44 protein-coding genes (2 of these 44 only partly in view) are annotated in these 57,671 nt (G+C 44.8%); 22 read left to right on the top strand and 22 right to left on the bottom strand.

Annotation, left to right across the window (positions count from 1 at the left end):
* Positions 1-90, bottom strand: the start of a protein-coding gene (locus tag ECHVI_RS11980) for a globin family protein (protein ID WP_015266259.1). 969 nt of this gene lie to the left of the window's left edge; only the first 90 of its 1,059 coding nucleotides appear in the window; its start codon is at positions 88-90; its stop codon lies off the left edge, out of view.
* Positions 91-117: 27 nt separating this feature from the next.
* Positions 118-540, bottom strand: coding sequence for a hypothetical protein (locus tag ECHVI_RS11975; RefSeq protein ID WP_015266258.1), 423 nt, complete (start codon positions 538-540; stop codon positions 118-120).
* A 155-nt stretch (positions 541-695) separates the two neighbouring features.
* Between ECHVI_RS11975 and ECHVI_RS11970 the strand changes: the two genes are divergently transcribed.
* The gene (locus ECHVI_RS11970; protein ID WP_015266257.1) at positions 696-1,481 is read left to right on the top strand and encodes a tetratricopeptide repeat protein; all 786 of its coding nucleotides are present in this window, start codon (positions 696-698) and stop codon (positions 1,479-1,481) included.
* Positions 1,482-1,662: 181 nt separating this feature from the next.
* Positions 1,663-2,442, top strand: a complete 780-nt coding sequence (locus ECHVI_RS11965) for a polyprenol monophosphomannose synthase (RefSeq protein ID WP_015266256.1) — start codon at positions 1,663-1,665, stop codon at positions 2,440-2,442.
* 23 nt (positions 2,443-2,465) lie between these two features.
* Here the strand turns inward: ECHVI_RS11965 and ECHVI_RS11960 are convergent, their stop codons facing one another.
* A complete protein-coding gene (locus ECHVI_RS11960; protein WP_015266255.1) occupies positions 2,466-3,686 on the bottom strand; it encodes an ABC transporter permease in 1,221 nt (406 codons plus the stop codon).
* Positions 3,687-3,726: 40 nt separating this feature from the next.
* Between ECHVI_RS11960 and ECHVI_RS11955 the strand changes: the two genes are divergently transcribed.
* The 6 genes from ECHVI_RS11955 (at position 3,727) to ECHVI_RS11930 (ending at position 10,351) form a co-directional block, all read left to right on the top strand.
* On the top strand, positions 3,727-4,938 hold the full coding sequence (locus tag ECHVI_RS11955; RefSeq protein ID WP_041738597.1) for an exo-beta-N-acetylmuramidase NamZ family protein: 1,212 nt from the start codon (positions 3,727-3,729) through the stop codon (positions 4,936-4,938).
* A gap of 70 nt (positions 4,939-5,008) precedes the next feature.
* Positions 5,009-5,929: a methionyl-tRNA formyltransferase gene (gene fmt, locus ECHVI_RS11950; RefSeq protein ID WP_015266253.1), complete on the top strand. Its 921-nt coding sequence runs from the start codon at positions 5,009-5,011 to the stop codon at positions 5,927-5,929.
* Positions 5,930-6,101: 172 nt separating this feature from the next.
* Complete coding sequence (locus ECHVI_RS11945) at positions 6,102-7,040, top strand: DUF4412 domain-containing protein (RefSeq protein ID WP_015266252.1); 939 nt, start codon at positions 6,102-6,104, stop codon at positions 7,038-7,040.
* A 179-nt stretch (positions 7,041-7,219) separates the two neighbouring features.
* Entirely contained in the window at positions 7,220-7,729 is a 510-nt protein-coding gene (locus ECHVI_RS11940; protein WP_041739757.1) for a dihydrofolate reductase, read from the top strand.
* Positions 7,726-8,982: a competence/damage-inducible protein A gene (locus ECHVI_RS11935; protein WP_015266250.1), complete on the top strand. Its 1,257-nt coding sequence runs from the start codon at positions 7,726-7,728 to the stop codon at positions 8,980-8,982. Before ECHVI_RS11940 ends, ECHVI_RS11935 begins: the two co-directional genes overlap by 4 nt.
* An 85-nt stretch (positions 8,983-9,067) precedes the next feature.
* On the top strand, positions 9,068-10,351 hold the full coding sequence (locus tag ECHVI_RS11930) for a dihydrolipoamide acetyltransferase family protein (RefSeq protein ID WP_015266249.1): 1,284 nt from the start codon (positions 9,068-9,070) through the stop codon (positions 10,349-10,351).
* A gap of 61 nt (positions 10,352-10,412) precedes the next feature.
* Here ECHVI_RS11930 and ECHVI_RS11925 read toward each other — a convergent pair whose 3' ends face one another.
* From ECHVI_RS11925 to ECHVI_RS11905, 5 genes are all read right to left on the bottom strand, one after another.
* Positions 10,413-13,163 (bottom strand): PAS domain-containing hybrid sensor histidine kinase/response regulator, encoded by a 2,751-nt coding sequence (locus tag ECHVI_RS11925; protein WP_245553299.1) that lies wholly within the window; start codon positions 13,161-13,163, stop codon positions 10,413-10,415.
* A gap of 128 nt (positions 13,164-13,291) precedes the next feature.
* The gene (locus tag ECHVI_RS11920) at positions 13,292-14,302 is read right to left on the bottom strand and encodes a cache domain-containing protein (protein ID WP_015266247.1); all 1,011 of its coding nucleotides are present in this window, start codon (positions 14,300-14,302) and stop codon (positions 13,292-13,294) included.
* 27 nt (positions 14,303-14,329) lie between these two features.
* A complete protein-coding gene (locus ECHVI_RS11915; protein WP_015266246.1) occupies positions 14,330-14,569 on the bottom strand; it encodes a hypothetical protein in 240 nt (79 codons plus the stop codon).
* Complete coding sequence (locus ECHVI_RS11910) at positions 14,566-14,979, bottom strand: OsmC family protein (protein ID WP_015266245.1); 414 nt, start codon at positions 14,977-14,979, stop codon at positions 14,566-14,568. The genes ECHVI_RS11915 and ECHVI_RS11910 overlap by 4 nt, the downstream gene beginning before the upstream one ends.
* Before the next feature lie 50 nt (positions 14,980-15,029).
* Entirely contained in the window at positions 15,030-18,407 is a 3,378-nt protein-coding gene (locus ECHVI_RS11905; protein ID WP_015266244.1) for a methylmalonyl-CoA mutase family protein, read from the bottom strand.
* A 391-nt stretch (positions 18,408-18,798) separates the two neighbouring features.
* Between ECHVI_RS11905 and ECHVI_RS11900 the strand changes: the two genes are divergently transcribed.
* Positions 18,799-20,094, top strand: coding sequence for an acetyl-CoA hydrolase/transferase family protein (locus ECHVI_RS11900; RefSeq protein ID WP_015266243.1), 1,296 nt, complete (start codon positions 18,799-18,801; stop codon positions 20,092-20,094).
* A gap of 1 nt (position 20,095) precedes the next feature.
* Here the strand turns inward: ECHVI_RS11900 and ECHVI_RS11895 are convergent, their stop codons facing one another.
* The 6 genes from ECHVI_RS11895 to ECHVI_RS11870 form a co-directional block, all read right to left on the bottom strand.
* Positions 20,096-22,102 carry a copper-translocating P-type ATPase gene (locus tag ECHVI_RS11895; protein ID WP_015266242.1) on the bottom strand — a complete coding sequence of 669 codons (2,007 nt, stop codon included), beginning with the start codon at positions 22,100-22,102 and terminating at the stop codon, positions 20,096-20,098.
* 33 nt (positions 22,103-22,135) lie between these two features.
* A complete protein-coding gene (locus ECHVI_RS11890) occupies positions 22,136-22,669 on the bottom strand; it encodes a DUF3347 domain-containing protein (RefSeq protein ID WP_015266241.1) in 534 nt (177 codons plus the stop codon).
* A 71-nt stretch (positions 22,670-22,740) separates the two neighbouring features.
* Positions 22,741-24,504 (bottom strand): efflux RND transporter periplasmic adaptor subunit, encoded by a 1,764-nt coding sequence (locus ECHVI_RS11885; protein WP_052331427.1) that lies wholly within the window; start codon positions 24,502-24,504, stop codon positions 22,741-22,743.
* Entirely contained in the window at positions 24,501-25,802 is a 1,302-nt protein-coding gene (locus ECHVI_RS11880) for a TolC family protein (RefSeq protein ID WP_157501369.1), read from the bottom strand. The genes ECHVI_RS11885 and ECHVI_RS11880 overlap by 4 nt, the downstream gene beginning before the upstream one ends.
* A gap of 26 nt (positions 25,803-25,828) precedes the next feature.
* Complete coding sequence (locus tag ECHVI_RS11875) at positions 25,829-29,623, bottom strand: efflux RND transporter permease subunit (RefSeq protein WP_015266238.1); 3,795 nt, start codon at positions 29,621-29,623, stop codon at positions 25,829-25,831.
* 106 nt (positions 29,624-29,729) lie between these two features.
* Positions 29,730-30,116: an HYC_CC_PP family protein gene (locus ECHVI_RS11870; protein ID WP_015266237.1), complete on the bottom strand. Its 387-nt coding sequence runs from the start codon at positions 30,114-30,116 to the stop codon at positions 29,730-29,732.
* A 201-nt stretch (positions 30,117-30,317) separates the two neighbouring features.
* Between ECHVI_RS11870 and ECHVI_RS23315 the strand changes: the two genes are divergently transcribed.
* Together ECHVI_RS23315 and ECHVI_RS11865 are read left to right on the top strand one after the other, a co-directional pair.
* Entirely contained in the window at positions 30,318-30,506 is a 189-nt protein-coding gene (locus ECHVI_RS23315; protein ID WP_083891972.1) for a zinc ribbon domain-containing protein, read from the top strand.
* Positions 30,507-30,595: 89 nt separating this feature from the next.
* On the top strand, positions 30,596-31,126 hold the full coding sequence (locus ECHVI_RS11865) for a hypothetical protein (protein ID WP_015266235.1): 531 nt from the start codon (positions 30,596-30,598) through the stop codon (positions 31,124-31,126).
* A gap of 19 nt (positions 31,127-31,145) precedes the next feature.
* Here ECHVI_RS11865 and ECHVI_RS11860 read toward each other — a convergent pair whose 3' ends face one another.
* The 3 genes from ECHVI_RS11860 to ECHVI_RS11845 form a co-directional block, all read right to left on the bottom strand.
* Entirely contained in the window at positions 31,146-32,021 is an 876-nt protein-coding gene (locus tag ECHVI_RS11860; protein WP_015266234.1) for an SDR family oxidoreductase, read from the bottom strand.
* A gap of 749 nt (positions 32,022-32,770) precedes the next feature.
* A complete protein-coding gene (gene ahcY, locus ECHVI_RS11850; protein WP_015266233.1) occupies positions 32,771-34,087 on the bottom strand; it encodes an adenosylhomocysteinase in 1,317 nt (438 codons plus the stop codon).
* Between the two features lie 76 nt (positions 34,088-34,163).
* Positions 34,164-34,922 (bottom strand): biotin--[acetyl-CoA-carboxylase] ligase, encoded by a 759-nt coding sequence (locus ECHVI_RS11845; protein WP_015266232.1) that lies wholly within the window; start codon positions 34,920-34,922, stop codon positions 34,164-34,166.
* 88 nt (positions 34,923-35,010) lie between these two features.
* On the opposite strand from ECHVI_RS11845, the gene rsfS reads away from it, so the two are divergent.
* From rsfS to ECHVI_RS11820, 5 genes are all read left to right on the top strand, one after another.
* A complete protein-coding gene (gene rsfS / locus ECHVI_RS11840; protein ID WP_015266231.1) occupies positions 35,011-35,358 on the top strand; it encodes a ribosome silencing factor in 348 nt (115 codons plus the stop codon).
* Between the two features lie 63 nt (positions 35,359-35,421).
* Positions 35,422-37,467 (top strand): ATP-dependent zinc metalloprotease FtsH, encoded by a 2,046-nt coding sequence (ftsH, locus tag ECHVI_RS11835; protein ID WP_015266230.1) that lies wholly within the window; start codon positions 35,422-35,424, stop codon positions 37,465-37,467.
* Positions 37,468-37,695: 228 nt separating this feature from the next.
* On the top strand, positions 37,696-38,460 hold the full coding sequence (locus tag ECHVI_RS11830) for a UDP-2,3-diacylglucosamine diphosphatase (RefSeq protein ID WP_015266229.1): 765 nt from the start codon (positions 37,696-37,698) through the stop codon (positions 38,458-38,460).
* Complete coding sequence (locus ECHVI_RS11825) at positions 38,457-39,287, top strand: hypothetical protein (protein ID WP_015266228.1); 831 nt, start codon at positions 38,457-38,459, stop codon at positions 39,285-39,287. The genes ECHVI_RS11830 and ECHVI_RS11825 overlap by 4 nt, the downstream gene beginning before the upstream one ends.
* Before the next feature lie 209 nt (positions 39,288-39,496).
* Complete coding sequence (locus tag ECHVI_RS11820; RefSeq protein ID WP_015266227.1) at positions 39,497-39,973, top strand: T9SS type A sorting domain-containing protein; 477 nt, start codon at positions 39,497-39,499, stop codon at positions 39,971-39,973.
* Between the two features lie 53 nt (positions 39,974-40,026).
* Here the strand turns inward: ECHVI_RS11820 and ECHVI_RS11815 are convergent, their stop codons facing one another.
* Positions 40,027-40,455, bottom strand: coding sequence for an FKBP-type peptidyl-prolyl cis-trans isomerase (locus tag ECHVI_RS11815; RefSeq protein ID WP_015266226.1), 429 nt, complete (start codon positions 40,453-40,455; stop codon positions 40,027-40,029).
* A 226-nt stretch (positions 40,456-40,681) separates the two neighbouring features.
* Between ECHVI_RS11815 and ECHVI_RS11810 the strand changes: the two genes are divergently transcribed.
* The 6 genes from ECHVI_RS11810 to ECHVI_RS11785 all read left to right on the top strand — a co-directional run bounded on the left by ECHVI_RS11810 (position 40,682) and on the right by ECHVI_RS11785 (position 49,049).
* Positions 40,682-42,064, top strand: coding sequence for a sigma-54-dependent transcriptional regulator (locus tag ECHVI_RS11810; RefSeq protein ID WP_015266225.1), 1,383 nt, complete (start codon positions 40,682-40,684; stop codon positions 42,062-42,064).
* Positions 42,054-43,397 carry a sensor histidine kinase gene (locus ECHVI_RS11805; RefSeq protein ID WP_015266224.1) on the top strand — a complete coding sequence of 448 codons (1,344 nt, stop codon included), beginning with the start codon at positions 42,054-42,056 and terminating at the stop codon, positions 43,395-43,397. Before ECHVI_RS11810 ends, ECHVI_RS11805 begins: the two co-directional genes overlap by 11 nt.
* A gap of 249 nt (positions 43,398-43,646) precedes the next feature.
* The gene (locus tag ECHVI_RS11800) at positions 43,647-44,504 is read left to right on the top strand and encodes a UDP-2,3-diacylglucosamine diphosphatase (protein WP_015266223.1); all 858 of its coding nucleotides are present in this window, start codon (positions 43,647-43,649) and stop codon (positions 44,502-44,504) included.
* 2 nt (positions 44,505-44,506) lie between these two features.
* Positions 44,507-45,640, top strand: a complete 1,134-nt coding sequence (locus ECHVI_RS11795; protein WP_015266222.1) for a glycosyltransferase family protein — start codon at positions 44,507-44,509, stop codon at positions 45,638-45,640.
* 156 nt (positions 45,641-45,796) lie between these two features.
* Complete coding sequence (locus ECHVI_RS11790) at positions 45,797-48,469, top strand: MGH1-like glycoside hydrolase domain-containing protein (protein WP_015266221.1); 2,673 nt, start codon at positions 45,797-45,799, stop codon at positions 48,467-48,469.
* Positions 48,441-49,049 (top strand): ribonuclease HII, encoded by a 609-nt coding sequence (locus ECHVI_RS11785; RefSeq protein WP_015266220.1) that lies wholly within the window; start codon positions 48,441-48,443, stop codon positions 49,047-49,049. The genes ECHVI_RS11790 and ECHVI_RS11785 overlap by 29 nt, the downstream gene beginning before the upstream one ends.
* Before the next feature lie 192 nt (positions 49,050-49,241).
* Here the strand turns inward: ECHVI_RS11785 and ECHVI_RS11780 are convergent, their stop codons facing one another.
* The 4 genes from ECHVI_RS11780 to ECHVI_RS11765 all read right to left on the bottom strand — a co-directional run.
* On the bottom strand, positions 49,242-50,858 hold the full coding sequence (locus ECHVI_RS11780; RefSeq protein WP_015266219.1) for a RagB/SusD family nutrient uptake outer membrane protein: 1,617 nt from the start codon (positions 50,856-50,858) through the stop codon (positions 49,242-49,244).
* A 19-nt stretch (positions 50,859-50,877) separates the two neighbouring features.
* A complete protein-coding gene (locus ECHVI_RS11775) occupies positions 50,878-54,000 on the bottom strand; it encodes a SusC/RagA family TonB-linked outer membrane protein (protein ID WP_015266218.1) in 3,123 nt (1,040 codons plus the stop codon).
* Between the two features lie 335 nt (positions 54,001-54,335).
* Positions 54,336-56,591: a GH92 family glycosyl hydrolase gene (locus ECHVI_RS11770; RefSeq protein WP_157501366.1), complete on the bottom strand. Its 2,256-nt coding sequence runs from the start codon at positions 56,589-56,591 to the stop codon at positions 54,336-54,338.
* Positions 56,592-56,749: 158 nt separating this feature from the next.
* Positions 56,750-57,671, bottom strand: the 3' portion of a protein-coding gene (locus tag ECHVI_RS11765; protein ID WP_245553297.1) for a family 20 glycosylhydrolase. 1,295 nt of this gene lie beyond the right edge of the window; only the last 922 of its 2,217 coding nucleotides appear in the window; its start codon lies beyond the right edge, outside the window; it ends in the stop codon at positions 56,750-56,752.

Here is a 57,671-nt window from a genome sequence, read left to right as displayed (position 1 = left end):
CTGGTCCATGTCATCTTTATCGTTGCAAGACCAGAAAACCACTGCCGTCATAAGCAGTAGCAATACTGAAAATTGATTGAGTCTTTTCATGTTTTCTAAAGGTTTATGTGAAAATGATTAGTTTGTAAATACTTTTTCGAAATAGTTTCCCAATTTATAGGTGAGGGAGTTTTTATTGATAGCAGGACAACTGGCGGCCAATTGGTCCTCACTGGGCTGGAAAAGTGAAGCGCGTAACCCAAAATCAGCATTTACCTGTGTCACCAAGTCGTGGGGATTATGCTGCTTACGGTCATAGAGTAAGATGATAAAATCAGATTTGGTGTTAATGCGTGCATCACGCATCCCTTCTACTTTCAAAAGGTCTGTCTTTATTTCCTCTGACTTTAAGGAATCCACATCCTCATTAAAGTCAATCTGACTCATGGCCCAGTTTGGCCCTTCGGGACGGTTACTGGTCACCATATAAATGTGAACGGCTAACGTGGCGATCAGCAGTAAGACCACGACGCCAGCACCAACAATTATTTTTTTGATCATGGCTCTTTAATGTTGTTTGAAAAAAATATACGCAAGGCCTGCCGTGATTGGATTGTGCAAACTTCAAGAAATCCCAAAAAAACTTTGATAAAGAATGGCTTTGGGTATTGACTTAATTAAACTATTTAATTAGTTTTATAACTAAACCTTTTGATATGAGACTTTTACTAGCTTGCACATGTATGTTGATGTTTAGCGCTTGCGGAGGCGATTTTAATCAAGCAAGAGGCTATTTTGAAAACCAACAATTCGAAAAGGCCATTTCAGAACTGGACTGGGTCTTGTTCATGAAAATGTCAGACGTCGAGGCCTTACAGCTTCGGGCCATGAGCCATGAGGCATTGGAGGAATATGAAGAGGCCTTGACGGATTACAAAAGAATCCTCCAGCTCAAGCCACGAGATGGCAATGCTTACGCCGGGATAGGAAAGTTATACTGGGAAAAAGGCGCTTACAAACTGGCCGAGCAGCACCTGTTGCTGGCAGCAAAAGAAAAGCCTGAAGATGTGGACTTATTGATCCTTCTGGGCCGGGCCATGATCAAAAATGAACATTACCAATCGGCCGATGAGTTTTTGAAATCAGCACGGGAAATCGAACCTAAAAATGCTGCTATCTATTTTTACAGGGGCATAGTCCAAGCGAACCTCGGTGATCCATGGACTACTGCTGCCCAGTTTAACATGTACATCATGTATGCACCGGATAACTTGAAGGCTTATTACAATCGTGGCTTTGCCTATATGCGCATGGGCATGACCGAATGGGCCAAAGAGGATTTTGACTATGTGGTCGAAAAAAATCCTAATCATTATGAAGCATTGGCCAGAAGGGCCATGTGCATGATAGACTTTAATCCCAGCCAAGCCTGTCTGGACTTACAAAAGGCCGCCCAAAACGGTAGCGATTATGCCAAGGAAAATTTGGATTTATGCAGGTAAACAATATCCTCTTTGCTTTCTGTATCCTACTGGAAGAACAATGGATCAGCCCCATCATGAAAAGTCATGGCAAAACGAGGATACAGTAAATGGCATCCTTTACAAAAATCGTCCCATGATGCCGATTTTTTTTCATTGAGTATACAAAAACCCGCTTTAAGTTCTATTTTTGGGACTTATTATGATTCATCGAAAACTCGTCATCATCCCCACTTACAACGAAAAGGAAAATGTCCAAGACATTCTCTATACCGTCATGGAACTGTCCGGACAGTTTGAGGTCTTGATCATTGATGACAATTCACCGGATGGCACTGCCGGTCTGGTCAAAGCCGCCATGGTATCCTACCCTCACCGCATCCATTTGATCGAGCGAACGGGGAAGTTAGGATTGGGCACGGCATACATTGAAGGTTTTAAGTATGCCCTGGCCCATGGTTATGATTATATTTTTGAAATGGATGCTGATTTTTCCCATAATCCTGAAGACCTGATCCGGCTCTATGAGGCCTGTGCAGATAAGGGGAATGATATGGCCATCGGGTCGCGGTACATCAAAGGAGTAAACGTGGTCAACTGGCCTATGGGCAGGGTGCTGATGTCGTATTTTGCGAGTGTGTACGTGCAGTTCATCACTGGACTCCCCATCAAAGACAGCACGGCAGGGTTCAAATGCTATCACAGAAGCGTCCTCGAAGGCATAAAACTAAACAAAATCAAGTTTGTGGGATATGCTTTCCAGATTGAAATGAAATTCACCGCTTGGAAACTTGGCTATAAGATCGTCGAAATCCCCATTATTTTTACGGACCGCACTAAAGGCGTTTCCAAAATGTCCACCAATATCTTTAGGGAAGCGGTCATGGGGGTTATATATATGAAACTAAAGAGCCTTTTCAACCCCTACAAAAGAGCTAATGTCGCAGAAGACGCGAAGTACCATGTCCAAAGCACCAAATAAAAGCGGATCATTCCTTTACTTTCCTAATCAAACCGAATCGCTTTGATCGGGCGGACATTACTGATCATCATTGCAGGAATAAACAGCACCAAGGTCGTCACGAACAAGATCAACGCATTCAACCCCAGAACGATTGGCCAATTCCACTGGATGGGCACATAACTCATGTAATAATTGGCAGGATCCAAGGAAATAAGGTGGGTGAGGTCCTGAAGCCAAGCGATTCCTAATCCTATCAGGTTTCCGATAAGCATCCCCCTTCCAATGATCCGCACACCATTCCACACAAAAATGCCCCGGATTTGCCTATTGGTGCTTCCAATTGCTTTTAGTAAACCAATCATTTGCGTCCTTTCCATGATCAGGATAAATAAAATCGCGATCATGTTGAATGCAGCGACAAAAAGGATCAGTCCCAAAAACACATAGACGTTATTGTTTAGCAACTTCAACCAATCAAAAATCTGGATAAACATGGTGGTCACCTTATCCACTTTCAGGTCGTAATCGATCACTTCATATAGTTCTTCTTCTTTTGTGTCAATCAGCCTTGGGTCTTTGAGGAAAACTTCAAAACCACCGACCTGATCATTCTCCCAGCCATTCAGGTTTCGGATGGTCTGGATATCCCCGATGATTATCTTATCATCAAAATCCTCAAGATAAGTTTCATAAATCCCCACGATATCGAACCGCCTGTACCGTGGCGGATCCTGTACAAAATACATGACCACCTTATCACCAACAGTGAGCATCAGTTTATCCGCAATATTCCTGCTCAAGACCACTTCATTGGAAGCTTCCCCCTTTTTTCCAAACTGGATAAAGCGTCCTTTTACCATGGAAGTGGAAAATGCTTCTTGATCAAAGGCCTCACTTACGCCCTTTAGAACGACTCCCTGAACCTCTTCATCTCCTTTCAGCAGGCCAGGTTTGTACGCATAATCCTGTATATGCCGGATATAGCCATAATCTTCATAACTGGTATAAAATTGGCTGTCTTTACTACTGGGATAATTCTCATAGGCATTATGGGAAGTAAATTTATGCACTTGGTAATGCCCCGTAAACGAAAACACCTTATCAGAAACCACTTGCTTAAAGCCGCCCAAGATCAAAAATGCAATAATTAAAATGGACAAGCCAATCGCAATGCTCGCAACGGCAATCTGGTGTATGGTTCCTGTAAAACCGCCTGTCCTTTTAAAACTAATTCTTTTGGCAATGAAGTAGGAAAGGTTCAATGAAGTGTTTTATTTTGTTAAGATTCAAATGCAAATTAATATGAAGCAGCTAAAATTAATACTTCTACTGATTTTTTTACCGACCTTTTTGGGATGCCGCGCTATTTCAGGTTCCCTTTTGGCAAAAACAACCACCGATGACCCTTCGACAAGTTCTCCTATCCTTCCGGGAGCAGATCAGCCTGAGCAATACCTTCCCCTTTTAAGGGGTAAAAAAGTGGGATTGGTCGCCAACCAAACAAGTGTACTTACCCAAAAAAACAACCAGCACTTGGTTGATTTTTTACTTGAGAACGACATCGCCGTCCAAAAGATATTTGTTCCCGAGCACGGCTTCCGAGGCAATGCAGATGCTGGTGAGGTGATTAAAAACGACACCGATAAAGAAACAGGAATCCCTTTGGTTTCCCTTTATGGATCCAACAAAAAGCCTTCTGAAGAAGCCTTGATGGATATTGACATCCTCATCTTTGATTTTCAGGACGTGGGACTCCGGTTTTACACCTACATCAGCACCATGCACTACGTAATGGAAGCTTGTGCAGAACAAGGCAAGCCCCTGATCATCCTGGATCGCCCCAATCCCAATGGAGACTATATAGATGGGCCTGTCTTGGATCCGGCATATCAGAGTTTCGTGGGCATGCATCCTATCCCGGTAGTTCACGGACTCACCATGGGAGAGCTCGCCCTTATGATCAATGGTGAAGGGTGGCTAAAACACCAAGTGAAGGCCGACATTACGGTGATTCCTGTGGCAAACTGGAACCATGAACAACATTATTCCCTTCCGGTCAAGCCCTCTCCAAACCTCCCCAATGATGTTTCTATACGACTATACCCATCGTTATGCTTCTTTGAGGGTACTGACATCAGCGTGGGCCGCGGCACTTATTTTCCCTTTCAGGTATACGGGGCACCAGACCCAAAATACGGATCATTTACCTTTACACCTGAAAGCATCAATGGCATGAGCAAGCACCCACCGCATGAAGGCAAAACCTGTTATGGTACCGATCTCAGAAAAACACCGCTCACCCATCAGTTTACGCTACAATACCTCCTGGAAATGTACCAAAAGTCGGGTGGCGGACAGCAGTTTTTCAACAGCTTTTTCGACAAGCTTGCTGGGACCGACCAGTTGAGGAAGGATATTCTAGCCGGAAAATCAGCGGCCGAAATCAAGGCAGGTTGGCAGAAGCCATTGCAAGCGTATAAAACCATGAGAGAAAAGTACTTGCTTTACCCATAATTTATCCATCGTTCTAGCACCCTCATAGTTTAGTGACTACCTAACGATCCGACAGTACAACGATTCAACCATGAATAAAGACCTTCGCATCATTTATATGGGCACGCCCGATTTTGCAGTGCCTTCCTTGGAAATCCTAGTGGAAAACGGCTGGAATGTCGTAGCGGTCATCACCGCACCTGACAAGCCAAAAGGAAGAGGCCAAAAGCTTATTCCTTCGCCGGTAAAAGCAGCTGCCCTGAAACATGAAATCCCTGTTTTGCAGCCTACTAATCTGAAATCACCTGAATTTATCGAAGAGCTGAAGGGTTATCGTGCGGATGTCCAAGTGGTAGTGGCTTTTCGAATGTTGCCAGAAGTGGTATGGAACATGCCTCCTAGGGGGACTTTTAACCTCCACGCCTCACTGCTTCCGGACTACCGGGGAGCTGCTCCGATCAATTGGGCCATTATTAATGGCGAAGAGGAGACCGGCGTCACCACTTTTTTCCTGAAGCATGAAATCGACACCGGAAGCATCATCTATCAAGAAAAAGAGCCCATCCTCCCCCAAGACAATATTGGCAGCCTGTATGAAAAGCTGATGGCCAGAGGGTCCAAGTTGGTGTTGAAGACCATTGAAGCGATCGACAAAGGTGACGTGGATACTTATGGACAAGATGAAGCAAAAGCCCTTCACCACGCTCCTAAAATCTTTAAAGAAACCTGCGAAATCGATTGGAGCAAACCGGCCAGATCAATCCATAACCTGGTGAGAGGCCTCTCCCCTTATCCTGCAGCTTGGACGACCCTCCAGGATAAATCCTGCAAGATTTTCGCCACTGAAATAGTCGATGAGCTAAAAGGCAAATCCCCCGGTGAATATGCATCCGACAACAAAACCTACTTACATTTCCAAACTGGAGCCGGAGCGCTCTCCATCAAAGAACTCCAGCTACAAGGGAAGAAAAGAATGGAAATTCAAGATTTCTTACGCGGCAATAAGCTTTGATCAAGCATTGTCAGCAACCATTTTCATGGCAGGCCCTTTTCACAATGGCCTGCCTTTTCTTTTATACTCATTGCCAAGGCGGCCATAATAATTCTGCGGCCCCATACACCTTTTTCCTGTGGCTTTTATTCCCGCATTTGTTTAAATTGGTCAGTTATAAAACTAACGAGCCATGAGAACTGATAAATTACTTTTAGCTGCACTTTCAGCTATGCTGCTTTTTCCTGTGACCACTCAAGCACAGTTTTTAAAAAAACTCAAAAAAGCCGCCCAAGAAGGCGTTGAAAATGCCGTAGAACGACGCGTTTCCAATGAAGTGGAAAATGCTGCCCGCAAACAGACAGACAAATACCTTGAACAAATTTTCGGTGCCCCATCAACCTATGAAGGCGGTGATTACGATTATGGAAAGGTCATGAGCAGTATTGACATGAATGCAGCCACAGAAGACCGTTACCACTTTACCGGCTACACCGACATGATAATCTCAGGCACGGATGAAAAAGGCAAAGCCATCGAACCGGTGACCTTTCGGTCTTTCTTAAGTTCCAATACCGATTTTTGGGGAATAGAAATGGAAAACCAAGATCAAAAAGCGGAGAAAACGGTAATGATCTTTGACCATAAAAACAATGCTTCCGTATTGCTGATGGAAAATGAAAAGGGAGAAAAAAATTACATGGCCTATGGAATGGACTGGACAAAAATGATGGATAATGCTGCAGACAAGGAACTGGACGATATGGACAATGAGACCAGTTCAGCGGCATTTGACCTCACCAAAACGGGAAACACCAAAGAAATCCTTGGCTACACCTGCGAGGAATACATTAGTGAAAACGAAGAATACGCTGCCAGCTATTGGGTGAGCACCGAACCCATCGAGGGCTATGCTTCCTATTGGTCAAAAAACAACTTTCTTTTTTCCAAAAGAGTAAAACAAAAGTATCAAGCGTATTACGATGGCCTTCCTGATGGAGATGTGCTGGAAATCCACTATGAATCCAAGGAAGACAAGAGTATCACGGATATGGTCATCACCACCATAAATACCACTGAGCAATTTGAGTTTGAAATGGCCGAATACAGTAATGCGATGGAGGGGCAATGACCTCTCCATCTGACACTGTGAACGTTATGGTCGTTCCTTAATTTTCTCCCCTTTGCTATGCCCTACAGGCTTTCATGCTACGCAACAAGACAATCACTTTTAGGGCAAACTTTTTAAAGCACCTTTTTTAATGCTTCAAAAAACCTTGGTATCTTGTGCAATTCAAAACTCCAAAGGCATTGATACTATCCATAATCGTAGCAAAAGCGAACAATAATGTGATCGGAAAGGACAATCAACTCATCTGGCGCCTTTCTGCTGACCTTCGACACTTTAAGCAGCAAACTACCGGTCACTACATCATCATGGGAAGAAAGACTTATGAATCCATGGGCAAACCACTCCCTAACAGGACATCAGTCGTGATCACAAGAAACAAGCAATACGAAGTTCCGGAAGGCCACCACGTGGTTCACAGCTTGGAAAAAGCCATTGCCATCGCCAAAGAAGGAGGCGATGATAAAGCTTTCATCATCGGAGGTGCTGAAATCTACAAACAGGCACTCCCCCTTGTGGACGAGATGATCATTACAGTGGTAGACTGTGCTCCTGAAGGCGATGCTTATTTCCCGGAATTCTCATTAGAAAACTGGACAAAAACTGCCGAGGAATTCCATAAAAAGGATGAGAAAAACCAATTTGATTACACCTTTGTTACCTACCAAAAAGCCAAGCCGATAACCGCATGAAACAAATTACCGCAGAGATAATCGCTATTGGTGATGAATTGCTTTATGGGCAGATCATGGACACCAACAGCCACTGGATCAGTAAAGAACTTGACCAAATTGGCGTGAGAGTTGTCCGTAAAACCACTGTGGGTGATAACGAACCGGATATTCTTCACGCCTTCCGGCATGCTCAAAACCGTGCCAACATCATCCTGATCACGGGTGGATTGGGTCCCACAAAGGACGACCTCACCAAACCGTTGCTGGCCAAATATTTTGAATGCTCCATAGAACCTTTTCCAGAAGCTATCGCAGATGTGAAGGCATTTTTTGAGAAAAGAGGGCGTGAACTGACGCCACTAAACAAGCTCCAAGGTCACCTTCCTACCAAATGCCAGTATGTCAAAAATGACCGGGGAACTGCTCCCGGGATGTGGTTTGAAGAAAATGGTTGTGTATGGATGTCCATGCCTGGCGTCCCCCATGAGATGCAGTTTCTCATGGAAAATTTCGTCCTTCCTAAAATCAAAACCCTATTTTCACTTCCTGTCATCTATCACAAAGTAATCAAAACGGCAGGCATCGGTGAAAGCTGGCTGGCAGACATGATTGCCGAATGGGAGGATCAGCTTCCTTCTCACATCAAACTGGCGTATTTGCCCTCCCTTGGTGAGGTAAAACTGAGACTTACAGCCTTTGGGGATGACATAAATCAGCTTCAAGAAGAGGTAAATCAATACATTCAGCAAGTAAAACCGCTCATAAAAAACTATATTTATGGCTATGATCAGGAAACCATAGCCGAAGCAATTGGTCGGATTCTTACGTTAAACAAGAAAACCATATCCATCGCAGAAAGCTGCACAGGGGGGTATGTTTCCCACTTGGTCACTGCCATCCCTGGAAGCAGCAACTATTTTAATGGGGCCATCACTCCTTATCATAATCAGTTTAAAACTGCCCTATTAGGAGTAAAAGAAAGCACCCTTATGGCCCATGGTGCCGTGAGTGAAGAGACCGTCATGGAAATGGCAAGCATGGTCCGAAAAAAGTTTGATGCTGATTACGGATTGGCAACGAGTGGGATTGCTGGCCCCGGTGGGGGAAGCCCTGAAAAGCCCGTCGGAACGGTATGGATCGCTATTGCCAATCGAGAGGGCGTCAAGACCAAAAAATTGCAATTGGCACATGATCGTTTGCTCAATATCCAGTATTCAGCCTTGACTGTCCTAAATCTGCTCCGAAAGGTTATTAAAAACGAAAACGATTAAATAATTTGGGACATCCTGTTTTGTGATTAATAAATTAAAATATAATTTTAAAATCAAGAAATAGACCCAATTAAATAGATACAACATGGCAACTGTAGAAATGGTAATGCCCAAAATGGGTGAGAGTATTATAGAGGGCACCATCTTGACATGGTTAAAAAAAGAAGGTGAAAGCATAGAAGAGGATGAGTCGGTACTGGAAGTAGCTACCGACAAGGTAGATACGGAAGTGCCTTCTTCCCATGCTGGTGTATTGAAAAAAATCCTTGCCAAGGAAGGTGACGTGGTGGCTGTAGGCGCCCCTATTGCCCTGATAGAAACAGAAGGCGAGGAGGAAGATGATACTAAAGCCACCGAGCCGAAAGAAGTAGATACAGACAGCAGTAGTGAAAAAGAAGATTTATTGGCGGCTGCTCCATCACAAACGGCCACCATCATTAATCCAGTAACAGAGAAGTCCACTGGGGACAAGCGTTTTTACTCGCCTTTGGTACTCAGTATCGCCAAAGAAGAAGGCATCTCTAAAGCTGAGCTTGCGACAATTCCGGGCACTGGAAAAGAAGGCAGGGTCACCAAACACGACATGCTCGATTACTTAAAATCCAGGTCTACCGCTACTTCCGGAACTCCTATGCCTAAGGCCGCAGCGAGTGTTTCTGCCGGGGATGAGATCATTGAAATGGACAGGATGCGTAAAATGATCTCCGAAAGGATGGTCGCTTCCAAACAGATCTCTCCGCACGTCACTTCTTTTGTAGAGGCTGATGTGACAAACATTGTCCTTTGGAGAAACAAGGTCAAGGAAGCATACAAAAACAAGATGGGCGAACCCCTTACCTTTACCCCGTTCTTTGTTGAAGCAGTGGCCAAGGCTATCCAAGACTTCCCCATGATCAACATCTCTGTCGATGGTGATCGGATCATTAAGAAAAAGGACATAAACATCGGTGTGGCCGTAGCACTTCCCAGCGGCAATCTTATCGTGCCTGTCATCAAGAAAGCCAATGAACTCAACCTTACAGGGCTTTCCAAAAAGATCAACGACTTGGCTGCAAGGGCCCGAACCAACAAATTGGCCGCCGATGAGCTTTCAGGTGGAACCTATACGATATCGAATGTAGGATCATTTGGGAATCTTATGGGTACTCCCATCATTATGCAGCCTCAAGTGGCCATTTTAGCGGTAGGTGCCATTACCAAAAAGCCTGCTGTAATGGAAACGCCGACTGGAGATGTCATTGCCGTTCGGCACAAAATGTTCCTGTCCCACTCTTATGACCATCGAGTAGTAGACGGTTCGCTGGGCGGAATGTTTGTCAAAAGAGTAGCCGATTACCTCGAAGCATTTGATATTGACAGCAAATTATAAAAAAAAGCAGCGGTAGCCATTGGGCATAAACCGCTGCTTTCTTTCATTTTCCTCCATTTCCCTACACACTCATTCCTGAGCTTTCCTTTATTTTCATGACGACGTCCTGAATCTTTATAGGCTTGGTTAGGTAATCGTCCATTCCCGCCTCATAGGCCCGCTCTATATCTTCCTTAAACACATTGGCTGAGAGGCCGATAATGCGGATGTACTTTCCTTCTTTCATTTTTTTGATTTCCCTGGAAGCTTCCAGGCCATCCATCACAGGCATTTGATAATCCATGAAAATCATATCGTATCGCTTCTTTTGAACGGCCTTTACGGCTTCCTCACCGGTACTTACCGTATCCACCGAATACCCTAATTGCTTCATCAGAAGCTTCATAAATTTTAGGTTAATATCATTATCTTCGGCCAGTAAAATTTCTTTGGGGAATTTATCAGAAATGTGGGAGAGCTTATATTCCTCCTTAGCATATTTCTCGTAATCATCTTTCCCTACCTTTTCTTCACTATCCGAAATCCTAGCAAAAACCGTAAAGGAAAACTCAGACCCTTTTCCTACTTCACTTTCAATCTGAAGGCTTCCTCCCATCAGTTCAATAAGCTTATTGGCGATGGCCAAGCCTAGGCCACTCCCGCTTTTCTCTTCAGCGGTTCCCCTGCCGGTTTGGGTAAAAGGATTGATCAGCTGGTCTATTTTGGATTTAGGAATGCCTACTCCAGTGTCTTTGACATTAAAGTAAAGCATAAAATTCTTGTCGAGTATTGGCTCCCCAGAAACTTTAATACTGACATCCCCGCCTTTTGGCGTGAATTTCACCGCGTTCCCAATGATGTTAAACAGGATCTGACTGAGTTTTTCATTGTCCAATATCAGCCATTGTGGAATCGTGGGGGCAATATCCAAATTCAGGGATAGCTCTTTTCCCACTACCATTCCAGAAAAAATATTGATCACCTTATTGAGTTCTTCTCTAAATTTCGAACTGGACAGTTCCAACTCCAATTTGCCTTCCTCGATTTTGGAATAATCCAATATATCCTTGATGATCACCAAAAGCGATTCCCCAGAGTCCTTGATTACTTTGACGATACTTTGCTGTTCATCATCCATTTTCGTATGCTCCAACAGGCCAATCATTCCCAACAACCCATTCATGGGGGTCCTAATTTCATGGCTCATGCTGGCCAAAAATTCAGATTTAGCCCTATTGGCTCCTTCAGCCACTTCCTTCGCCTCTTTCAAGCCCTTCTCCCATAATTTCTGTTCGGTCACGTCTCGGCCCACAGAAATCATCCTTTCTTCATCCAGTTTAAAGAACCTTATTTCCAGAAATTTCTTTCCTGATGGTAAGTCCAAGGTCATCTGCTCAGTCTGTACCTTTCCAGTTTTAGCAGCCCTCAGTAGCGCACTCTCCATTTTTTCTCCATAAGGAGGAGGAATAATATCCCTAATATGCTTGCCAAGCGACAATTCTGGCGGCGATATGAGCATATCTGATTCCTGGACATAATAGTCAAGATAAACGCCTTGATTATCGTAAATAAAAATAATATCAGGTAAACTGTTCAATACCGACCGAAGCCTGTTCTCACTCTTAATCAGCTCTCTTTCTGCCAAGTATTTCTCCGTGATATCGGTACATATCCCCACACTGCTCACAAACTTACCCTCTTGATCATAAAAAAGTCGCTCAAAATTTTTCGTACGGATGATGGCACCGTCCTTCTTTAAGAAACTCACTTCAAAACTCAAATAATCCCACTTTTCATCAAGGGCTTTTTTGGCTTTTTCTTGCAGCTTTTGAAGGTCTTTTTCGACTACTTGACTTTTATTGTTCTCAAGAAACTCCTCTTTCGTAAACCCCAATACATTAGTGACATTTTCGCTGACGTTGCTGACTTTTCCTGATGCATCGTGGTAATATACAAAGCCGTTGGTCTCTTGAAGGAGCATGGTTTGCTGTTCGAACAGCCGGTTGATTTGCTGAGATTGCTTTTCTAGCGCTATATGCCTTTCATCTATGCTGATCCCATGCTTGATCAGCAGATAGATGACCAAAATTAACAAAGTAAAAAGCCCTACAAAAAGTAGAAAATACGTATTGTAAAGCCTAGAAATGATAATACTTTGGTCTTGGGCAAACACTATAGCAAACTTCCCCTCAAGGGGGAACAAATTAAACGGGTACTGAGCCACAATGGCTTTTAAACGCGCCGCTGTACCATCTTGTTGATACTTCAAGATATCCCCTTCATACACTCCCCTCAATCCACCTAAATACTCATTTTGCATTTCTTTCCACAAAGCCGGAGATAAAGAAAGTTCTACCGTGCGTTCATTCTCTCCCAAGGGATAGGCATTTTCTCCATACAGGTAAAACTTATACCCACCATCACCTAAATAATGGTTGGAAGTATAATGCCCCAAAAAACCATCTAAATTAACCGAGGCTATTACCGTAATAGGATCTAAATGCGATTGGACTTTAATAAACCTCTTCGGGTCATTAAAGCTCTTGGGTTGATCAATTTTGATCTGTTCGAAGTAATTGTTGTCCTTCAGGTTAAAAGCCCAAATTTCCTCCCCCCTTTTCACAAACAAGGTATCTACCAAATCACCATAAGAGTTCAGTAGTTGACGGGTCCGCGAAGACTGGATTTTCTCTGCTCCAGAGACTTCATCATAACCTTCCCATCTTGTGGTATAATAAGTCAAGTCTTCATAAAGGGTATTAAACCTGCGCTGTACTTCGTTGGAGGCTATCTCCACCTGCTTGGCCAAAAACTGCCGACTACTTCCCAACAAGTTTTTTGACAGCGTGTTATAAAAAAGGTATCCCAATGAGAAAATTAGAATAATCGATGCTACTGACATTAATGTCAATACATGAAATCGTTTAAAATTATCCCTATTTCTCATGAACATTTAATTTGTCAACGTTTTACTTCCAGTATGTACCAATTCAGCAAATTCATTTGCCTACAATAAACAGTATATTTCTGACTGGAAAAATCATCCTCCATTTTGTACACATTATCCTTTTCTAATAAAAACTTGGCTACCATTTTCCTGACTTCCTTGCTTTTTGACTTAAATAGGTTGTAGTCCTCCTTGCGGAAATTATCGGAATTTATGGTCTGGATATAGGTGTGGTTTCGTAACGGAGGCAAGTTTAGCATCTCGATAGCATCATTTGTGCCTGCGACAATATTACCCGAGCCATCTATAATCAGCAGCTTTTTATCGCTTTTCTTCAAAAAACGCTGAATGATATCGTTTATCGTGATATCAAAACCCATCACGCCCTCTAACTGCCCCTGATGATAAACCGGATGAATCAATGAAAGTATCCATCCCCTGCCAGCAGGATCAACATAAATATCCTCTACCCATTTACTCTTTTTTTCAGGATTCCTCACCTCATCAGCCATGTAATAAAAATTAAAGCTCGTAAGGTCTGCATCCGTATCAAAGACCTGCAGCGCATCCAACGATGGATAAATCCTACATAATTGGAGCCGGGTATTAAAGTAAACCTGAGCCACCAACGGCGTATCCGCATACACCGTCCTAAAAGCTGAATCCAAGGCTTCTGTAAAATAAATCTGATGGAACACCTCTTCCCTGTTTTGGGAAATAGATGAAACATGCACACTACTCTCCGACTTGTCAGCTGATTCCCGATATATCACGCCTGCATCCGAAATTTTATACTCATCACGGGAAGCCATTGCGGCATATCTGTCCTGGTGATCAAAGAGATACTCCGTTTGGGAAGCCAATTCCTGAATTTGCCCCTCCAAGGGTTTGAGGTCAGATTCCATCATCCCGATAATAGAATCCAGCTCGGCAAATTCAGTAGTATATACAGCCGTTGCCTCATCCCTACAACCATTAGAAAAGAGCAACACCAAGCCGACTAAAGTAAAATAAGCATATTTCATCTATGAATATGTAAACAGGCCTTAAATTTAAATATTTTCAACCTGATTTCTAAGAGATTGATGCATCTCTTCAAATCTTTTATTGATTTCGTCTAAAAAGGACTCGGTAAAGAAAACTTGAAGATCATCTTCTTCCAAAATATCCATTTCGCTCACTTTATACGTTTGCTCAATCATCCCCTGCTCATATTTGAGCAAGTACTTCCCATTCCAAGAAAAAACGGAAATCCGAATATCCTTTTTAGTAAATTCCTTAACTACCCTCATGGCCTGATCACTTCAGAGCTATAACTGATCTCCGCACTCAATGAAGCCGAAACCGAGCAATACTTATCCACCGATAACTTCACCACTTTGGCAAATTCCTCCTCAGTGGCATCTGGTGAGGTAAGCACAAACCTCATGTGGATGGACTTATAAAAGGCTGGAATACCATCATTTCGATCCCCTTCAGTCTCTACCTTAAATCCCTCTACCTGTTTTCGCTTCTTTTTCATCATCAATACCGCATCTACCGATGCACAGCTAGCCACTGCCGACAGTACCAAGTCCATAGGTGACTGATGTTGCTTCTTTTCAGGATCATACATATCTATCTGAACCTTGTTGCCTTGCGGATTCACTGCTTCATATTCGTAATCCGCTTTCATCGTAACCGTCACATTTCTCTTTGCCATTTTCTAAATGATTTTTTATAAACATTATTTTAAATTTCCACAGTGGAATATTACATATTTCTTCTAAACTGTCCGCCAACTTCATAGAGCGCATGCGTAATTTGACCTAATGAACAACACTTTACCGCTTCCATAAGCTGCGAAAACAGGTTTTCATTAGTAACAGCTGCCTCCTTTAAATCATTCAACAGTTCTACTGATTGGAATTCATATTTCCGATGTAAATTCTCAAGCCCTTTGATTTGCATCTCTTTTTCTTCCTGGGTAGCTCTAATCACTTCTCCAGGGGTTATCGTGGGCGAACCTGCCGAAGACAGGAACGTATTCACTCCTATGATTGGATACGTACCCGCATGCTTTAGTGTCTCATAGTGTAGGCTTTCTTCTTGTATCTTCCCCCTTTGGTACATGGTTTCCATAGCGCCAAGCACCCCTCCACGCTCGGTAATTCTTTCAAATTCAGCATACACCGCCTCTTCCACCAAATCGGTCAGCTCTTCGATGATAAATGCCCCTTGAAGGGGATTCTCGTTTTTGGCCAGCCCCAACTCTTTATTGATGATCAACTGAATGGCCATGGCCCTCCTTACAGAGGCCTCCGTAGGAGTGGTTATCGCTTCATCATACGCATTGGTATGAAGGGAATTACAATTGTCATAAATCGCATACAAGGCCTGAAGTGTGGTACGAATATCGTTAAAGTCAATTTCCTGTGCATGCAATGATCTTCCCGATGTTTGGATATGGTACTTCAGCATTTGAGAACGCTCATTTGCTCCATATTTTAGTTTCATCGCTTTTGCCCAAATTCGACGGGCCACTCTTCCAATCACCGCATACTCCGGATCAATTCCATTGGAAAAGAAAAAGGATAAATTAGGAGCAAATGCATTTACATCCATCCCTCTGGAAACATAATATTCCACATAGGTGAATCCATTGGAAAGGGTCAATGCCAGCTGGGTAATGGGATTGGCCCCTGCCTCGGCAATGTGATAGCCTGAAATCGATACAGAATAAAAATTCCGAACGCCCTGATCGATAAAGTATTCTTGCACATCGCCCATTAGGCGAAGTGAAAATTCCGTAGAAAAGATACAAGTATTTTGCGCCTGATCCTCCTTGAGGATATCGGCTTGGACAGTCCCTCTCACTTTGGTCAGGGTATCGGCTTTGATGGACTCATAAACCTCTTTTGGCAGGACCTGGTCGCCTGTAACGCCCAAAAGCAATAACCCTAATCCGTTGTTTCCTTCAGGAACAGTGCCTTGATAGCGGGGACGTTCCAGCCCATTCTCACGGTACATTTCATCCAACTTGGCTTCTACTTCACCTTCCGACCCCTTATCATAAATATACCGTTCACATTGCTGGTCAATAGCTGTATTCATAAAGAAAGCCGTCATGGTAGCCGCAGGGCCATTGATGGTCATCGAAACGGACGTCCGGGGATCAGCCAGATCAAACCCAGCATACAGCTTTTTCATGTCATCCAGGCAACATATATTCACCCCCGAATTGCCTATTTTCCCATAGATATCAGGCCGGTAGCCCGGATCCTCTCCGTACAGGGTCACCGAATCAAATGCTGTCGAAAGACGCTTGGCAGGCATGTCTTTTGAGACGTAATGAAAACGTCTATTGGTACGCTCGGGTCCGCCTTCACCGGCAAACATCCTAGTCGGGTCTTCTCCCTCTCGCTTAAAAGGAAAAACCCCTGCTGTAAAGGGGAACTTACCCGGTACATTCTCCTTAAATTTCCATTGGAGCAAATCGCCCCAAGCTTCATATTTTGGCAGCGCTACTTTGGGAATGCGGGTACCTGAAAGTGATGTCGAAAAAGTCTGGATAGCGATCTCTTTCCCCCTAACCATAAAGGTAAATTGGTCATTTGCGTAACTTCCCACAAGCTCTTTCCAATTTTCCAACCACTGCAGGTTCTCAGCATCCAGTTTATTGGTCAAGGCAGTATAAGCCGCTTCCAAGCTTTCCATTACGGCGGATTCTCCCTCAGCTTCTTCCTCAAAGGTCTCGATCGCCTTTTTGACCCCATACAGTCGATTGGCCAGCTCTTTTTGTGTAGCCGCCCATTGTTCATAGCGTTGGTTTTCCTCGACTATTTCAGCCAAGTACCTCGTCCTGGAAGGTGGAATAATAAACAGCTTTTCCAATTCTTCCAAAGAAGCTCCATCCGAAGGTGTAAAATCAGCTATCTTCAGGGCGGTAAGCCTTAACATCAATTCCCGGTAAAGCCTGTTCATGCCCGGATCATTAAACTGCGATGCAATGGTTCCTATCACGGGCAATTCTTCGTCTTTCGCATCCCAGAGCCCATGGTTGCGGACAAATTGTTTCTTCACATCCCTTAGGGCATCAAAGGCACCTTTCTTGTCAAACTTGTTTAAGGCAATCAGGTCAGCAAAATCCAACATGTCGATTTTTTCCAACTGGGAAGCTGCACCATATTCCGGGGTCATGACATATAAGGAAAGATCTGCGTGGTCGGCCACTTCTGTATCGGACTGGCCTATGCCTGAAGTTTCTAAAATCACCAGATCAAACCCCGCCATTTTCACGATATCAACGGCATCTTTAACATGCTTGGAAAGGGACAAATTGGCCTGCCGAGTGGCCAGTGAGCGCATATACACCCTGGGATGATGAATGGCATTCATTCTAATCCGGTCGCCCAGCAGTGCTCCTCCTGTTTTACGCTTGGAAGGATCCACAGAAATAATCGCTAAATGTTTATCGGGAAAATCCACCAGAAACCTTCTGGCCAGTTCATCCACTAACGAGGATTTTCCTGCGCCACCGGTACCGGTAATCCCCAACACGGGCACGGTTTTATCCTCCCCTCCATGTCCTTGCTTCTCCCGCATCGATTGATAAGCATCGGGAAAGTTCTCTGCCGCCGAAATCCAACGGGCAATCCGCTCTGGGTGCCTGACATCCGGTAGTGCACCTCCATCCAACTTATCCCCTAATGGGAAATCGGCTTGCCCCACCAGGTCATTGATCATCCCTTGGAGCCCCATGGACCTCCCATCATCTGGAGCATAAATGCGGGCAACCCCATAGGCATGTAGTTCCTTGATTTCTGCTGGCAGTATCGTCCCTCCACCGCCTCCAAATATCTTAATATGCCCAGCTCCCTTTTCTTGAAGCAGGTCGTACATATACTTAAAAAACTCTATATGCCCTCCTTGGTAGGAAGTAATTGCTATCGCCTGAACATCTTCCTGAATGGCACAGGAAACGATCTCCTGAACGGATCGGTTATGTCCTAAATGAATCACCTCACAGCCTACCGACTGGATAATCCTGCGCATGATATTGATGGCTGCATCATGGCCATCGAACAAAGAGGCCGCGGTAACGATCCTCACATGGCTCTTGGGTTTATAAGCTGTTACCTTTTGGGTCATAAAAGTAATCCGAAATTGATTTTATGGTGTCTTTTGATTAACTGTAGATGTAAAATAACCCCTCCAAATGGATGGTTTTGTCAATTTAGCATATGCGAATATAGTAATTTTACCCAACTTATTTTAGCGCAAGCTGACGATCCAAAAAACCTACAGTCCCCCAAACTTCCACCAACTTTTAAAGGCTAATACGGCCAAGAAAAGGGAGTTAGAATCTGTTACCGCTCTAAAAATCACTGAATTGATGTATACACATTTAAACATGTCAAACGTCACTTTCATACATGATAAAAATCAAAAAAATACACATATTATCATATTATAATTGGGTTAAAGAAAAGTCAATGAGTAACTTTATTAGAAATCAATTTATAGCAAAATCCTAACGCCTATGAATTTGTCATTTTCAACTGCAGAGGATGCAGTAAAAGTAGTAAAAAGCAATGACCGGGTCTTTGTCCATGGAAGTGCCGCCACTCCTTCCACCTTGCTTTTAGCACTTGCCCAGCGGCACCAGGAGCTGAAAAATGTCGAAATTGTCTCGATCACCACATTAGGCGACATGCCCTTGACCGAACCACCTTATCAGGACAGTTTTTATATTAACTCCCTTTTTGTTTCTGCCAATGTCAGAAATGCCGTAAACTCTAGCCAAGGGGGCTATGTCCCTATTTTCTTAAGTGAAATCGGCATACTTTTTCGGAGAAACATCCTCCCAATTGATGTGGCCATCGTAAATGTATCCCCTCCGGACACGCATGGCTACTGCACCTTGGGAACTTCCGTAGATGTCGCCAAACCCGCTGTGGACACCGCTAAAGTAGTCATCGCCCAAATCAATCCCCATATGCCCCGCACCCATGGTGACGGGATGATCCACATAAGCCAATTTGATCATGTAGTAGAATCCAACGACCCTCTGCCGGAAGTGGATTATTCCAGTAAAATCGGCGCAAACGAACTCAAAATAGGAAACCATATTGCAGCGCTTATCGAGGACGGGTCCACCCTCCAAATGGGCATAGGAGCCATCCCTGACGCGGTATTGGATGCCCTCCACCACCATAAGGATTTGGGAGTTCATACAGAAATGTTTTCCAATGGCATCATGGGACTGATGGACAGCGGAGCCCTTACCAATAAATACAAAGTCAAGCATCCTGGAAAAGTGGTCACCTCTTTTGCCGTAGGCAATAGGGACTTATACGACCGGATACATGATAATCCTATCCTATCTTTCCATGAAACCGCCTATGTAAACGACACGGCCGTTATCAGAAAAAACCCAAAAGTAATTTCGATCAACTCATGCCTCGAAATGGACCTTACTGGCCAAGTTTGTGCAGATTCAATCGGCACTTACCATTATTCGGGTGTGGGCGGCCAGATGGACTTTATGAGAGGGGCTGCCTTATCGGTAGGCGGAAAACCCATCATGGCCCTTTCTGCCACCACCAAAAAAGGCGCCTCCAAAATCGTCCCCTTCCTTCGGCAAGGTGCCGGGGTGGTTACCACCAGGGCGCACATGCACTATGTCGTCACAGAATATGGCGTAGCTTACCTCTACGGCAAAAACCTTCGCCAACGGGCAGTGGCACTCATGAACATCGCCGCACCCGAACATCGCGAAGAAATCGAAAAATCGATCATTGAACGGTTCGGGTCCATTAATCATCCGGTATCTTGACTCAATCCTTGTGCAGTTTCTTTCTTAGAAGCTGCGCATTTATGGCCACTACAATGGTACTTAGACTCATCAGTACCGCTCCCAAGGCAGGACTGATCACCAGTTTTGGAACAAAGCCAGTGGCCAGCGGTAATGCTATGGCATTGTAAGCGGTGGCCCAAAACAGGTTTTGACGCATTTTCTGATAAGTGGCCTCCCCAAAACGAATCATCGCAGACAAATCCATCGGATCGCTGTTTACCAACACAATATCAGCCGTCTCTGCCGCCACGTCCGTCCCAGAACCTATCGCTACCCCTATAGCTGCCGCGGCCAATGCAGGAGCATCATTCACTCCATCACCAGTCATCAAGACCACTTCTCCTTTTTTTTGTGCTGACTGAACGATGCTTTGTTTGTCCTCTGGCAAAACCTCGGCATGATAACCATCCAGCCCCAATTCATCACTCACCGCTTTCGCGGCCGACTCGTTATCACCTGTGGCCATGATTACTTTCACTCCATCATTTTGAAGGGTAGAAACGGCTTTTTGGGAGGATTTACGCACACTATCTGCCAATTTCACATATCCTACAGCCTTATTTTCTACTACCAAAAAGACCAATGTCTCCACTCCTTCTTCCTTAATATCCTCGGAAACCTCTATTCCCTGCTTTTTCAAATACCCTGGGCTTACCACCATCACCTTTTTTCCTTCCACTTTTGCCTTTACTCCTTCTCCTGTGATGTTTTCATAATCCTTCGCTGATGGATAATCGAGTTCCTCTTCGTTTACCTTCTTCATGATGCCATTGGCAATGGGATGTTCGGAATGATGCTCAATAGATGCCGTATACCTTAGGATTTCCTCATCCGAATAACCTTCATGTATACTTTTGCATTCCTTGACACCAAAATCACCAGCGGTCAAGGTACCCGTCTTGTCAAATATTACCATGGTCACTTTTCCAGATTGCTCAAATGCCGTCCGGTTTCTTATCAAGAGACCATTTTTAGCCGCAACCGATGTGGAAATAGCCGTAACAAGTGGTATGGCAAGTCCAAGTGCATGAGGACAGGCAATGATCATCACTGTCACCATCCGCTCCAGGGCAAAATCAAATTCCTTCCCCAACACCAACCACACGCCCATGGTGATGGCTCCTGCTCCTATCGAAATATAAAACAGCCAACCTGCTGCTTTATTGGCTAAATTTTGAGTCTTAGACTTGGTGTCCTGTGCAGATTTCACCATGTCGATTACCCGGGAAAGGTAGGCCTCCTCACCCACTTTTTTGACCGCTATTCTTAAGGATCCCTGTTCATTGATCGCTCCTCCTACCAATTCATCACCTTTGCCTTTCTTAACAGGTTTGGACTCTCCTGTCAACATGGACTCATTGACATAACTACTGCCATCTACCACCACACCATCAGCAGGGACTTTCTCTCCTGGCTTGATCAGCACTTCATCGCCTTGCTGCAAATCGGCTATCTTTACCTCTTCCGTATCCCCATCCTCTTTGAATTTATGAGCGGTCGAAGGCATGAGCTTAGCCAACTCGTCCAATGCACCGGAGGCATTCATCACTGATTTCATCTCGATCCAATGCCCTATGAGCATCAAATCGATCAAGGTGGCAAGCTCCCAGAAAAACCCCTTGCCATCCAGCCCAAATACCACTGCTGAGCTATAACCATAGGCAACGGTAATGGCTAAAGCTATCAAGGTCATCATGGCCGGTTTGCCCTCTTCAAGCTCTTCCTTTAATCCTTTCAGAAATGGCCATCCTCCATAAAAATATATGGCTGTCGACAGCCCGAAAAGAATATATTTATCACCAGGAAAGGTCCATTCCATCCCAATCCACTCCTGGATCATCTTAGAAAGAAGCAGGACGGGAACCGTCAAAATAATGGAAACCCAAAACCTTCTTTTAAAATCCTGAAGCATATGGGCATGGTGTCCACCATGATCATGCTGGTCATGGTGGTCATGTGCTGATTGATGGTGGTTTTCTTGTGTCATGGTGTTAGAAGTTTATCAAAACAAAAAGGGAGCTTATTGCGCTCCCATAACGTGATCAACACGGCCACAAGTAAGCATCTTGTCTCCGTAGTAAGGGTTCTTGATGGCTTCTTGATCGGAAAGCCAATACCCTCCCTTGCCTTCAAATGCCATGGGACAAAACTGTTTGTACACCGCCCCCGAGGTCACCTGACCGGTCAATGACGACTCGACCGATGCACTCAAGTCAGCAAATGCTTCCCGCTGAGCGGCAAGGTCAGAGGTTTCCTGAATTTTCATGGCCGCGTCCTGGCCCTCAAAACCCTGAATGGCCAATAGCGCTCCAGCACCTTCGCTGGCAGCTGAAGCATCACCTTTCACCAATGCATTTTTCACGGATAAATAGGATTGGAAAATTTCTTTGCTTCCCACCTCCTTAAAGGACAGCGCCTCTCCTTTTACTGCATTGTGCGCCGTTTCTTTGGCGTGGTCGTGGCCATGGGATTCTTCATGCTTTTTTGAACCACAGCTGACTGTCATGATCATGGCAATTGCCAATGCTGAACCGATTACACTAATTCTTCTCATAAAGATTAATTTTAAGATATGTTTATAAATATTATTTTACTACCAATCAACGACCTACGCTCTTTATACGGCTAATGTTGGTGACCGGAATGCCCGCTCTTTTGCTGATGCGAACCTTGCGATGGGTAAACCTTCTTTATTTCACCGCAGGAAAGCATAGACGCCCCGAAGTAGGGGTTTTTGATCTCCTCAAACTCACTGAGCCAATAGGCTCCCTGATCATTTTTTGCCATGGGGCAATAATCCTTGAAGAGCTTTTTCCCTTGCCCCCCAAAAGCATCCAGCAGTTTGATCATTTCATTCGAAACAGGCACTAACCACTCCCTTTGCTTTGCTATATCTGATGTTTGGCTCATGGCCAATGCATTTGCCGCCAAGGATTCACTGATTTCCTTCCATTTCTCCAGGGCTTTTTCTTGCGATAATGGAGGATTTTCCTCTGTCAAAAGCTTATGCAGATTACCCGCGGCAGCTTGCCCGGATTCATCCCTGACCAAACGATTTTTCATGGTCAAATATGCTGCTATCACCTCTTCAATGACTTTACCAAAACTTTCCGAAACCTGAAAATCCTGCTCTTCGGGGTGTGCCATCATGCTGTATTTTCCGCTCAACTGCGCGGCACCGTCCACGGCAAAAACGCCATTGGTCACAATCTGGTCTCCCGGAGAAAGCCCTGTCAACACTTGCTGCATCTCCCCTGCTACCGGTCCTAGCTCCACCTGCACCATCTCAAAGGCCGGCTTCATTTCACTTCCTACCTGCCGGTAAACAACCGACCTTCTCCCCGTCCACAATATAGACGACTTCGGCACCATCACCCCGGCATCCACCGGTGCTTCATCTTGCGTTGAAAGCTTTGCCGTGACGAACATCCCCGGTTTGAGTTTACCGGAGAAATTGTTTACTTCAGCCCTGACCTTGGCACTTCTGCTGTCCGCTGAAACGACCGGATCGATAAACGCTACTTTGGCCGAAAACTCCTCTCCCGGTAAAGCATTTACCGAAAATTGGATTTGATCACCAGCGCTGATTTGTCCCAAACCCTGTTCGTAGGCATCCAGCATCACCCACACTTTGTTCAAATTGGTGATTTCAAAAAGCACTTGCCCTCGGCTCACATAATCTCCAGCGGCCACCTTTCTGTCGGTCACCACACCTGAGGTGGCCGCGTAAATATCGAAATGGGGCTGATAGTCTTCATCATTTGCCATCTTGGTTATTTGCGCATCGGTCAATTGCCATTGCTTTAGTTTCTGTTTTGCTGCTTCATAGAGCTTAGGGCTGATGCCTGTTGCCTTTTTGGCTTCCAGCAGCTCCCGATGGGCAGCAATTAAATCAGGAGAATATATGCGGGCCAAGCGTTGGCCTTGTTTCACCTCCTGCCCGGTAAATGCCACGTATAAATCATCTATCCTCCCGTCAAAATTGGCAGAAACCGACTTCACATTTCGTTCATCCACTTCAATCGTCCCACTCAGTGTCAAATGATTTGAAGCCATCTCACTTCCGGCCTTGACGGTAGAAGTGGCAATATTCGCCAAAGCCACCGCCTCAGGGCTCATGGTCATGACATAAGGATTGGTATCCTCGCTATCGCCGAGGGTAGAAAGTGGCACCAAATCCATGCCGCAAATAGGGCAATCTCCTGGCTCATTTTGCTTGATCTGCGGGTGCATCGAACAAGTGTACACGGTTTCACCCTTATGATCGTGCTGGTCGAGAGCCTCTTTCGCTCCTTCACCCGAAGTCAGCACCCCACCGATGATTCCACCCGCCAAAAAAGCACCAAGGAACATCAATATAAGTAGTTTTCTTCCTTTCATAAATTTCATAGTGTAATTCCTTTGGCCATTAAAGAAGCTAATTTTGCATAAGCTTGGAGCTTTTTAAAGGTCTCTTCAGCCGTCTTCATTTCAAAATCCAGCAATTGCCGCTGCACACTGAGCAGTTCTTCAAAACTTCCCGCAGCACTGCTGTAATCTGCGATCATCAAGTCCATCGTCTTTTGAAGTAAAACTACTTGATCTTGGTACAAGTTTGCATTTCTTTCCGCTTCCCGGATCAGGCGATATTGTTCTTCCCAAGCAGATCGTAATGTGTTGTCCAGGGCCTCTTTCGCCTGCACGGAAGCTTGGTAATAATATTCGGATTCTTTACTGGCGGCTTTGTATTTGCCCCTAAAAAGCGGCACCGAAACGGAAACCATTGGCATGACCATATTATGCCCCATTCCTCCAGGGACATATCCCATTGGACCATTGATGTCTCCTGCTGGCTGACGGGGGCTATTGACCATATAGCTAAGCCCCACCCCAAAACTGGGAAGGCCTTTAAGCCGGGCTGCCTCTCCTTTCTTCTGGTAAGCCAATCCTTCCCATTCCATTTTTTTCACTTGGGGATTCGCGTTCAAAATACTGTCCAATACCACCTCCTTGTCCCATAATATTTCCTCCTCATTCCAAAATGAAGCATCCATATGGACAGGAGTATCCTTGGGCCTATTGAGCAGCAAGTTGAAATCCACCTCCCTTACGGCATGTTCATCTTCTAATGCTGCAATGCGGGCCACGAGCGCCTTCTGCTCAATTTGGATACGCAGTACATCGGTCATTTTCCCGCTTTTTCCCGGCGTCCCCCCCTTGAATTTATTCAGGGCCAGTTCCTCCAAGTCATTCAGCAGTTGAAGGTTTTTACGGGCCACCATCAGGTGATGCTCCAGTAAATACAATTGATAATAGGTCGTTTTAACATCATAAATCAAAGCGTTTTTTACCGCCTCAAAGTCTTGATAATTTGCCTTGGCCAATAAGCTTGCCTCGTCTTTAGAGGCTTGTAACGTGCCAAACCACGGGAATCGCTGCATTAATGTTGCGTTGAGCCTTTGGTCCCCCATCAGGGTAGCCATGTCTTGCAGGTAAAACCCAACACTTAATTCCGGATCTGGCAATCCGCCCACTTGGGGAACCCGCTCCAAGCTGGCAGCATAGCGGCTGTTGGCAGCTTGAATTTCCGGATTGTTTTCCGCTGCTTCCTCTATGTAATCCGCTAAACTTTGCCCCTGGACCTGAAAGCACAGGCACAACAGGCTAACTGCCCCTACCACCGCCGGCCATTTTCGGCATGAAATCATTTCGAATGTTTTACTTATCACCCCTTTCATATGCGTTGTTGTTTCGGGTTTTTACTTTGCAAATCACCGTTTGTTACTATTTTTCGCTCTTCCCACCAGCTGTACAATACCGGCACAATGAACAGCGAAACCAAGGCCACCGCCATCCCACCAAAGGAAGGAATGGCCATCGGAATCATGATATCGGACCCTCTGCCACTAGAGGTCAATACCGGCAATAATGCCAACAAGGTGGTAGCAGATGTCATAAGGCAAGGTCTTATCCTTCGCATCCCTGCTTCCTTTACGGCCTGTCTGATCTCTGGAACCGTCTTCGTCCTGTTCACCTCAAACCGCTGCTTCAAATAAGTGGCCATGACCACTCCATCATCCGTAGCAATCCCAAACAAGGCGATAAATCCGACCCAAACAGCCACACTCAGGTTATAGGTTTTCATTTGGAAAAGTGTCCGCATGGAACTTCCCAGCACCTCAACATCCATAAACCAGGGCTGGCCATATAGCCAGAGCATGATGAAAGCCCCTGCAAATGCCATGGAGATGGCCGAAAATATGAACAGGGTAATGGGCACCGATCTAAATTGAAAATAGAGGATCAGAAAGATCAAGATCAGGCATAGCGGGATCACAATGGACAACCTCTTTTCTGCCCTGACTTGGTTTTCATAGGATCCTGAAAACCGGTAACTCACTCCTTTCGGCACCTTCAGCTCTCCGCTATCAATTTTACCTTGAAGGTATTTTTGGGCATTTTCTACTACCGTTACCTCTGCCACATTTGGCTGCTTATCCAACAAAACATACCCCACCAAAAACGAATCCTCACTTCGAATCATTATCGGACCTTGCCGGTATTGGATGGAAGCCATTTCGCCTAACGGTACCTGAATTCCGGAGGAAGTACTGATCAGCACCTGCTCTATGGCCTCCGGGCTTTGCCGGAAATCCCGCGCATACCTGGCCCGGATAGCATATCGCTCCCTTCCTTCCACCGTAGTCGTCATCTTCATGCCGCCCATTGCTGCCGAAATGGTTTCTTGGACATTCTTCACTTGAAGGCCATAACGTGCGATCGCCTTCCTGTCCAGGTCAATTTCCAAATAAGGCTTGCCCAGTGACCGGTCTGCAAAAACAGCTGCTGGCTTCACACCGGAGACTTCCTTGAGGTACTGTTCAAGCTCCGTACTAAATTCAGCAATCGTCTCTAAATCTGGCCCGTACACTTTTAGCCCAATAGGAGCACGCATGCCTGTCTGAAGCATGAGCAACCGGGTTTCGATGGGTTGTAGCTTAGGTGCTGACGTTACGCCCGGCAACTTGGAGGCCTTGGCTATTTCATCCCAAATATCGTCCGGGCTTTTGATGTGGTCCCGCCACTGTCGATAATACGCGCCATGCTCATCGGGGATCAATTGTCCCTGTTCATCCTTCAAAAACGTCCCCTCTTCATCCACCGCAAACCGAATCTTTCTGCCATTTTCATCTACCCTAAATTCAGGTTTATAGAGAATAATATTCTCGAACATGGACATGGGAGCTGGGTCTAGCGACGTCTCTGCCCGACCTGCCTTTCCTACCACTGAGGTGATCTCTGGAATACTGCTCACCAGCATGTCCAGTTGCTGAAGGATTTTTTTATTGGCTTCTACTCCTGAATGCGGCATGGAAGTAGGCATCAGCAGAAAAGCTCCTTCATCTAGCGCTGGCATAAATTCCTCTCCCATCCCTGGAAATGCATGGACCATACTGCTGTACACTTTTGTCGTTCGGATATTCCACCCCAACCGGTCAACACCATCGGCTACCCAGCCAAACAATCCTGCAAACCCAATCCAACTGTTCAAGCCCAGAAAAATCATCATAGCTGGCAGTAAAAGGAACGTACCTTTATGGGCAAGGCACCAACTAAGCATCTGCTCATAATAGCGGATAAACAAACTAAACAGCCCAAGAATGATCCCCACGACCAAAAGTACAAACAGAAAATTGGTAAAAAGAGCCACGTTTGCGCCCAAAGGTGCCCATGCTGTAGCCAGAAGCCACGACACCGCCACTACGGCGATCATGATCAGGACTGGTGAATGGTATTTTTGATAAGTGTCTTTGTAATAAAATAAAAGGAGATTATTTACCCCTATGGCCATCAAAACGATTCCAGCCAATGGCAACCAGAACAGTCCAAAAGCCCCTACACCCGTCAGGGCCACATTTCCCCATTTCTTCCAAAAACCTCCTTTTTCCTTGATGCCAAATACCCAATGCGCAAATGCAGGCATGACCAGTAACGTAAACAGCAAGGCGGATATCAGCGCAAAGGTTTTGGTATACGCCAAAGGTCCAAACAGCTTTCCTTCGGCTGCCTGTAAGGTAAAGACTGGTAAAAAGCTCACAATCGTGGTTGCCACAGCGGTTAGTATGGCCGTAGCTACTTCTTTTGTCGCTTTGTAAACGATCTTGATCAGCGCTTGGCCCGTAGGGGCCTCTTCCATGTGGCGGAGGATATTCTCATTCAGGATAATTCCGAGGTCCACCATGGTACCGATCGCAATGGCAATTCCAGAAAGCGCCACTATGTTGGCATCCACCCCGGTATATTTCATAAATATAAAACAGGTAAGCACCGCCAAGGGCAAAATGGCTGAAATCAACAGGGAAGCCCGTAAATTATACACCATCACCATGACCACAATTATGGTCATCAAAATCTGCAGGACAATGGCATCATTTAGCGTGGCCAAGGTTTCCATGATAAGGTTTGATCGATCGTAAAAAGGCACAATGGTCACTTTCGACATCCTTCCATCGGATAATTCCTTCTCGGGTAATCCTGCACTAATGGCTGCTATTTTGGCCTTCACATTAGTGATAACCTCCATGGGATTATCGCCGTATCGGGCGATGACCACTCCCCCTACAGCCTCTGCTCCACTCTTGTCCAAAATCCCTTTCATTGTCCGATCAGCCGGACCAATGGTCACCCTTGCAATATCTTTTATGCGCAACGGCACGTTATTGGTCGACTTCACCACCGTTTCCGCTATCTCCTGGATATTTTCCACAAACCCCAGGGCACGGACATAATACTCGACCTTATTGATCTCCATAGTGCTGGCTCCTATGGCCTGGTTCGTGGATTTCAAGGCCTGCTGCACATCCATCATCGAAACCCCATGGACCTTCATGGCGTCGGGATCCAAGTCCACGTGGTATTCTTTCTCCATTCCTCCCACAGATGCCACCTCGGCCACGCCGCTGACACCGGCCAGTCCATAACGCACATAGTAATCTTGAATGGACCGCAGTTCATGCAAGTCCCAACCTCCCGCAGGATTTCCATTCCGATCCCGACCTTCCAACGTATACCAATATACTTGGCCCAATGCAGTAGCATCAGGGCCTAGTTTTGGCTGAACATTGGCCGGCAATAGATTGGAGGGCAAGGAATTCAACTTTTCCAATATCCTGGAGCGGCTCCAATAGTAATCAATGTCATCATCAAAAATGATGTATATGCTGGATAAGCCAAACATGGAGGTGGACCGAATGGCCTTTACCCCGGGCAAACCAAGCAAAGAAGTGGTCAGGGGATAAGTGACTTGGTCTTCAATATCTTGGGGGGATTGCCCCATCCATTCTGTGAAGACGATTTGTTGATTTTCCCCAAGATCCGGAATCGCGTCCACCGGCACTGGATCACTGGGAAGAAATGGGGTATTCCACTGGAACGGCACCACGACCAGTCCCCATGCCACCAAAACCACCAGCAGGAGAACCGTTACCAGTTTATTCTCCAGGAAGAATTTAATAACAGCATTGAGCATAGCTTTTCATGTAAATGCTATAAGATGATAAGAATAAAAGAAGAGATGAGAAGCAGAACAGGTGTCACCCACTCTGCAGGGCCAAAATACCCTTAAAAAGTATTATCTAAATCAAAAAAGTCTGGTGCATGACGTGTATGGGAACCCATGAAGGCGGCCCATCTTTCTCAAAGGGCACTTCGGGTAATTTACCTTTTTGCTGAGCCATACAGACCAATATTTCAGCCATCAGGTTCGGTAGAGGTACCAACGATGCATTATAAAAATGCATATCTACCAACTTGGCAATATTTTGATCCGTATTCTCTAGCTCCGTCTTGGGAATGTCGTCACAACACCCCGGCATTTCCTCCCCATCGGGACAGCAGCCTTTATCCTCTGCAAAAAGATTGATGCGAGCCAATTCTTCACCACAATAGTGCATAGAATAGCTCAACCCTGCATTAAAGCAGAGATAAACCATTAACAACACTATTTGGATCAATTTTCGCATGTGTATTCTTAAACTTGTTTCAAAGGTAGAAAACCTTTCTTCAATAAAGTTATATAATTTTTGGAAATTTTAAATGCGTCTGCCAGCATCATTTGATCCTGGCCCTTATGGAATAAAGATTTCTTTTAGATTGCTCTTGTCTCCTTGCATTATTATTGCTTCCTTCTATCAAAACCCTGTTTTAACCATTCTATTCATGCCATGTTAACTGTAGAGCATCACTTTACTTGCCCGCACTGCCTTGCCCCAATCTCCATGATATTGGACCTAAGTGTCAGTCCGCAAAAGTACATCGAAGATTGTGAGGTATGTTGTCAGCCAATCAACATATATTTTGAATCAGAAGGTGATAATATTACCTATTTTTCATCAAATCCTGTAGAACAGTAAAAAACAACAACTAAAAACAACTTATTTTTAACATTCTTGCATTTAACAAAATCTGGTTATACATTTGTTTTACCTAAGCTAAAACTCTTATGATCAGAACCTTATCATTAACCCTTATTTTTCTCTGTGTGACTTCAGTTTTGTTTGCCCAAAAGCATACGATCCAAGGTATGCAAAAGGCCGCCAACGAATTTGCCCAAGCAAACATGCAGGAGGATTATGAAACACTCATCAAATACACCTATCCTTTAATACTTGAAAAATCCGGCGGCAAAGAAGGATTTAAAAAAGCCTTGGCTGATGCTTATGACTTACAAAAAATCCGAAGAATGAAAATAAAGCGTTTCGAAGTAGGCGCACCGCTCAAAGTCGCACACACGGCCGGAGAGACACACGCATTGGTTCCCGTAACCTCAAAAATCGAAGTTCCAAAAGGAGAAATCATAAGTCATATCACCTTAATAGCAGTTTTGGATGAAGCCAGTGGAAACTGGTATTTTATTGAAACGTCTGGACTTGACCCTAAAAACATCCATAATTACCTTCCCACGTGGGATTATACCTTAGGCCTACACTTTGACAGCTCCAAGGAATTTATAGCCACTACATCTACTGAGTAAATCCACTGGAAAAAGCCGTTCATTTTTTCTTTTTCCGCATCGCTTCCATCTGATCCCAAAGCTTTTCGGGGATTTGCTCCAGATGGCTGAACTGGCCAGCTCCTTTCAACCATTCTCCACCGTCGATGGTCATCACTTCGCCATTGACATAGGCAGAAAAGTCAGACACCAAATACGCCGCCAGATTGGCCAGCTCTTGGTGCTCGCCAACCCGTTTCAGCGGAATCCTTTTGGCCGGATCAAACTGGGCAGCCAACTCTCCCGGCAACAGCCGACTCCACGCCCCTTCTGTAGGAAATGGCCCAGGAGCAATGGCATTGAACCGGAGGCCGTATTTGGCCCACTCCACAGCCAACGACCTAGTCATAGCCAACACACCTGCTTTGGCAGTGGCACTCGGCACTACATATCCAGAACCTGTCCAAGCGTAGGTGGTGACAACATTCAAAAAAGTACCCGGTTGCTTCTTGTCTATCCAGTGTTTCCCTGCCGTCATGGTCATATTGACAGAACCTTTCAGCACGATATCGATGACCGTATGAAAGGCATTGGCCGATAATCGCTCAGTAGGACTGATGAAATTTCCGGCCGCATTGTTTACCACCACATCGATTTGGCCCAACTGCATCACCGCCTCTTCAAACATGCCTTCTACTTGATCCACATCCCTGACATCACAGGCCAGCGGAATGACCTTTCCTCTTCCCACTTCGGCCATAAGCTCTTTTGCGGTATGCTGGAGAACGTCCAGCTTCCGGCTGGTAATGACCAAGTTGGCTCCAAGTTCCAAAAAATATTTACCCATTGACCTCCCCAGTCCCGTTCCTCCTCCTGTGATCAGGATATTTTTCCCTTTCAGCGCGTCCGATTTGAGCATTCCTTCTAAATATGACATGGCGATTTGTAGTTTTGCTTAACAGGCTCAATATAAAAAAATATGGGCTATTTTTTGTCGCCAAAAAAAGGGATCAAGCCGAAAAGTTGGGGGCATTTTACTCCATCATGAAAATTGGCAGTTCCCCCAGGGCAAACACTTTTAAACTGTTAGTAAAGAGATGTCAGCCTGAATTAAAGAACTTCAAGGGGCTAAAAGCGATTCCCCTGATGGTTTTCAAGTGTGGCAAACGCATTTAGTACTCATTTCGTGTAGAGGAGCTATCATCTGTGCTGCTGGCACTTTGCCCCGATTTGTACATGGGAAACCGCAGTAGCCTATGGTGACGAATGGCGGAATAGGCTGAAAGAATGATTAGTTGATTTGGATCATAAAAGCCGTCGCAGCTATCTGCTCATGCATAATGGTTGGCTTGGCTGAGGTTACACCCTGAATATGCGTTAGCAACTGAGTATCCTGCCTAATCCGCCTTTGGCGGAGGGTCATATAGAAGGTACAGGTGACAACCTGCAACAAAAATGATTACACACAAAAGGGTAAGTTCCGTAGGAACGGCAGATATAAATGCAAATAGGAACATTTTTTCATAAGACCATGTCAACATTCGCCCCCCCTGAAATATTACTTGATCCAAAAAAAAGAGGCTGCTCCAAAAGTCCAGACTACTTTGACTCCGACAGATTCCGGAATCTTAGCGACATCATGTGACTTATGAAACAGCCCCTTTCTATTATGAAAAGTGGGTCAGGTTAATACCTGTAATAATCAGGTTTGAATGGACCAGCCACTTCCACGCCGATATACTTGGCTTGATCTTCGGTAAGCTCATCCAGCTCCACGCTCAATTTACCCAAGTGCAACGCAGCTACCTTTTCATCCAAATGCTTAGGAAGCACATACACCTTATTTTCGTATTGATCGGTATTGTTCCAAAGCTCCATCTGGGCCAAGGTCTGGTTGGTAAATGAGTTGGACATCACAAAAGAAGGGTGTCCCGTGGCACAACCCAGGTTCACTAGTCTACCTTCCGCCAAAAGGATAATGTCATTACCGTTCACATTGTAAAGATCCACCTGCGGCTTGATTTCATCCTTGGTATCGCCAAAGTTTTCATTCAGCCAAGCCACATCAATTTCGTTATCGAAATGGCCAATATTACACACGATGGTTTTATCTTTCATCACTTTGAAATGCTCGCCGGTGATGATATCCTTATTTCCTGTAGCCGTTACGACAATATCCGCTTCAGCAGCAGCATTGATCATTTTCTTCACTTCAAAACCATCCATGGAAGCCTGTAACGCACAGATGGGATCGATTTCGGTCACGATTACCCGAGCTCCTGCACCTCTCAATGAAGCCGCAGAACCTTTCCCTACATCACCGTAACCGGCCACTACAGCCACTTTACCTGCCAGCATCACATCAGTAGCCCTTCTGATCGCATCCACCAAAGACTCCTTACATCCGTATTTGTTGTCAAACTTGGACTTGGTCACGGAATCGTTCACATTAATGGCAGGCATAGGAAGGGTACCGTTTTTCATGCGCTCATAAAGTCGATGAACACCTGTTGTTGTCTCTTCGGACACCCCTTTGATTCCTTGCACCAGCTCAGGATATTTGTCCAAGACCATATTGGTCAAATCCCCACCATCGTCCAAGATCATGTTCAATGGCTGCTTATCTTCGCCGAAGAACAAGGTTTGTTCGATACACCAATCAAATTCTTCCTCGTTCATGCCCTTCCAGGCATAAACTGGAATGCCAGCAGCGGCAATCGCAGCAGCGGCATGGTCTTGAGTGGAAAAAATGTTACAGGAAGACCATGTCACCTCTGCACCCAGTGCTACCAAGGTTTCGATCAACACGGCCGTTTGGATGGTCATGTGCAAACATCCTGCTATGCGCGCGCCCTGAAGCGGCTTAGAAGCTCCATACTCAGCCCTCAATGCCATTAGACCCGGCATTTCGGCCTCCGCCAATCTGATTTCTTTGCGTCCCCAATCGGCCAAAGAAATATCTTTTACTTTATACTTGACGTACTTTGATTTAGTTTCTGACATGTAGTTATGATTTTTATCAAAATTTTCAGCACACAAATTTACTCAATCCTAAAGACATTATGAAATATTACCTCGCTCACAGAAATTTAACTTCCTTAAATGCATAATGGTTTTCTTTTCCTTGCTGATTCGTAATGATCAATCGCCCTTCCTTGGTTAGTCCTGTGATCATCCCTTGGAAAACACCAGCACTGTCTTCATAGGTTGCCCATTCCCCTCTCCGGTACAGGTTATCCCAATATTCATCTTCCAGTGATTTCCTGTCTCCCTTCTTTAAGTGAATGTATCGCTTTTCTAATTCCCCGAGGATATTCGATACCATTTCCCACTTATCGACCTGATGCCCTGACAAAACGGCTACGGAAGTAGGGCCGGGAAAGGCAAAATCCACTTGGTTTAGGTTAAGCCCAATGCCCACCACGGACGTTTCGATGCGGGATTGTGTCAGGTTATTTTCTATTAAAATCCCTCCCAACTTCCCACCATCCTTGTGGACAATATCATTGGGCCATTTCACCTTTATACCTTCTGAATAGCGGCTTAAGGCCTCTTTAACGGCCAGCGCCACCATCCGATTTAGGTCAAACTGGGCCCCTGGAGCCATAAACGTTGGAGCCAGTACGAGCGAAAACGTAAGGTTCTTTCCGGGCTCACTGTACCACCTGTTTCCCCGTTGTCCCCTGCCTTTGGTTTGTGTGTCAGTAAGGACAATGCTACCTTCCCGGGCGGTCCCATCCTTGATTTTGGCAGCTGCGACATCATTGGTAGAATGACACTCTGTCATGTAAATGATATCTTTACCGAGAAAAACAGTATTGGCAAGGATTTTATGCATAAAATAATTAGTTATTTTGTCGTACAATAAGGATATTTAGCCTTTTATTGTAACGCTTAAATGAAAAGTAAAATTACAAACAAAAAGTATGACAGCAGAAGAGCTGAGTAAAATAATCGTAAAAGGAATGGAAGATAAAAAAGCTTCCGATATCGTGGTGATGGATTTGCGGGAAATTAACAATTCTGTTTCTGATTTTTTTGTGATTTGTTCAGGCTCATCTGACAAACAGATCGAGGCAATATCTGATGCGGTAGAAGAAGAAGTTTACAAATCCCATAAAGAAAAACCCTGGAGAAATGAAGGAAAGCGCACCAATCAATGGGTCTTGGTAGATTACATTGACGTGGTGGCGCATATTTTCTTAAAAGATAAAAGAGAATTTTACGGACTTGAAGAACTGTGGGGTGATGCCAAAATCACTGAAATAAGTTAAGTCTGGTAAACTTTCATTTTTTCAATTCGTTGTACCTAAAGTCATTGAATTAATTATTAAACGATGAGTGATAAAAACAAAAATAAAAAGTTCATTCCCAAACCTCCTCAGAAGCCCAATTTCCAACTGTGGCTGATTGTCACTGCGGTCATTGTGCTGATCGGCATCACCTGGTTTAACCAGCGTAGTGCCATGATTGAAATCACACAGAAACGGTTTGAGGACATGGTGCTTAGTAACGATGTCAAAAAAGTAGAGGTGATCTACAACCAAAACTACGTAGAAGTCACCCTGAAGGAAGACGCTTTACAAAACCAACGATACAAGGACGAACTGGAATCCCAAAATCCTTTCTTCAATCCTACGGGTCCCCATTATCGGGTGACGGTACCTTCGGTAGATAATTTTATTGAGAAATTTGAAGCATTGGAAGCCAAGCTTCCAGAAGAGGATCAAATTGGCTATGAGGCCCATGCTGAAGAAAGCTGGGGCAATTGGTTTGGTAGCTTTGGATTCCTGCTGCTGGTATTCTTCCTCTTTTGGATCATGATGAGAAGAATGGCTGGCCCTAGTGGTCCTGGAGGCCAAATTTTCAACGTAGGCAAATCCAAGGCCCAGCTGTTTGACGCAGAAAACAAAGTGAAAATTACCTTTGGTAATGTCGCCGGATTGGATGAAGCCAAAGAGGAAGTTCAGGAAATCGTGGAATTCCTTAAAAACCCTTCCAAATTCACCAAGCTAGGAGGAAAAATCCCTAAAGGAGCACTTTTGGTAGGCCCTCCCGGTACTGGTAAAACCCTATTGGCAAAAGCCGTGGCTGGAGAAGCGGGCGTACCGTTCTTCACCTTGTCAGGATCTGACTTCGTAGAAATGTTTGTAGGGGTCGGAGCGGCCAGGGTTCGTGACCTCTTTAAACAAGCTAAAGAAAAAGCACCGTGTATCATCTTTATTGATGAAATTGACGCTATTGGTCGATCTAGGGGCAAAGGTCAAATGCCGGGTTCCAATGATGAAAGAGAAAACACACTGAATTCCCTATTGGTAGAGATGGATGGTTTTGGTACCGATACAGGTGTTATCGTACTCGCCGCCACCAACCGTCCGGACGTACTGGACAGTGCCTTGCTAAGACCGGGACGATTTGACCGACAAATCAGCATTGACAAACCGGATATCGTCGGGCGTGAAGCCATCTTCAAGGTTCACTTGGCACCCATCAAAACCAATTCTGATATCGATCCTAAAAAATTGGCCGCCCAGACGCCAGGTTTTGCGGGTGCGGAAATTGCCAATGTTTGTAATGAAGCAGCATTGATTGCTGCCAGAAGAAACAAAGCGGCTGTAGACATGCAGGACTTCCAAGATGCGGTGGACCGTGTCATTGGTGGACTGGAGAAGAAAAACAAGATTATCTCTCCTGAGGAGAAGCAAATCGTCGCGTATCACGAAGCTGGTCACGCTGTTGCCGGTTGGTTCCTGGAGCACGCCGATCCATTGGTAAAAGTAAGTATAGTTCCCCGTGGCATTGCCGCACTTGGCTATGCCCAATACCTGCCAAAAGAGCAGTTCCTCTACCAAACAGAGCAGCTGATCGATGAGATGTGCATGACCTTGGGAGGCCGTGCGGCAGAAGAAATCATCTTTGGTAAAATCTCCACCGGTGCACTAAGTGACCTGGAACGTGTGACAAAAATGGCCTACAGCATCGTTTCTGTTTACGGGATGAATGATAAAATCGGAAACGTATCTTTCTACGACAGTAAGGGAAGTGAATATAAATTTGACAAACCTTATTCAGAGTCAACGGCCGAAACCATCGACGAAGAAGTAAGGAAATTGATCACCTTCGCTTACGATAGGACCAAGCAGCTTCTGAACCAACGTAAACCAGAACTGGAGAAATTGGCCCAAGAGCTATTGGAGAAGGAGATCATCTTCCAATCTGATCTAGAAAAACTCATCGGAAAGCGTCCTTTTGATAAGGAAACCACTTATGAGGCCTTTACCAAAAAGGTAGACAAAGTAGAAAAAGATGCTGAAAAATCCTCCGATTCATCTGATGACGACTCCTCCGATGTAGAGGAAAGCCTCAGTGAGAAAAAAGATTAAGGATTATCCTTATTTATAAATTTAATAAAGGCTTCCCAGATAACATGGGAAGCCTTTTTGGTTGTAGCCCTACACCTTATCCAGCCCTTCCCCGTTTTGGTAATCTCAAAAGATTGCTAATTTTGGCAAATCATCAATATTAAATTTAACGGCCAAAAGATCACCACGGAGGACTTGTCACCAGGTCTTTCATTCATTGATCTTCCTTTGGCATACCTCAAGCGTTCCATGAACATTCAGTTATCTCCCCATAAAAAAGTATTTTTTGCATCTGATTTCCATCTTGGGGCCCCAGACCACCATACCAGTAAAAAAAGAGAGGACAAAATCATCCGATGGCTCCATGAGATTGAAGATGATGCGGCAGCTATTTTTCTGGTTGGGGATATCTTCGACTTCTGGTTTGAATACAAAACCGTCATTCCAAAGGGGTTCATAAAATTTATCAGTAAAATTTCCCAGCTGAGGGACAAAGGTATTCCAGTGATCTTTTTCACCGGAAACCATGACCTGTGGATGAAGGATTATTTCACGGAAGAACTGGGCATTCCTGTTTACCATACCCCCATCACCGTTGAGATCAACCACAAAAAATTATTAATCGGCCATGGAGATGGACTAGGGCCAGGAGACAAACAATACAAACTCCTGAAAAAAGTATTCACGAATAAATTTTGCCAAGGACTGTTCAGGTGGCTTCATCCGGATATCGGCATCAGAATTGCGCAAAAATGGTCTGGAAGCAGTCGTATCAGCAACCAAGCCAAAAACGAGGATGCTTTCAAGGGAAAGGATGAATGGCTATGGCAATATTGTAAGGATGTGGAAAAAAAGATGCATTTTGATTACTACGTTTTCGGACACCGACATTTGCCGCTATCCCTGGAAGTAGGAGACCAGTCAATGTACTACAATTTGGGTGAATGGGTCAGTCAATATACCTATGGTGTTTTTGATGGCGATAATTTTCAATTAGCGATATTTGAGGAATGAAGTTGTTTTTGTTTTTCCTTTGGGCAGTACTGTTTCATTTGCCGCTTTCCCAAGCCCAGGAAATCAACTGGGAAAACACCTTTTCAGACACCTTTCCCTCCTTGGGATTAGTTGATTTTGACAATGAAGACAACCTGTTCTTTTCGGACCAAAAAGGCAATGTCACCGTCCGCTACAATTTAACTGCCGATTCCAGCAATAATTATTCCCCGGCCTATCAAGGCTCCCTACAGCAATTGGAAGCTGCCAAAACCGTCAACATCTTTACCTTTTCGCGTGATCTCCAACGCATTGAACTTCTAGATCGGTTTTTGAACCCGCTTTACTCGTCACGTTTGAATGCACCTGAATTCGGGAATATCCGTGCCGCTTCCTTGGGCAATAACCTTAAAATCTGGCTCTTTGACGAGACCAATTACCATCTGATCCAATGGGATTACCAAAGGAGTACTGTGCTTCAGGACCAGCCATTAAACCTCCTTATCGCTGATGGAGAGTGGACAGTGGAAGAAATCGTGGAATATAAAAACACCGTCTTTATCAATGTCCAAAACAAGGGAATTTACCTATTGGACAATCAAAGCAACTTTATAGGTTTTTTACCCATTATCACACATCAAAAGCTCGCATTTCACAGCAATTTTCTCTTACATATGGATGAGGAGATCCTCGTGATCACGGATTATTTGTCAGGTAAATCAAAAAAGGTAAAAGCCCCCGTGAAAGCTCCTGCCGTAGCCATTGGCAAAAGTGTCATGAGTTTTTACTCAAAAGGACGTTTGGACACCTATACAATTCCTGACAATCTGTTCGAATGGACCAAGTGAGTCCCCATAATCCACAGTTTTAACCAGTTTTAACACAGGTGCCTCTGTAAAATCATCCGCATAAAACAAAATATTATCCGCACTTTTAGCTGGATATACAGCACTCAGTTGGTTTTTTTCATCAGAATTACTAGATTTTTTAGAATATTTTCAATAAAAACCCGATTTTCATTCGAAATCTGGATTGATTTTTGCAATTTTGCGACCCGATGAGAAAACATTTACTAAGAAAGACTATACATATCATTTTACTGGCCATAGCGCTACTGGTTTTTACCGGTACGGTCAGGGAATTTTATGCCCAAAATTTCCTCAAGAAATCGGAGAACAATATTATTTTCCCCAAGAACTTGAACAAGCCTGATGTAGATTTCAACCTAAAATCTACCGGTTCTAAAAAATTCAAGATCATTTTAGAGGACGATGTGCAGCAGAACACCGCTGTAAAGATATTTGACATCATCGGCAACCTAATCATGGAGGACACGATAAAGCCCAAAGACGGAAAGCAAAAGACCTACGATTTTTCGCACATTACCAGTGAATTGTTTGTGGTGGAAGTGGGCAATTCCAAATACAATAAGACGAAGAGCATCTATGCCAATCCGCAAGGGGTCAAAAAACATGATGTGGCCCGTTCCAAAACCACATCTGATCATAAAAGAGACAGTACATTAGAAAAATAAAAAAAGCCCGGACAATCCGGGCTTTTGAATTTCATGGTTAAGCATTCGGTTTCTTAACCTACTTCCACCAATTTGATATCAAATACCAAATCTTCCCCTGCAAGTGGGTGATTGGCGTCCAAAGTGATCTTTTGTTCGTCCACGTGTACCACTTTTACTGGCACAGGCTGTCCTTGTTGGTTCTGAATGGACAGGTCCATTCCTACTTCAGGCTTAATGTCTGCAGGCACTTGCTCTACAGGCACATCGATCATCATATCGTCTCTTTTATCACCATATGCTTCGGCACAAGGGATCGTGATGCTTTTATCCTGTCCCACTTCCATACCGCTAACAGCAGTGTCAAAACCTTTGATCATATTTCCATCGCCTACTGTAAACTGAAGTGGCTCTCTGTTTTCTGAAGAGTCGAATACTGTTCCGTCTTTTAACTTACCAGTGTAATGTACTTTTACGGTACTTCCTTTAGTTGCTACAGACATTTATTATTTCTTTTTTTGTGAATAACGCTAAAGGTAATACTTTTTGGAAGGGATAAAAAAGAATCCCGAGGTTGATTTAAAAACCGTTCAAAAACGATCTATTTTTGTTCAATTTCGAACAATAAATTCTTAAAAACCTGTTTAAATTCGTTAAATTGGGCATTTATAAAGATGGCATCATTTCAGCAAAAGCAAAGGCAACTTGCATCACAAAACCAATACTCCAATGGAAGACACCAGTTTAGGCAAAATATTGATCGTAGACGATAATGAAGACCTCTTGTTTGCAGCGAAGATGCTGCTAAAAAAATATGCTAAAGAAGTAACTATTGAAAAAGATCCGCGAAGGATTCCTTTTTTGGTCAACAACAACAATTACGATGTTATCCTACTGGACATGAATTTCACGGAGGATACGACTTCTGGAAAAGAGGGCTTCCATTGGCTGAAGCAAATCAAGGAAATCGATCCCAAAGCAGTTGTCATTCTCATCACCGCCTTTGGTGACGTAGAAATGGCCGTGCAAGCGCTTAAAGAAGGTGCTACGGACTTCATCCTAAAGCCATGGCAAAACGAAAAGTTATTGGCCACGTTAAGCGCTGCAAGCAGGCTTAAGGAGAGCTATGACCAAGTGGACAATATTTCCCAAAAATCCCGGCAGCTCCAAGCTGATATGAAAAAGCCTTTTTCGGAAATCATCGGGCAAAGCTCCTCCATGAAAAATATTTTCTCCATCATCGACAAGGTAGCCCAAACAGATGCCAACGTCCTGATATTGGGAGAAAATGGGACAGGAAAAGAGCTCATCGCGCGGGCCATCCATGACCGTTCCCTCCGTCGGGATGAGATATTTGTGGGAGTAGACATGGGAGCCATCACAGAGACCTTGTTTGAAAGTGAGCTTTTCGGACACAAAAGGGGCGCTTTTACCGATGCCAAGGAAGATCGTGCGGGCCGTTTTGAAGTGGCCGACAAGGGCACCTTGTTCTTGGATGAGATCGGTAACCTCAGCATGCCACTCCAATCCAAGCTGCTTACCGTGCTCCAAAAACGTGAGGTCACTCGAATTGGAACCAATAAATCCATCCCTGTGGATATCAGGCTGATCTGTGCCACCAACATGAAAGTGCACGACATGGTGATGGAAAACACCTTTCGGCAAGATTTACTTTACCGTGTCAATACCGTAGAGATCTTTCTCCCTCCTCTTCGGGAACGGCAGGACGATATACCATTGCTGGCCAATCACTTTCTGAAAGTATATGCGAAGAAATACCGTAAGGATTTCAGCGGGTTTAAACCAGCAGCCATCCAATTGCTCCAAAATTATAGTTGGCCGGGCAATATCCGTGAATTACAGCACGCTATAGAAAGGGCCATCATCATGGCGGAGGGCCAGGAATTGGACAGTCGCGATTTCTTCTTTCTCTCTTCCAAACCTTCGGCCGAAAAAGTCAAAACCAATGGCACTTTAAACTTGGACGAAGTCGAGAAAAACGTGATTCAAAAGGCCATTGATAAAAACGGCGGGAATATCTCCAAGGCGGCAAAGGAACTAGGACTGACCAGGGCATCCCTGTACAGAAGATTAGAAAAATATGGATTATAAAATTGGCTTGCTCGGGAGGGTGGCACTGCTTACGCTGTCACTCTTTATACTTTCTTATGCGATTTTAAACAGCTCTGGGGTCTTTATCACCTCGCTGTTTATCATTCTTGTCATCGCGCAGCTGATTTTTCTGGTAAACTATGCAGAAAGCAGCTTTAAGAAGGTGCGCCAATTTTTGGATAACATCAAGCAAAACAACTACGCTACGGTCTACCCGGTGAAATTTGACGGGACCGAAACCGATGACCTCCACATCGAATTCAATGCCATCTTGGCAAAACTCAAGGAAGACCAAGCAGAGAAAGAAGCAAATTACCAGTACTTCAGGTCCGTATTCCAACACCTCAGCATTGGGTTGATCACCTTTGAAGAAGATGGCAGGATCCAGATCCTCAATACCGCTGCTAAACGGATGCTAAACATCGATCACCTGGACAACATCCAAGAGATCGACCAAGTCAACAAAGAACTCCATAATGCCATCCAAACCCTTCGGACAGGAGGGAGCGAACTGATAAAAATCGCTCACCAGGATGGCATTATGCAACTTTCGGTCTATGTCATCGAGTTGGTATTACGTGGCGTCAAATTCAAACTCGTATCGCTCCAAAACATCCAAAGTGAACTGGAAGAAAAAGAAATGGAAGCTTGGCAGAACTTGGTTCGTGTGCTCACCCATGAGATCATGAACAGCATTGCCCCTATTTCGTCATTGGCATCCACCATAAAAGGAGATATTCAATCCCAAGTGGAAAGAGACCAGCCAGTACCGGTAGCAGAAGTCGAAGATTACCTGATGGGGATTTCGACCATTGAAAAACGAAGCGAGGGATTAATCGACTTTGTAAGTGACTTCCGAAGCCTCGCCCATATCCCCGTACCAAAATTCTCGGCCATCCGATTGCAGGAGTTGTTTGATCAACTGGCCGTTCTCTTTCAGCACCAGATTGAGCAATACGATATTTCCTGCGAAAAAAAGATAGAACCCAAAGATTTATTACTTTTTGCTGACAGTTCGCTGATCGAACAAGTGCTCATCAACATCATCCAAAACGCCATTCATGCAGTGGAAGAAGCCACGATAAAAAAAATCAGCTTGCATGCTTTTATCGATGAAGCAGGAAAAATCATCATAGAAATTTCAGACTCCGGAAAAGGAATCGAAGAAGACGCCTTGAACAAGATCTTCATCCCATTCTTCACTACTAAAAAGAAAGGATCCGGCATTGGCCTGAGTCTTTCCAAACAAATCATGAGAAGGCACAAAGGAAATATCCAGGTAAAATCTACTGTTGGAAAGGGGACAACGTTCAAGCTCATCTTTAATGCATAGCCTGGGTTTCTTGAAAAGCTGAAAGCGACCATTGCCATCACAACAAACTGCCTCCATAAAATCATATTTTCGGTGGTTATCTTTTCGCTTCACCCGACCAAACCTCCTGTGCATAAGCTTTTTAACATTGTGATAACATTTATTTCACAAGATAATACAACTTTCTCTCAAAACATCTCATTTTGATAATAAGTCATTCATCGTCAATTAATTCCTATACTTTACCTTGCTTCCAAAACAAGCAAGCTATTGAAGACACAATTCAAAACTATCGTTATTTCGGATATCCATTTGGGGACAAAGGGATCCAAAGCCAAAGAGGTCGTTCGGTTTCTTAAAAAATACCGGTGTGAAAATCTCATCTTGAATGGTGACATCATAGACGGTTGGCAACTTAAGAAATCCGGGGTTTGGAAACGTAAGCACACGCGTTTCTTCAACAGGATTCTGAAGATGATCGATAACGATGATACAAAGGTCTACTATCTAAGGGGAAATCATGATGATTTTCTTGATCAGGTTTTACCTTTAAAAGTGGGAAACCTGTCCATTCTAAAGGACATGATGTACGAATCTTGCGGTAAAAAATACTATATCCTTCACGGAGATGTATTTGACAGTATCACGACCAATCTGCGCTGGGTCGCTTACTTGGGAGATATTGGTTATACTTTTTTACTATGGCTAAACCGCCTAATCAATCATTATAGAAGGAAAAAAGGACTGCCTTACTATTCACTCTCCCAATATGTGAAGGGGAAAGTAAAATCTGCAGTTTCCTACATCGATAAGTACGAAAAAGAACTGGCGATCATGGCCAAAACAAAAGGGTGTGATGGTATTATTTGTGGGCACATCCATAAAGCTGAATCCAGAACCATCGACGGTATAGAATACTTAAATTCAGGCGACTGGGTCGAAACCATGAGTGCATTGGCAGAGGACTACGAAGGCAACTGGCAATTGATTTATTACAACGAAATTGATTTTGGCAACAACGGTGTAGATGACAGCAAAATCGTGCCCTTACACGAAAAAGAATCTTACGCTGCAGTATCCTTCCAAAAGCCAAATGACGACCTGGAACTGCCGCCATTCCGCTTCTGATTATGAAATTTGTCTTTATCGTTCAAGGCGAAGGCCGTGGCCATATGACGCAAGCGCTGGCGTTATTTGAGATCCTGACCCAACAAGGTCACACCATAACTGATGTGCTGATCGGTAAAAGTAGCAGACGTAACCTACCTGATTTTGTTAAAAAAGGGCTAAAGACTAACCTGATACAATTCGAAAGCCCCAATTTTGCGGCAGATAGGAAGGAAAAGTCCATCCATATCGGCAAGACCATTCAGCACAATCTCTTTAGGGCAAGGAAATTTTCGGGAAGTTTACAAGTGATCGACCAAGTGGTAAAGACCAGTCGACCAGACATCATCCTCAATTTTTATGATCTCTTGGCCGGTATATACAACTTCATTTACCGTCCCAAAGCCTCCTTTTGGACCATCGGCCATCAATACCTGATCAGTCATCCTGAATTCCCTTTTGCCCCTGATTCCCCGCTCCAAAAGGCCTTGTTTAAGCTCAATACTGCCGTTACCGCCTTGGGTGCAGAGAAACGTCTTGCATTATCATTTCGTCGCATCTCTCCTTCCACGCAAGGCAATTTAACGGTCATCCCACCACTTCTCCGCCCACAGGTAAAGCAGCTGCAGCCCTCATGTGGTGATTTCATCCTTACCTACATGGTTAATTCAGGCTATGCCGAAGAAGTCATTGCCTTTAGCATGCTCCATCCTGACATAAAAATTGAGGCCTTTTGGGATAAGAAAGACATGCCCTCCCCTTATCGCCCCAGCTCCAACCTCACGTTTCACCAAATCGACGATCAGCTCTATTTAGAAAAAATGGCCGCTTGTCGCGGTTTGCTGAGCACCGCAGGATTTGAATCCATTTGTGAAGCCATGTACTTTGGGAAACCTGTCATGATGGTGCCCGTGTCAGGTCAATACGAACAAGCATGCAATGCCCTGGATGCCTTGGCCGCTCAGGCTGGCATCGCGCACGACACATTTGATTTCAAAAAATTCGATATTTTTTTAAAAACTTTCAACAATACACCTTCCAATTTTGTAGATTGGGAAAAGGAATTGGGAATAAAGCTTACGGAAATTTTATCATCCCAAAATAACTGGCGGCCGCAATCGACAGCAGTGCCAACAGCATATATCGCCGAAACGTAAAAATCAAAGCCTGATTTTCACCACACTTGTTTCGGCGGAAGTAACAAAATCGATTTCCATAAAAATTTCATTTTCTTCGTAAAAGCTTAACCACTCCACTGATTCAGTTTTTATATAAAACTCGTAAATTCGGGTTTTGGCTTTGAAGATGATTCTATGAATATAGAGAGAACAAGACTTAAGGAAGACACCGACCGAAAAAAGCATTGGAAAAAATGGGGGCCTTATTTGACCGAAAGGCAATGGGGAACCGTAAGGGAAGACTACAGCCCGGATGGTGCAGCATGGGAAAACGTCACCCATGATGATGCAAAAAGCAAAGCTTACCGTTGGGGAGAAGAAGGCATTGGCGGATTCAGCGACAACAAGCAAAAGCTGTGTATGGCTTGGGCTTTTTGGAACGGTAAAGATCCGATGATCAAGGAAAGACTTTTTGGGCTTACAGGAAATCAGGGAAACCATGGTGAGGACGTAAAAGAGCTCTATTATTATTTAGATGCCACGCCGACCCACAGCTATATGAAGATGCTTTACAAGTATCCCCAGCAAGAATTCCCTTATCAAGACCTTGTGGATGAAAATGCCAAAAGAGGGAAACATGACCCGGAATATGAATTGATCGATACAGGGATATTTGACGATGATGCCTACTTTGATATTTTTATAGAATATGCCAAGGAAGACTATGAGGACATCGTCGCGAAAGCTACCATTCATAACCGGGGCAAGGAAGAAGCCACCATCTGGGTAATGCCTACCATTTGGTTTCGAAAGACTTGGTTTACCGGCCATGAACCTTTCCTCCCCAAACTTAGCAAGAGCACCAGTAACCGAATTCTTGCCTTCAATCCAAAACTGGGCAACTATCATTTTCACTTTGACGGAGAGCCTGAACTATTGTTTTGTGACAACGAAACCAATAGGAAAAAGCTTTATGACATCGACAACCAAAAGACATTTTTGAAGGATGCCATCAATGACTATGTCGTAGCCGGTGACACTGCACATCTGAATCCCAAACACTTTGGGACCAAAGCTGCTGCCCTTTATAAAATCACCGTTCCCGCTGGTGGCTGCCACACCGTAGCTTTTCGAATGGCCCATAAAAATGCTGCCGTAGACACCAACGATAGCGACAACATCATAGAAAAACGGCTGAAGGAGACGAACGAATTTTACCATGATCTGCAAGGACATGTCACGGATGAGGAGCTTCGCAGCATCCAGCGCCAAGCCTATGCCGGAATGATGTGGGGGAAACAATTCTATTATTACAATGTGGAGCGATGGCTAGAAGGGGATCCTGGGCGCTACATGCCTCCTCCAGAACGTAAAAAAGGTCGAAACCATAACTGGCGGCACCTCCAAAACTATGACATCATTTCCATGCCTGACAAGTGGGAATACCCGTGGTATGCCGCTTGGGACTTGGCATTCCACTGTATCCCCTTGGCTCGATTGGATGCTGAATTTGCGAAAGAACAGTTGCTCCTGCTCCTCAGTGAATGGTACATGCATCCCAACGGGCAAATCCCAGCGTATGAATGGAATTTCAATGATGTAAATCCACCGATCCATGCCTATGCCGTACACCGTGTCTATCAGATGGACAAAAAAATGAACGGTGGAAAAGGAGACCAGGAGTTTTTGGAACGGGCCATGCATAAGCTAATGCTGAATTTTACGTGGTGGGTAAACCAAAAGGACAGCGATGGCCAAAACATCTTTGAAGGGGGATTTTTGGGGCTGGATAATGTCAGTTTGTTTGACCGCAGCCATGTAGATAAATTCGGTGGACGATTGGAACAAGCCGATGCCACCTCATGGATGGCCATGTTTTCCTTAAACCTTCTACGGATTTCTTTGGACTTGTGTGAATTCAACAAAGTCTACCAATATACAGCCACGAAATTTCTGGAGCATTTCCTTTATATCGCTGGAGCCATGAACAATATATCCGGTGAAAACATCAGTCTCTGGGATGATGAAGACAATTTCTTTTACGATGTCCTTCACATCGACGACACGGCTCCCAAGCGGATGAAGGTTCGATCCATTGTTGGGATCATCCCGCTTTTTGCGGTGGAGCCTATCAAGGAGGAAATGTATGAAAACCTCACTGAGTTTAAAAAGCGACTGGACTTTTTCCTTAAGGAAAAGCCCAAGCTAGCTTCCTTGGTATCCAACTGGATAGAACCTGGAAAGGACAAGAGACACCTCTTTTCCCTCCTCCGTGGGCACCGGATGAAGAGCCTGTTGAAAAAGCTCCTTGATCCTGATGAGTTTTTGTCAGATTATGGTATCAGATCGGTATCAAAATACCACAAAGACCATCCCTATTCCATGAAACTAAACGGCGAAAAACATACAGTGGAATACACGCCCGGAGAATCCAATACCAGGATGTTTGGCGGTAACTCCAACTGGAGAGGACCTATTTGGTTTCCCATTAACTGGCTGATCATGGAAGCTTTAAAAAAATTCAACTACTACTATGGGGGGGATTTCCCAATTGAATATCCTACAGGATCCGGCCGATTTGCCACCTTGGACATTATTGCCAAAGAGCTCTCCTTGCGTAATATTGAAATCTTTATGCGCAACAAAGAGGGAAAAAGGCCAGTATTTGGAGATAATGAGAAAATGCAAAACGATCCACATTTCAAGGATTATTTCCTTTTCTATGAATATTTTCACGGCGATAATGGAAAAGGCCTGGGCGCATCCCACCAAACGGGCTGGACGGGCCTTGTAGCTGAAATGATCCATAAATATTATCCTAGAGAAGAAAAAATCATCGATGAAGCTGTTACCCTATTTAGAAGCTGAACGGCTGGAAGCGGGAGCTGATGAAGTTGGCAGGGGCTGCTTATGTGGCCCCGTCGTGGCCGCCGCAGTAATACTGCCCAATGACTTTGCCCATGAGCTGATCAACGACTCTAAAAAGCTAAGCAAAGCCAACAGGGAACGCCTCGTGGATGAAATCAAGGAAAATGCCACCGCTTGGGCGGTGGCAGAATCTACGGTAGAAGAAATCGATGAAATCAACATCCTCAACGCCTCCTTTTTGGCCATGACCCGGGCCGTCCAAGCACTTACTGTCCAGCCGGAGCATTTGTTAATTGACGGCAACCGCTTTAAAAGTCAACTCGATATCCCCTATGACTGTATCATAAAAGGGGATGGAAAATACGCCAGCATCGCCGCAGCATCCATTTTGGCCAAAGTGCACCGTGACAAGCTGATGGCCACCTATGCCGAAAAATTCCCGGGATATGGCTGGGAGAGAAATGTAGGATACCCCACCAAAGAGCATCGCGAGGGAATTACCAAACTGGGTACCACTCCCCTTCACCGCCAGTCATTCAAGCTACTACCAGACCAACTGGAAATCAAATTTAACGAGTAACCGATATTCCTGACAATCGGCCACAAAGCTGAGAATCAAAAACACAAAGCCCGTCACCATTGTGGCCATAATCAGGACAAAGGACAAATGCTTACTCCAAACATAAGGCGTGACACCACAACATCCCTGACATAAAAAAGCCGGATCTTTCGACCCGGCTTTCCTCTTTTAATTTATTACTATCCTAAGAGCTTATTCGTATGCAGGATTTTGAGGAAAATCCTTGTTTTGGTTAAGGTCAATGGCATTTTGAGGAATTGGCCTTAGAATTTTAAGATTTCCGTTAGCCCCTTCGAAATTAGAAGGCGTAATCCAGCTGTTGTGAGCAGAAGCTCTTTCGACCAATTTACCGGTTCTCTTCAGGTCAAACCACCTGTGGTATTCACCCAAAAGTTCTCTTGCCCTTTCATCCAAAATATAGTCGAGGTCAAACTCCCCAAGTGAAGCATCTGCTACCCCGGCTCTTTCCCGAACCACGTTAAGGCGATCTAGTCCAGTCGAAGGGTCACCTGCTTGCAAGTACGCTTCAGCTGCTACCAAGTACGTCTCTGCCAAACGCGATACGATAAAATCCCGGGTACTGCTCGCACCACCAAACAGGGAAGTCGGATCGTCAAACTTCTTAACAATCATAGTAGCCCGGTCCAGTGAAATAGCTCCTCCATTTGGATCCGTGGTACCATAAGAGTGGTATTCAACCCCTGGGTGAGCATTTACATAATCAATACTGTCCTGCGCTGTAAACCATCGAGGCTCATAGAAATCCTCCACCATAAGGGAGCTGTGATCATCTACATCAAAGTAGTCATAATACCTGGTAAACACTTCCGTCATAAAAGTAGAATACCAACGCTCATCTCCTTCTTCATAAAGGTCCAACGCAAACCGGTTGGGCAAGGTAGTATAAGTCTTGTATGGAGCATCACCCGCTACTTCTGAGCCCCCCATATAAGGGCCAAAATAGCTTTGCTGTTTGTTCCCCATTCCTGTTGGGTCTGCACTGATCGATCCTGCACTCCACTGCACTGAAAAGATCACTTCTTCATTCATATCATTTCCAGGCGTCCAAAGCTCTTCAGACGTAAGGTTAAGCCCTTGTCCGTTGATCACATTGTCAGCATAGGAAGCTGCCTTGGCAAAATCATCGGCCGTACCAAACGCTTCATATCCCCTGGTTAGGTGAACTTTTGCCAAGAGGTTTTCCACTGCCCGTTGGTTAACGTGTCCATCATATGCTCCTGAGGACACCTGCCCCATAGCTCCCTCCAATTCAGCAATGATAAAGGCATATACCTCTTCGGCATTTGACCGATCAAACTGCAAAATAGGCTCATCTACATATTCGGTGATCATCCCTACGCCACCATAACTCTGTACCAAAAGGAAATAAGCATTTGCCCTTAAAAATCGGGCTTCACCCAAGTACTGAGTGGTGACACCCGTCTGCTCAGTAATGTCAGCATAGTGAATCGCTGAATTGGCCAGTTGAATGGCCTTGTAACAGTTTACATATAGAAAATCCACTCCGGATGAGGAACTGTTAAGTTCAAAGTATTTGCTCAAGCCCTGCGGAGGTCGGTCCCGTCCTTCTTGATACAGGTCTGTCCCGCAGACAAACATCCATGGATCGTCGCCGTAAATATTACGAAGCGCCGAATAATTGGCATTGATCAAGGCTTCGTACCCTTCAGCAGTTTCATAAAACTCTTCTGCCGTTACGTTGGATTTATTTTCCTCTTCGAGAAATTCTGCACAGCCTGAGGCTGTCAAGAGAAGTAATATTGCGAAAATTGAATTTATCTTCTTCATTATTGATCAATTCTTAAGATTAAAACTTAACACTCAAGCCGAACTGTGTAGTGATGGTACTTACACGTCCAATTCCCAAACTGGCCTGAGCCCACTCGGGATCCCATCCATCATAGTCGGTAAATGTAAACGGATTAAGTACATTGACGTACACCCGCACCTTTTTGAGGTTTGCTCGGCTTAACAAGGTCTCGGGAAGCGTATACCCTACCCCGATATTATTAATCTTGACAAAGGAAGCATCTTTATAATAGGCCATTCCTGTACCCCAATATTGCCCTTCATTCCTTGGTTGTGGATATTCGTTGGTTACCCGTGCTGGCACGCCAACAGAATTTTCGGGAACATACCAATTTGGGATCGCCAGTTTCTGACGCCCTCTATCGGTAACGTTTGTAAAGTTGCTATGGAAATCACTATAGGCCAACACTCCTTGTTGTGTCGCTAATGAAAAATTCATATCAAAATTTCCTACTTGGAGATTGGAAATGATACCACCTGTCCACGATGGATTAGATGAGCCAAGGATCACCCGATCGTCATTAGGATTGATCATGCCATCGTTATTTACATCTTTTGCTTTTGCCTGGCCTTCGGTTTGATTGAAGGCAGCAGCATCTTCACCTGCTTGCCAAACGCCATCATAAATAAAATTATAATGGGCATCGATTGATTCTCCTATAAACCAACCGTTTCCTACATCATCCACCTCGGACTGTCCATAAAGCGACTCAATCGAGTTGGTATTTTTCGTAAATGTAAAAGTCGTAGACCAAGTCACATGGCTGTTTTCCACATTAATGGTATTCAACATTACCTCCACCCCTTTGTTCCTGACAGAAGCGGCATTGGAAGCGATATCGCTAAAGCCTATTTCCAACGGCAACTTTTGCGTCACCAAAAGGTTATCCGACAATCGGTTATAATAATCCACACTACCCGTGATACGGTTCATCAAAAATCCAAAATCAACCCCTGCATTGATCTCCTTGGTTTTTTCCCAAGTCAACGCTTTGTTCGCAATCGAATTTTGAACCCATCCGTTAGCTGCGGTTCCATTAAAATCATAATAAGTCTGACTGGTCAGTGCATTTACCGTACGGTAAGGCGAAACGTTATTATTTCCCACAGTACCATAGCCAAGTCTCAGCTTCAAATCGGAAACCGTGGATGAATTGGCCAAAAATGCCTCCTTGTTCAGTCTCCATCCTAAGGCCACTGAAGGGAACGCTTGCCATTTATTCCCTTCGGAAAGCAAGGAAGAACCATCCCACCTGTTAGAAACGGTCACCAAGTATTTATCCAAATAAGAATAATTCAGCCTAAGGGCAAAAGAAGCCAACTGGCTCTTGCTAAAGCCATTTCCTAAATTATAGGTCTCCTGAAGGCCAGATCCTACATTATAAAATTCTGTTTCAAAAGGTTGTTGGGTAGATGACATATTTGCCCTCTCGGTACGATCCACAAAAATACTTTGAAGGGCAAGGAAATTGAAAGAATGGTCATTGAAGGCCTTGCTAATATTCAACTGGTTATCCCACGTCGTATTCATGTTATTATAATAACTTACCTCAGAAGAAGGCAAATTACCGTTATTGATACCTGTGTTGGTCATGGCTCCCCAAAAGCGTCCTCTTCTATTGTTATTGAAGCCAATGGAAAAGGTGGATTTCAAGCTCAACCAATCCAAGGGATCATACTGTAAATAGGCATTACCTACACCTCTCAGGCTTCTCGTCTCATCACTGGAATTGGCAATTTCCAATAAAGGGTTATACGTACTGGTTTTGTTTGCTGCCCAATCTCCATTCGGATAGGTAAGTTTACCAGGCTGAGGGAACAGGTCTCCTACAATTTCATCACCATTCTCATCAATGGCCCAAGGGCTTAGGAACGGGTTCAGCCTAAAGGCTTCCTGCATGGCGTTGCCACTTCCCCGTTGGTTGGTACCGTGGGACAAGGCCATATTTGCTCCAGCCATGAACTTATCGTTAATGTGTTGGTTGATGTTCATGTTAAACGTGTACTTGTCCAAGCTCTCCTGCTCAAGCGTTCCCGTTTCCTTCTGATAACCAATGCCAATATTATAAGTGGAAGCACCACTCCTATGGGAAATGGTCAAGTGATTATTGGTCTGCATGCCGTTTCTCAGCACTGCATCATACCAGTCAAATCCATCGAGGTTGTTAAAACGCTCTGCCAAAACAGGGTTATTTGGCCCCAGCACGACATCCTCATATTCTTGGGGAGTCATCCCTTCGCCATTATTGGTCGTACCTAAATAGGCAGACATATGGTAATCCCTCCATTGCTCTAGGCTCATCATTTCCGGAAGCCTTGCGGGCGTTTTCACACCGTAAAATGTATCAAAGGAAAAGGTAGTGGCATCCGGGATATCGGTTCCGCCTTTGGTTTCCACGATCACGACGCCGCCTGCAGCCCTCGAACCGTAGATGGCCGCAGAGGAAGCATCTTTCAGGACTTCGATCTTAGCAATGTCATTTGGATTGAGAAAGTCGATATTGTTGGTCACGACTCCGTCCACCACATATAAAGGCTCAGAGCCCGCTAAGGAGTTATTTCCACGGATGGTCATGTTAAAACCATCTCCTAGCCTACCGGTGCTATTGCTCACCTGCACCCCGGCCACACTTCCTTGGAGGGACTGTACGGGACTGGTGGTTCCCCGCTCGGTGATAAGGTCACTGTCCACCCCTGCAATCGCGCCGGTCACATCGGATTTCTTCATGGTACCATAACCGACCACGACCACCGATTCCAGGTCTGTCAAACTAGAAACCAGCTCAACATCGATTTTGGATCGGTTACCGACCGTAATCTCCTGTTTTTCGTACCCAATAAATGAAAAGACCAAAATGGCTTCTCCATCGGGAACGGAAATGCTGAAATTTCCATCAAAATCAGTAGTGGTTCCGGTGGTGGTTCCTTTTAACAGGACGGAAGCCCCTGGGATGGGCTCTCCTTCTCCTGAGTCAATCACTGTTCCAGTGATTACTTCCTGTGCAAAACTTGATATGGAAAGGCCGATTCCCAACAGAAATACTAGCCCCCATCTCATGGATGGAATGGTCATCTCGACCAGCCACTTGGGAAGTGGCTTTCTTGGTACATTTTGTGCCATCTTTTAGAGGTTTATTGTTACAAAAAAGGTTATAATGCAATCGATTGCGCGTGCAATCGTTTGCATTATAAGACCTAATCATCACCTATCCAAAAGTAAACGCGTTTTTTTACTTAAAAACAACTAAAAACATCTAAAAAAACCGATTTTATAAATATTTTAAAAAAAGACGAGGACACTTTTGTAAAATTTAAGCAGGATAATCTAGTTTTATCCACACCGATTAAATCGTGGATAACCCCGACATTAGGCAATCGTTATCCACGATGCACACGCCTTTTTAAGCGACCAAAGATGGTTATTTAACAAGTATAAAAAGCTTAAATTAAGCCCTTTTATTTCAGCCTATGCTCGGCTGCCTCACTTCCCATTTCCACGACTATTTCTCCCCCCTTCAGGAGGTCCTCGTGCATCAGGAATTGACTGCTGTAGGGCTTGCCATTAAAGGTGATGTTCTGAATATAAATGTTCTCTTCGGAATTCCCCTTGACGGTCAGATGGAGGGTCTTTCCATTATCCATTCTGATCGTAGCGTTGTTTACCGTTGGGCTGCCCCAAACATACTTCCCACCTGCCGGCTCTACGGGATAAAACCCTAGCGAGGAAAGCACCAGCCAAGCAGACATTTGCCCCACGTCTTCATTTCCACTTAGCCCATCAGGATCATTGGCATATAGATTTTTGAGAATATACCGTACTTTTTCCGCGGTCTTGTGCGATTGACCTACATACCCATACAGGTACGTCACATGGTGACTGGGTTCATTTCCTTGGGCATACTGACCGACCAGCCCCGTGATGTCATTGGAAGCTTCTTCTCCCATGTCCCCTTCCACCAAGAATAAAGAGTCCAATTTTGAAATAAATGCCTCCCTTCCGCCCAGGAGCTCCACAAGGCCCTCTACATCCTGAGGTACCAGCCAAGTATATTGCCAAGCATTGCCTTCGGTAAAATCCCCCTTCATGTGGATAGAAGTAAACGGACTAAACGGTTTTCTCCACTCATTATCCGCTATCCTTCCTCTCATGAACCCAACATTAGGATCAAAATAATGCTGGTAATATTTACCCCTTTTGGAGAAATACGCAACGTCTTCCTGCGCACCAAATCCTTTGGCCATCTGGGCAATACACCAATCCGACAGGGCATATTCCAGCCCCTTGGAAACACTCTCCACTTCTCCATCTGCAGGGATATACCCCAGCTCCTTGACCTTGTCCAACCCGAGTTCATCCCGCATCGCCGAAGCCTTCACCGCCTCATAGGCCAGCACCGTATCCATTGGAATTCCCTTCAAATAGGCATCTACCACAATGGGCACGGCACTGTATCCGGGCATGGTATTGGTTTCGTTACCTACCAAATGCCAAACGGGAAGCTTGCCTTGCTGCTCGTATATCTTCAGCATGGATTTGACGATATCCTCCATTCTATTCTGCTGGAAAATGGTGTACAAAGGACTGCATCCACGATAAATATCCCATAGGGAAAAGGTGGTCAAATTGGTAAAGGTGGTATCGTTTCGAACCTTCCCATCAGCACCGGCATAGTCTCCATTATGGTCATTGAAAACGGAAGGGGCGATCATCGTATGGTAAAGCGCTGTATAGAATTTCGTCATCTCCACCTCATCGTCCATCTCCACTTGGATCTTGTTCAGCTCATGATTCCAGTTGGACTTGGCGTCTGCTACTGTCCGCTTGAAATCCCAATGGGGAATCTCCTCCTTCAGGTTGTCCATGGCGTTGACCACGCTGACAGGTGAAATCCCTACTTTAAGCAATACTTTCTCATCAGCTGTGGTGGCAAATTCCATCAAGGCCTTCACTTCCTTTCCTGTCAAGGATTTGCCAGCTACTGGTTCATTTTCATCAAAAACCTCAAAAGATACTACCGGCTTGGAGAGCTTTGCTGCGAAATATAGTTTTTGATCCTTCGCCCAGCCTTTGGAAAAACGATAGCCCGTAAGGGTAGTATCATTGACCAATTCTATGTGCGTCTCGGTAGGGACGTCCCAACCAATCCCTTGTTTGAGGTTAAACAGCAATTTGGACTCATCACTCTCCGGAAAGGTATATTGGTGAAATCCCGCGCGTGAGGTGGCTGTCAGCTCTGCATATACATCATATCGATCCAGCTGCACCGCATAATAGCCCGCTTCCACTACTTCATTTTCATGGTCAAAATAAGAGAAGTACCCTGTCTCTGGCTGCTCTGGGACTCCTTTGGCAACACTCACCTCTCCCACAACAGGCATCACCAGCACATCCCCTAAATCTCCAATACCCGTCCCACTCAAATGGGTATGGGCAAAGCCTATGATGGTCGAATCAGAATAATGGTAGCCGGAACACCAGTCCCAACCTTCCGTAAGGTTCACAGGCCCAAGCTGCACGCCCCCAAAAGGGACATTGGCTCCTACAAAAACGTGCCCGTGACCACCCGAACCAATATATGGATTTACATACTCCACTAGATCGGCTTCAGGAACCCTATCCTTATCTTGGTCGCTCGGAGCCTGCTCTTTACAGCCTGAGACCACCGCCCCAAGCCCTATGGCCAACCCCATTATTCTTTGCCATTTACGCATACTTAATCTTGGTTAAATTGTCCTAACGGACCAATCCTTAATGATGATTTGATTGCCAGCTTTCATTGCCCCCGTTTGAAACGTATCCCCACTTTCATAGCATCATGACCGGGGCTCAGCTGCTGGGCTTTTTCAGCTTATATCTTGTGAGCACTATTTTACTTCTCTATTACCAGCCAATCAGCGGGCACTGGTTTCCGGATTCCGGCTTTATCAAGGTATTCAAGCATCAGGGTATAGCCACCTCCCCCTTCGATAAAATCCAGTTCAAAAGGATGGTAGCCTGCTTTGAGGGCAACTTGCCCGCTCACCTCTTTGGCTGAATGAAAACCGTCATTGTCGACTACCTCCCTGCCACCGATATAAAGTTTACTGCCATCGTCACTGGTCAGGATAAAATCATAAATCCCCTTTTCTGGCACATGGATATACCCGGTAAACTCCATTCCAAACGATCCCTGACCGAGATCCGAAGGAATATGCAGCTTATCCAGCACCCTGGTTTCATCTGGTGTATGGTCGTCCATCAGGGCTGTTTGCTCGAAAGTACCCTTATGAAAAGCCACCTGTAATCCCTGCTGCACATCTTTCACCTTTTTGCCCTTGAGGTAAGTCGTTTTCCTAAAAGGCACTTCGTATACATCTCCCCGATTTCCAGTAGGACCAAAAGCCGCAATTTTAAAATCTGTATCCTTGCGAACCCTTAGGGGCTTGTCCAATACAGGATCAGTTACCTCAGGGTCGGTCCCATCAGTGGTATAATGGATCTCAAGGAAATCTACCGGTGCGGCAACTTCCAAGGTTCCCTTGCCCACGAACATGTTCATGTCCGCAATACCGGTCAAATCAGGCAGTCGGTAATTGATTCCCTGCTGTTGCATCCAGGCATAATGCGCATTTAGCCGTGAAGAGTAGCCATCAAAATCATTGGGATCCGACCATACACGCTCTGCCAAAGCCGTCATCCGGGGCATGTACATATAATCAGCCCGTGCCTCGGACGGAATATATTCGGTCCAAATATTGGCTTGACCACCGATCACCTTTTCTGCCTGAGCAGCTGTAAATCCTTCAGGAACA

The organism is Echinicola vietnamensis DSM 17526 (assembly GCF_000325705.1).
GTDB lineage: Bacteria > Bacteroidota > Bacteroidia > Cytophagales > Cyclobacteriaceae > Echinicola > Echinicola vietnamensis.
This window is presented reverse-complemented; position numbering and strand designations above follow the sequence as displayed.

Coding starts and splice junctions, on each gene's coding strand:
- ECHVI_RS11975 (WP_015266258.1), bottom strand. CDS start 540: ATGATCAAAAAAATAATTGTTGGTGCTGGCGTCGTGGTCTTACTGCTG.
- ECHVI_RS11770 (WP_157501366.1), bottom strand. CDS start 56,591: ATGCGTAAATGGCAAAGAATAATGGGGTTGGCCATAGGGCTTGGGGCG.
- ECHVI_RS11880 (WP_157501369.1), bottom strand. CDS start 25,802: ATGATTTCATGCCGAAAATGGCCGGCGGTGGTAGGGGCAGTTAGCCTG.
- ECHVI_RS11810 (WP_015266225.1), top strand. CDS start 40,682: ATGGAAGACACCAGTTTAGGCAAAATATTGATCGTAGACGATAATGAA.
- ECHVI_RS11965 (WP_015266256.1), top strand. CDS start 1,663: ATGATTCATCGAAAACTCGTCATCATCCCCACTTACAACGAAAAGGAA.
- ECHVI_RS11865 (WP_015266235.1), top strand. CDS start 30,596: ATGATCAGAACCTTATCATTAACCCTTATTTTTCTCTGTGTGACTTCA.
- ECHVI_RS11895 (WP_015266242.1), bottom strand. CDS start 22,102: ATGACACAAGAAAACCACCATCAATCAGCACATGACCACCATGACCAG.
- ECHVI_RS11785 (WP_015266220.1), top strand. CDS start 48,441: ATGAAGCTGTTACCCTATTTAGAAGCTGAACGGCTGGAAGCGGGAGCT.
- ECHVI_RS11915 (WP_015266246.1), bottom strand. CDS start 14,569: ATGAGGGTAGTTAAGGAATTTACTAAAAAGGATATTCGGATTTCCGTT.
- ECHVI_RS11825 (WP_015266228.1), top strand. CDS start 38,457: ATGAAGTTGTTTTTGTTTTTCCTTTGGGCAGTACTGTTTCATTTGCCG.
- ECHVI_RS11910 (WP_015266245.1), bottom strand. CDS start 14,979: ATGGCAAAGAGAAATGTGACGGTTACGATGAAAGCGGATTACGAATAT.
- ECHVI_RS11875 (WP_015266238.1), bottom strand. CDS start 29,623: ATGCTCAATGCTGTTATTAAATTCTTCCTGGAGAATAAACTGGTAACG.
- ECHVI_RS11955 (WP_041738597.1), top strand. CDS start 3,727: ATGAAGCAGCTAAAATTAATACTTCTACTGATTTTTTTACCGACCTTT.
- ECHVI_RS11970 (WP_015266257.1), top strand. CDS start 696: ATGAGACTTTTACTAGCTTGCACATGTATGTTGATGTTTAGCGCTTGC.
- ECHVI_RS23315 (WP_083891972.1), top strand. CDS start 30,318: ATGTTAACTGTAGAGCATCACTTTACTTGCCCGCACTGCCTTGCCCCA.
- ECHVI_RS11845 (WP_015266232.1), bottom strand. CDS start 34,922: ATGCATAAAATCCTTGCCAATACTGTTTTTCTCGGTAAAGATATCATT.
- ECHVI_RS11795 (WP_015266222.1), top strand. CDS start 44,507: ATGAAATTTGTCTTTATCGTTCAAGGCGAAGGCCGTGGCCATATGACG.
- ECHVI_RS11830 (WP_015266229.1), top strand. CDS start 37,696: ATGAACATTCAGTTATCTCCCCATAAAAAAGTATTTTTTGCATCTGAT.
- ECHVI_RS11920 (WP_015266247.1), bottom strand. CDS start 14,302: ATGAAATATGCTTATTTTACTTTAGTCGGCTTGGTGTTGCTCTTTTCT.
- rsfS (WP_015266231.1), top strand. CDS start 35,011: ATGACAGCAGAAGAGCTGAGTAAAATAATCGTAAAAGGAATGGAAGAT.
- ECHVI_RS11945 (WP_015266252.1), top strand. CDS start 6,102: ATGAGAACTGATAAATTACTTTTAGCTGCACTTTCAGCTATGCTGCTT.
- ECHVI_RS11885 (WP_052331427.1), bottom strand. CDS start 24,504: ATGAAATTTATGAAAGGAAGAAAACTACTTATATTGATGTTCCTTGGT.
- ahcY (WP_015266233.1), bottom strand. CDS start 34,087: ATGTCAGAAACTAAATCAAAGTACGTCAAGTATAAAGTAAAAGATATT.
- ftsH (WP_015266230.1), top strand. CDS start 35,422: ATGAGTGATAAAAACAAAAATAAAAAGTTCATTCCCAAACCTCCTCAG.
- ECHVI_RS11890 (WP_015266241.1), bottom strand. CDS start 22,669: ATGAGAAGAATTAGTGTAATCGGTTCAGCATTGGCAATTGCCATGATC.
- ECHVI_RS11900 (WP_015266243.1), top strand. CDS start 18,799: ATGAATTTGTCATTTTCAACTGCAGAGGATGCAGTAAAAGTAGTAAAA.
- ECHVI_RS11815 (WP_015266226.1), bottom strand. CDS start 40,455: ATGTCTGTAGCAACTAAAGGAAGTACCGTAAAAGTACATTACACTGGT.
- ECHVI_RS11935 (WP_015266250.1), top strand. CDS start 7,726: ATGAAACAAATTACCGCAGAGATAATCGCTATTGGTGATGAATTGCTT.
- ECHVI_RS11905 (WP_015266244.1), bottom strand. CDS start 18,407: ATGACCCAAAAGGTAACAGCTTATAAACCCAAGAGCCATGTGAGGATC.
- ECHVI_RS11805 (WP_015266224.1), top strand. CDS start 42,054: ATGGATTATAAAATTGGCTTGCTCGGGAGGGTGGCACTGCTTACGCTG.
- fmt (WP_015266253.1), top strand. CDS start 5,009: ATGAATAAAGACCTTCGCATCATTTATATGGGCACGCCCGATTTTGCA.
- ECHVI_RS11930 (WP_015266249.1), top strand. CDS start 9,068: ATGGCAACTGTAGAAATGGTAATGCCCAAAATGGGTGAGAGTATTATA.
- ECHVI_RS11780 (WP_015266219.1), bottom strand. CDS start 50,858: ATGAAGAAGATAAATTCAATTTTCGCAATATTACTTCTCTTGACAGCC.
- ECHVI_RS11820 (WP_015266227.1), top strand. CDS start 39,497: ATGAGAAAACATTTACTAAGAAAGACTATACATATCATTTTACTGGCC.
- ECHVI_RS11790 (WP_015266221.1), top strand. CDS start 45,797: ATGAATATAGAGAGAACAAGACTTAAGGAAGACACCGACCGAAAAAAG.
- ECHVI_RS11860 (WP_015266234.1), bottom strand. CDS start 32,021: ATGTCATATTTAGAAGGAATGCTCAAATCGGACGCGCTGAAAGGGAAA.
- ECHVI_RS11870 (WP_015266237.1), bottom strand. CDS start 30,116: ATGCGAAAATTGATCCAAATAGTGTTGTTAATGGTTTATCTCTGCTTT.
- ECHVI_RS11775 (WP_015266218.1), bottom strand. CDS start 54,000: ATGGCACAAAATGTACCAAGAAAGCCACTTCCCAAGTGGCTGGTCGAG.